This window comes from Chryseobacterium sp. ON_d1 (assembly GCF_006829085.1).
GTDB lineage: Bacteria > Bacteroidota > Bacteroidia > Flavobacteriales > Weeksellaceae > Chryseobacterium.
Map to the genome: position 1 here is coordinate 57,672 of NZ_BJTC01000017.1, position 57,671 is coordinate 115,342.

The 57,671-nt window shown below is 36.6% G+C and carries 51 protein-coding genes (2 of these 51 cut by a window edge); 27 read left to right on the top strand and 24 right to left on the bottom strand.

Annotation, left to right across the window (positions count from 1 at the left end; all coding sequences use genetic code 11):
* The 3 genes from CRS_RS22170 to CRS_RS22180 form a co-directional block, all read right to left on the bottom strand.
* A protein-coding gene (locus CRS_RS22170; RefSeq protein WP_142726131.1) for a 2Fe-2S iron-sulfur cluster-binding protein crosses the window boundary here: on the bottom strand, positions 1-751 show its 5' portion. Its footprint begins 335 nt before the window's first position; 751 of the gene's 1,086 nt are visible here — the first part of the coding sequence; the start codon lies at positions 749-751; its stop codon lies beyond the left edge, outside the window.
* A complete protein-coding gene (locus tag CRS_RS22175; RefSeq protein WP_142726132.1) occupies positions 751-2,067 on the bottom strand; it encodes a phenylacetate--CoA ligase family protein in 1,317 nt (438 codons plus the stop codon). Before CRS_RS22175 ends, CRS_RS22170 begins: the two co-directional genes overlap by 1 nt.
* 172 nt (positions 2,068-2,239) lie before the next feature.
* Positions 2,240-2,818, bottom strand: a complete 579-nt coding sequence (locus CRS_RS22180; RefSeq protein WP_142726133.1) for a TetR/AcrR family transcriptional regulator — start codon at positions 2,816-2,818, stop codon at positions 2,240-2,242.
* Positions 2,819-3,199: 381 nt separating this feature from the next.
* Between CRS_RS22180 and clpB the strand changes: the two genes are divergently transcribed.
* From clpB to CRS_RS22220, 7 genes are all read left to right on the top strand, one after another.
* Complete coding sequence (gene clpB / locus CRS_RS22185) at positions 3,200-5,794, top strand: ATP-dependent chaperone ClpB (protein ID WP_142726134.1); 2,595 nt, start codon at positions 3,200-3,202, stop codon at positions 5,792-5,794.
* Positions 5,795-6,026: 232 nt separating this feature from the next.
* On the top strand, positions 6,027-6,560 hold the full coding sequence (locus tag CRS_RS22190; RefSeq protein ID WP_142726135.1) for a hypothetical protein: 534 nt from the start codon (positions 6,027-6,029) through the stop codon (positions 6,558-6,560).
* Positions 6,561-7,273: 713 nt separating this feature from the next.
* On the top strand, positions 7,274-8,005 hold the full coding sequence (locus CRS_RS22200) for a sensor histidine kinase (protein WP_228451327.1): 732 nt from the start codon (positions 7,274-7,276) through the stop codon (positions 8,003-8,005).
* A complete protein-coding gene (locus CRS_RS22205) occupies positions 8,002-8,643 on the top strand; it encodes a response regulator transcription factor (RefSeq protein ID WP_142726138.1) in 642 nt (213 codons plus the stop codon). The genes CRS_RS22200 and CRS_RS22205 overlap by 4 nt, the downstream gene beginning before the upstream one ends.
* Positions 8,644-8,889: 246 nt before the next feature.
* Positions 8,890-9,894, top strand: a complete 1,005-nt coding sequence (locus tag CRS_RS22210) for a zinc metalloprotease (RefSeq protein WP_142726139.1) — start codon at positions 8,890-8,892, stop codon at positions 9,892-9,894.
* A gap of 379 nt (positions 9,895-10,273) precedes the next feature.
* Positions 10,274-11,287, top strand: a complete 1,014-nt coding sequence (locus CRS_RS22215; protein ID WP_142726140.1) for a zinc metalloprotease — start codon at positions 10,274-10,276, stop codon at positions 11,285-11,287.
* Positions 11,288-11,395: 108 nt separating this feature from the next.
* Entirely contained in the window at positions 11,396-12,808 is a 1,413-nt protein-coding gene (locus CRS_RS22220; protein ID WP_142726141.1) for a phosphatase PAP2 family protein, read from the top strand.
* Positions 12,809-12,846: 38 nt separating this feature from the next.
* On the opposite strand, the gene CRS_RS22225 is transcribed toward CRS_RS22220, so the two are convergent.
* Positions 12,847-14,712: a M1 family metallopeptidase gene (locus CRS_RS22225; RefSeq protein ID WP_142726142.1), complete on the bottom strand. Its 1,866-nt coding sequence runs from the start codon at positions 14,710-14,712 to the stop codon at positions 12,847-12,849.
* 107 nt (positions 14,713-14,819) lie between these two features.
* Complete coding sequence (locus tag CRS_RS22230) at positions 14,820-17,189, bottom strand: outer membrane beta-barrel family protein (RefSeq protein WP_142726143.1); 2,370 nt, start codon at positions 17,187-17,189, stop codon at positions 14,820-14,822.
* Between the two features lie 243 nt (positions 17,190-17,432).
* Here CRS_RS22230 and CRS_RS22235 point away from each other — a divergent pair, with 243 nt between their 5' ends.
* Both CRS_RS22235 and CRS_RS22240 read left to right on the top strand, forming a co-directional pair.
* Positions 17,433-18,746: a sensor histidine kinase KdpD gene (locus tag CRS_RS22235; RefSeq protein ID WP_142726144.1), complete on the top strand. Its 1,314-nt coding sequence runs from the start codon at positions 17,433-17,435 to the stop codon at positions 18,744-18,746.
* Positions 18,736-19,422: a response regulator transcription factor gene (locus CRS_RS22240; protein ID WP_142726145.1), complete on the top strand. Its 687-nt coding sequence runs from the start codon at positions 18,736-18,738 to the stop codon at positions 19,420-19,422. The genes CRS_RS22235 and CRS_RS22240 overlap by 11 nt, the downstream gene beginning before the upstream one ends.
* Positions 19,423-19,426: 4 nt before the next feature.
* Here CRS_RS22240 and CRS_RS22245 read toward each other — a convergent pair whose 3' ends face one another.
* The 9 genes from CRS_RS22245 to CRS_RS22285 form a co-directional block, all read right to left on the bottom strand.
* Positions 19,427-20,254, bottom strand: a complete 828-nt coding sequence (locus CRS_RS22245; RefSeq protein ID WP_172617137.1) for an endonuclease/exonuclease/phosphatase family protein — start codon at positions 20,252-20,254, stop codon at positions 19,427-19,429.
* Between the two features lie 67 nt (positions 20,255-20,321).
* Complete coding sequence (locus CRS_RS22250; RefSeq protein WP_142726146.1) at positions 20,322-20,525, bottom strand: hypothetical protein; 204 nt, start codon at positions 20,523-20,525, stop codon at positions 20,322-20,324.
* Complete coding sequence (locus CRS_RS22255) at positions 20,522-21,784, bottom strand: S8 family serine peptidase (protein WP_142726147.1); 1,263 nt, start codon at positions 21,782-21,784, stop codon at positions 20,522-20,524. Before CRS_RS22255 ends, CRS_RS22250 begins: the two co-directional genes overlap by 4 nt.
* Before the next feature lie 10 nt (positions 21,785-21,794).
* Positions 21,795-22,373 carry a hypothetical protein gene (locus tag CRS_RS22260; protein ID WP_142726148.1) on the bottom strand — a complete coding sequence of 193 codons (579 nt, stop codon included), beginning with the start codon at positions 22,371-22,373 and terminating at the stop codon, positions 21,795-21,797.
* Positions 22,373-23,068: a hypothetical protein gene (locus CRS_RS22265; protein WP_142726149.1), complete on the bottom strand. Its 696-nt coding sequence runs from the start codon at positions 23,066-23,068 to the stop codon at positions 22,373-22,375. Before CRS_RS22265 ends, CRS_RS22260 begins: the two co-directional genes overlap by 1 nt.
* Before the next feature lie 15 nt (positions 23,069-23,083).
* Complete coding sequence (locus CRS_RS22270) at positions 23,084-23,971, bottom strand: DUF2589 domain-containing protein (protein ID WP_228451324.1); 888 nt, start codon at positions 23,969-23,971, stop codon at positions 23,084-23,086.
* 353 nt (positions 23,972-24,324) lie between these two features.
* Positions 24,325-26,262, bottom strand: coding sequence for a M1 family metallopeptidase (locus CRS_RS22275; RefSeq protein ID WP_142726150.1), 1,938 nt, complete (start codon positions 26,260-26,262; stop codon positions 24,325-24,327).
* A gap of 84 nt (positions 26,263-26,346) precedes the next feature.
* Positions 26,347-27,228, bottom strand: a complete 882-nt coding sequence (locus CRS_RS22280; RefSeq protein WP_142726151.1) for an SDR family oxidoreductase — start codon at positions 27,226-27,228, stop codon at positions 26,347-26,349.
* Positions 27,229-27,404: 176 nt separating this feature from the next.
* Positions 27,405-27,818: a DUF1573 domain-containing protein gene (locus CRS_RS22285; RefSeq protein ID WP_142726152.1), complete on the bottom strand. Its 414-nt coding sequence runs from the start codon at positions 27,816-27,818 to the stop codon at positions 27,405-27,407.
* Positions 27,819-27,977: 159 nt separating this feature from the next.
* Here CRS_RS22285 and CRS_RS22290 point away from each other — a divergent pair, with 159 nt between their 5' ends.
* The 3 genes from CRS_RS22290 to CRS_RS22300 all read left to right on the top strand — a co-directional run bounded on the left by CRS_RS22290 (position 27,978) and on the right by CRS_RS22300 (position 32,301).
* Positions 27,978-29,231, top strand: coding sequence for a sensor histidine kinase KdpD (locus CRS_RS22290; RefSeq protein WP_142726153.1), 1,254 nt, complete (start codon positions 27,978-27,980; stop codon positions 29,229-29,231).
* Positions 29,232-29,243: 12 nt separating this feature from the next.
* A complete protein-coding gene (locus CRS_RS22295) occupies positions 29,244-29,927 on the top strand; it encodes a response regulator transcription factor (protein WP_142726154.1) in 684 nt (227 codons plus the stop codon).
* Between the two features lie 76 nt (positions 29,928-30,003).
* The gene (locus tag CRS_RS22300) at positions 30,004-32,301 is read left to right on the top strand and encodes a GH92 family glycosyl hydrolase (protein ID WP_142726155.1); all 2,298 of its coding nucleotides are present in this window, start codon (positions 30,004-30,006) and stop codon (positions 32,299-32,301) included.
* A 104-nt stretch (positions 32,302-32,405) separates the two neighbouring features.
* Here the strand turns inward: CRS_RS22300 and CRS_RS22305 are convergent, their stop codons facing one another.
* A complete protein-coding gene (locus tag CRS_RS22305; RefSeq protein ID WP_142726156.1) occupies positions 32,406-33,743 on the bottom strand; it encodes a dihydroorotase in 1,338 nt (445 codons plus the stop codon).
* A 101-nt stretch (positions 33,744-33,844) separates the two neighbouring features.
* On the opposite strand from CRS_RS22305, the gene CRS_RS22310 reads away from it, so the two are divergent.
* The 8 genes from CRS_RS22310 (at position 33,845) to ribA (ending at position 40,892) form a co-directional block, all read left to right on the top strand.
* Positions 33,845-35,272, top strand: a complete 1,428-nt coding sequence (locus tag CRS_RS22310; RefSeq protein WP_142726157.1) for an oligosaccharide flippase family protein — start codon at positions 33,845-33,847, stop codon at positions 35,270-35,272.
* 153 nt (positions 35,273-35,425) lie between these two features.
* Positions 35,426-36,442, top strand: coding sequence for a sugar phosphate nucleotidyltransferase (locus CRS_RS22315; protein ID WP_142726158.1), 1,017 nt, complete (start codon positions 35,426-35,428; stop codon positions 36,440-36,442).
* Between the two features lie 101 nt (positions 36,443-36,543).
* Positions 36,544-37,389, top strand: a complete 846-nt coding sequence (locus CRS_RS22320) for a DUF4292 domain-containing protein (protein WP_142726159.1) — start codon at positions 36,544-36,546, stop codon at positions 37,387-37,389.
* Positions 37,386-38,948: a M23 family metallopeptidase gene (locus CRS_RS22325; protein WP_142726160.1), complete on the top strand. Its 1,563-nt coding sequence runs from the start codon at positions 37,386-37,388 to the stop codon at positions 38,946-38,948. Before CRS_RS22320 ends, CRS_RS22325 begins: the two co-directional genes overlap by 4 nt.
* Positions 38,949-38,979: 31 nt before the next feature.
* The gene (locus CRS_RS22330; RefSeq protein WP_002981818.1) at positions 38,980-39,192 is read left to right on the top strand and encodes a twin-arginine translocase TatA/TatE family subunit; all 213 of its coding nucleotides are present in this window, start codon (positions 38,980-38,982) and stop codon (positions 39,190-39,192) included.
* A gap of 15 nt (positions 39,193-39,207) precedes the next feature.
* Positions 39,208-39,822: a DUF4254 domain-containing protein gene (locus CRS_RS22335; protein WP_142726161.1), complete on the top strand. Its 615-nt coding sequence runs from the start codon at positions 39,208-39,210 to the stop codon at positions 39,820-39,822.
* Complete coding sequence (locus tag CRS_RS22340; protein WP_142726162.1) at positions 39,819-40,277, top strand: hypothetical protein; 459 nt, start codon at positions 39,819-39,821, stop codon at positions 40,275-40,277. The genes CRS_RS22335 and CRS_RS22340 overlap by 4 nt, the downstream gene beginning before the upstream one ends.
* Positions 40,278-40,295: 18 nt before the next feature.
* Entirely contained in the window at positions 40,296-40,892 is a 597-nt protein-coding gene (gene ribA, locus CRS_RS22345; RefSeq protein ID WP_142726163.1) for a GTP cyclohydrolase II, read from the top strand.
* A 190-nt stretch (positions 40,893-41,082) separates the two neighbouring features.
* Here the strand turns inward: ribA and CRS_RS22350 are convergent, their stop codons facing one another.
* Positions 41,083-41,637, bottom strand: a complete 555-nt coding sequence (locus tag CRS_RS22350; protein ID WP_142726164.1) for a hypothetical protein — start codon at positions 41,635-41,637, stop codon at positions 41,083-41,085.
* Positions 41,638-41,751: 114 nt separating this feature from the next.
* Here CRS_RS22350 and CRS_RS22355 point away from each other — a divergent pair, with 114 nt between their 5' ends.
* From CRS_RS22355 to CRS_RS22375, 5 genes are all read left to right on the top strand, one after another.
* Positions 41,752-43,455, top strand: a complete 1,704-nt coding sequence (locus tag CRS_RS22355) for a glycoside hydrolase family 3 protein (RefSeq protein ID WP_142726165.1) — start codon at positions 41,752-41,754, stop codon at positions 43,453-43,455.
* A 25-nt stretch (positions 43,456-43,480) separates the two neighbouring features.
* Positions 43,481-44,629, top strand: coding sequence for an N-acetyl-alpha-D-glucosaminyl L-malate synthase BshA (gene bshA, locus CRS_RS22360; RefSeq protein ID WP_142726166.1), 1,149 nt, complete (start codon positions 43,481-43,483; stop codon positions 44,627-44,629).
* 27 nt (positions 44,630-44,656) lie between these two features.
* A complete protein-coding gene (locus CRS_RS22365) occupies positions 44,657-45,913 on the top strand; it encodes a DUF2851 family protein (RefSeq protein ID WP_142726167.1) in 1,257 nt (418 codons plus the stop codon).
* Positions 45,914-46,005: 92 nt separating this feature from the next.
* Positions 46,006-46,227, top strand: a complete 222-nt coding sequence (locus CRS_RS22370) for a PspC family transcriptional regulator (protein WP_027373948.1) — start codon at positions 46,006-46,008, stop codon at positions 46,225-46,227.
* Between the two features lie 3 nt (positions 46,228-46,230).
* Complete coding sequence (locus tag CRS_RS22375) at positions 46,231-46,743, top strand: GNAT family N-acetyltransferase (RefSeq protein WP_142726168.1); 513 nt, start codon at positions 46,231-46,233, stop codon at positions 46,741-46,743.
* Positions 46,744-46,784: 41 nt separating this feature from the next.
* On the opposite strand, the gene CRS_RS22380 is transcribed toward CRS_RS22375, so the two are convergent.
* The 4 genes from CRS_RS22380 to CRS_RS22395 form a co-directional block, all read right to left on the bottom strand.
* Positions 46,785-47,519 carry an SIMPL domain-containing protein gene (locus CRS_RS22380; protein ID WP_142726169.1) on the bottom strand — a complete coding sequence of 245 codons (735 nt, stop codon included), beginning with the start codon at positions 47,517-47,519 and terminating at the stop codon, positions 46,785-46,787.
* 80 nt (positions 47,520-47,599) lie between these two features.
* The gene (locus CRS_RS22385) at positions 47,600-48,412 is read right to left on the bottom strand and encodes a carboxypeptidase regulatory-like domain-containing protein (RefSeq protein WP_228451325.1); all 813 of its coding nucleotides are present in this window, start codon (positions 48,410-48,412) and stop codon (positions 47,600-47,602) included.
* Positions 48,413-48,431: 19 nt separating this feature from the next.
* Complete coding sequence (locus CRS_RS22390; RefSeq protein ID WP_142726170.1) at positions 48,432-49,220, bottom strand: hypothetical protein; 789 nt, start codon at positions 49,218-49,220, stop codon at positions 48,432-48,434.
* Positions 49,221-49,967 (bottom strand): carboxypeptidase-like regulatory domain-containing protein, encoded by a 747-nt coding sequence (locus tag CRS_RS22395; RefSeq protein WP_142726171.1) that lies wholly within the window; start codon positions 49,965-49,967, stop codon positions 49,221-49,223.
* A 182-nt stretch (positions 49,968-50,149) separates the two neighbouring features.
* Here CRS_RS22395 and CRS_RS22400 point away from each other — a divergent pair, with 182 nt between their 5' ends.
* Both CRS_RS22400 and CRS_RS22405 read left to right on the top strand, forming a co-directional pair.
* Positions 50,150-53,290: an exodeoxyribonuclease V subunit beta gene (locus CRS_RS22400; RefSeq protein WP_142726172.1), complete on the top strand. Its 3,141-nt coding sequence runs from the start codon at positions 50,150-50,152 to the stop codon at positions 53,288-53,290.
* A 123-nt stretch (positions 53,291-53,413) separates the two neighbouring features.
* Positions 53,414-53,638, top strand: a complete 225-nt coding sequence (locus CRS_RS22405; protein WP_142726173.1) for a hypothetical protein — start codon at positions 53,414-53,416, stop codon at positions 53,636-53,638.
* A gap of 109 nt (positions 53,639-53,747) precedes the next feature.
* Here the strand turns inward: CRS_RS22405 and CRS_RS22410 are convergent, their stop codons facing one another.
* The 4 genes from CRS_RS22410 to CRS_RS22425 form a co-directional block, all read right to left on the bottom strand.
* Entirely contained in the window at positions 53,748-54,257 is a 510-nt protein-coding gene (locus tag CRS_RS22410) for a ferritin (protein ID WP_002981834.1), read from the bottom strand.
* A 127-nt stretch (positions 54,258-54,384) separates the two neighbouring features.
* Entirely contained in the window at positions 54,385-54,834 is a 450-nt protein-coding gene (locus CRS_RS22415) for a hypothetical protein (RefSeq protein ID WP_142726174.1), read from the bottom strand.
* 178 nt (positions 54,835-55,012) lie between these two features.
* Positions 55,013-56,026, bottom strand: a complete 1,014-nt coding sequence (locus tag CRS_RS22420) for a hypothetical protein (protein ID WP_142726175.1) — start codon at positions 56,024-56,026, stop codon at positions 55,013-55,015.
* Between the two features lie 139 nt (positions 56,027-56,165).
* Positions 56,166-57,671: the 3' portion of a 4-alpha-glucanotransferase gene (locus CRS_RS22425; protein WP_142726176.1), read on the bottom strand. It continues 1,146 nt past the right edge of the window; only the last 1,506 of its 2,652 coding nucleotides appear in the window; its start codon lies beyond the right edge, outside the window; the stop codon is at positions 56,166-56,168.

The window sequence follows — 57,671 nt, forward strand, 5'->3', positions numbered from 1 at the left end:
GAGCCGTGAAATATTCAAATAACACCTGAATAGCAGGAACTTTTTTATCTTTCTTCAGGTAATCTGCAATACCTTTGATCATTTCTGCAGGTCCACAAATGAAGTATGTCGATTCTTTGACATCAATATCCGGATATCTCTCAAACAGCAGATCTAATTTTTCAGGAGAAATTCTTCCCTCAAAAATGGGATCTTCATGTTTTTCACGGCTTACTAAATAAATAACTTTCAGTCTTCCTTTAAAAGTCTCCACCAGCTTATCAATTTCAGCTTTTTTCATTACATGATTCATGCTTCTGTTGCTATAGAACAAATAAGCATTTGAATTGGGTTCCTGATAAAGGCTTTCTTTGATATTGGATAGCACAGGAGAAATTCCGCTTCCTGCAGCCAAACCGATATAAGTTTTCACGTTACTTGGATGATAAGAGGTATTGAAACCACCCATTGGAGGCATTACTTCCAGCATTTCATCCATATGAAGATGCTCATTGAAATATCCTGAAACTTTTCCGTTTTCCAATAATTTAACCAATACTTCCAGTGTATTGCTTTTTTCACTTGGAGCATTACAGATAGAATAAGAACGTCTTTCCTCATTTCCATTGATCATCATTCGGAAATTCAGATATTGTCCCTGTTTGAATCTGAACTTATCTTTCAGCTCTTCAGGAATTTCTACCGCTACATTTACCGCATCGGGAGTGTCTTTCTGAACTTTAACTGTTTTAAGTTTATAAAATGAATTCATTATTTTTTGAGTATTCTATTAATTTTTCCACCTTCGCACTTTGGCAAACTGTCCTGGGCATGAACTTTTACTTTTGTAGTGATCCCTACCCGTTTTTTTATCTCGTTTTCTATGTTTTTTCCGAAGTTCCCGACAAAATTAAAATAATCATCGGTATTCGCTTCTATTTTCTGAGACTTTACCATCTCATCATCTATTTCTACGTCAATATCCAACGCAATGCACATATGCTCTTTCTCCACCGGTGTCAGATAGTAATTGGGAACCACCCCCTTTACGTAAGAGAAAGCATCTTCAATCTGACTTGGATATACATTCACTCCTCTTACTATCAGCATATCATCAGCTCTGCCAACAATAGGTTTCATTTTCACCATTGTCCTTTTAGCATTTTCATCATAGTAAAGGCTTGTAATGTCATTGGTCCAGTACCGTAAAAGCGGCATTGCTTTTTTCGTTAAAGTGGTAATTACCAAAACACCTTCTTCTCCGAAAGGAACAGGCTGCTTAGTGATCGGATCTAAAATTTCAGGATAAAAATGATCTTCCCATATATAAGCTCCTCCTTTTTCTTCAAAATCCTCCATAGAAACTCCTGGTCCGATAATTTCACTTAATCCGTAAATATTGGTAGCATGAACTCCCAATCTTTCTTCAATATGACCTCTGATGATTTCGGTCCATGGCTCTGAACCTAAAACCGCATATTTAAGACTGATTTCATCTGCTGATATTCCTCTCTTGGCAAATTCATCTGCAATTGTTAAAGCATATGACGGAGAACAGCAAATCACTTCCGGCTTAAAATCCACAATCAGATCTACCTGCCTTGCCGTCATTCCCCCTGAAATAGGAAGAACACTCATTCCCAGCATTTCTGCTCCGTAGTGAAGGCCTAATCCTCCGGTAAAGATTCCGTAGCCATATGCATTATGCAGCTGCATTCCCGGTCTCGCTCCTGCAGCATGTAAAGATCTTGCCACTACTTCACTGAAAAGATCCACATCTTCTTTTGTATATCCTACTACCGTTGGTTTTCCCGTGGTACCGCTTGAGCAGTGAATACGCTGAAGCTCGCTTTTAGGGACTGTAAATAATCCGAACGGATAGTTATCTCTTAAATCCTGTTTGTAAGTAATGGGAAGTTTCGTGATATCCTCAATCGACCTTATATTCTGTGGAGATATTTGCAATTCATCAAATTTCTTTTTATAAAATTCCGACTTCTCTCCCAAATAGCTGATCAGGCTGATCAACCGGTCGGATTGAAGCTGTCTCAACTGACCCAGCTCCAGATATTCAACTGAAAAATCCATAAAACTAACTAACATTTGTTAGGTGTAAATTTAAAAAGATTTTGGAAGCTGGCAAAATTTTTATGACTTTTGTCATATTTCGAATGATTCTAAATAACAAGATAAAAGCTCAATGCTTTTTCTTGTAAAAAGTATAATGTAAAATGTATTAAGGATTCTTCTTGTCAAAGGCCTATGAATGTTGGTTTCCTAACAAACCGAAAAGGATTTTCTCTCTGATTTCTTCGGTAATTTCATCCGTGGAATCACTGCTTCTTTTGAACCAGAAATAAGAATTATTTAAGGTATGGAGGATAAATCTTGTAGTAAATGATGGTGATTTGAGCTCCCAGCCTTCGGCTTTGTAGATCTCAGAAATCAGTTCTTCTACCTCCTGCTGGTAGTTTTTTCTTAATTCTACAAATTCTGGAAGCCTTTCTTCAAGATGTTTCCACTCATTAGAATAAATATGAGTAACATCGCGGTTTTTAAGAACGACAGAAAGATGCCTGTCCAGAAATAAATTCAACTTTTCCTTTGGAGCAATATCTGTATTTTTTACTTCCTGAAGCTCATCAAAAAACTCCTGAGCAATGCCGAAACAGATCCATTCCAAAATTTCTTCCTTTGAACGGATATGCGCATACAGTGATGCCGCCTTGATATTGAGTTTCGTAGCAAGATCTCTTACTGAGCTTCCCATATATCCTTTCTCTTTGAAAAGCTCAACTGCTACGTCTAGTATTTTTCTCTGTTTTTCTTTTAGTTCCATCTGGTAAAATGCAAAAGTAATTATTATGATTTAAACTGTCCATTTTTTTGAGGCTAAAAAGAAAAAGATCATTTTTATTCTGATCCGGTTTCGCCATTTTACTAACTGCTTTACAAGGATATGACTATTTGTTCATGAGTTATAAAGAAATAATTGCGAAATCGGAAATTTTGTCAAGTTAAATTTCCGTTAAAAATGCAAAATCCGGAAATTTTGTCTGTATTTTTTATAAATTTAATAATTGAACAGTTTTTGCGATACAGTCATCGAATTAAATGATTAAATAATTGATGGCATTAAGAAACTGAGCCTCAGAATTTGGTTTCTTGATGTTTTTAAAAACTGAACTTTGAACGAATCATTACCAAAAATATATAAAATATGAACTTAAACCAATATACTGTAAAATCACAGGAAGCCATCCAGGCAGCACAACAGGTTGCAATGGAATTTGGCAACCAAAGCATTGAGCCGCAACATCTTCTTGAAGGAATTTTTCAGGTAGATGAAAATATTTCGCCTTTCTTATTAAAAAAATCTGAAGCAGATGCAACCTTAGTAAGAGAACGCAATCGTGAAAATTTAGAAAAACTTCCAAAAGTACAGGGAGGAAACATTTATCTTTCACAATCAGCCAACAAAGTATTGTTGGATGCCCCCAATATTGCCAAAAAGATGGGTGATGAGTATGTAACGATTGAACATTTATGGCTGGCACTTTTGGAAACCACTTCTGAAGTATCTAAAATGCTGAAGGATATGGGAGTAACCAAAAATCTGCTGGAAGGCGCTATCAAAGAATTAAGAAAAGGAAGCAAAGCGACTTCTGCAAGCTCAGAAGAAACCTATCAGTCCTTAAACAAATATGCTAAAAACTTTAATGAATTAGCCGCAGAGGGCAAACTGGATCCTGTAATCGGACGCGATGAAGAAATCAGAAGGGTTTTACAGATCCTTTCCAGAAGAACAAAAAACAACCCAATTCTTATCGGAGAACCCGGTGTTGGTAAAACAGCGATTGCTGAAGGAATTGCTCATAGAATTATCAGTGGTGACGTTCCTGAAAACCTGATGGACAAAACATTATATTCATTGGATATGGGAGCTTTGATCGCCGGAGCAAAATATAAGGGTGAATTTGAAGAACGTCTGAAATCGGTTGTGAACGAAGTCATCAAATCAGATGGTCAGATTATTCTTTTCATCGACGAGATTCACACCTTGGTTGGAGCCGGAGGCGGTGAAGGAGCAATGGATGCTGCCAATATCTTAAAACCTGCTTTGGCAAGAGGAGAATTGAGAGCCATCGGAGCAACAACTTTAAATGAATATCAAAAGTATTTTGAAAAAGACAAAGCGCTGGAAAGACGTTTTCAGAAAGTAATGGTGGAAGAACCGGATACAGAATCTGCTATTTCTATCCTTCGTGGTATCAAAGATAAATACGAGGCCCACCATAAAGTAAGAATTAAAGATGAGGCAATTATTGCTGCTGTGGAAATGTCTCAAAGATATATTTCAGACCGTTTCTTACCGGATAAAGCTATCGACCTTATTGATGAGGCTTCAGCAAAACTGAGAATGGAAATCAATTCCAAGCCTGAAGAACTGGACGTACTGGACAGAAAACTGATGCAGATGGAGATTGAATTGGCCGCTATTTCAAGAGAAGGCAACCAGACCAAGATTGATCACCTTAAAGAAGATATTGCCAAAATATCTGAACAGAGAAACGAGATCAACGCCAAATGGCTGAAAGAAAAACAGAAAAGTGAAGATCTTACCCAGATCAAAAAAGATATTGAGTCTCTGAAATTGGAAGCAGAAAGAGCTTCCAGAGCCGGAGATTATGCCAAAGTAGCGGAAATCCAGTACGGAAAACTTCGTGAAAAGGAAGAAGAGCTCAGCAAGGTGGAGCTGGAAATGCAGAATCATCAGAACGAACTGATCAAAGAAGAGGTAACTGCAGAAAATATCTCTGAGGTTATTGCAAAATGGACGGGTATTCCGGTAACTAAATTGCTACAGTCTGAAAGAGATAAACTATTACATCTGGAAACCGAGCTGCACCACAGAGTGGTAGGACAGGACGAAGCGATCCAGGCCGTTGCAGATGCAATCAGAAGAAACAGGGCCGGATTAAGTGATGACAAAAAACCAATCGGATCTTTCTTATTCCTGGGAACAACAGGGGTTGGTAAAACCGAGCTGGCAAAAGCACTGGCTGAATTCTTATTTGATGATGAAAACAATATGACCAGAATTGATATGAGTGAATATCAGGAACGTCACAGTGTTTCCAGATTGGTAGGAGCGCCTCCGGGATATGTAGGATATGATGAAGGCGGACAGTTGACCGAAGCAGTAAGAAGAAGACCTTATTCCGTTGTGCTTTTGGACGAGATCGAAAAAGCACACCCTGATGTTTTCAACACTCTGCTTCAGGTTTTGGATGACGGGCGTCTGACTGACAATAAAGGACGTGTGGTTAATTTCAAGAATTCAATCATTATAATGACCTCGAATTTAGGCTCGCACCTGATTCAGGAAAATTTTGAAAACCTTACGGAGGAAAATCAGGATGAAATTGTGGATAAAACAAAAGAAGAAGTCTTTGATCTTTTGAAACAGACCCTTCGTCCGGAATTTCTGAACAGGATTGATGAAATTGTACTGTTCCAGCCTTTAAGAAAAAAAGAAATCGGAAAAATCGTTCAGTACCAGCTGAGAGGATTCAATGAAATGCTGGCGAAACGTAACATCATTATGACCTTCACCCAGGATGCAGTAGATTACCTGATGGACAAAGGTTATGATCCTGCTTTCGGAGCAAGACCATTAAAAAGGGTAATACAGCAGGAAGTATTAAATAAATTATCTAAAGAGATTCTTGCAGGAAAAGTAAATGACGGAGACAGAATCACCCTGGATTATTTTGTAGAAACAGGGTTGGTTTTCAGGCCTACTGAACAATAAAATAGTTTTTTTCATATACATTATTTTTGTGAATAAGTGCTGTAGAGTAATCTGCAGCACTTATTTTTATATTATCATTCAGGTAAAAATTCTATAAGCTTTTGCTAATATATACAATCCGTAAAATCCCGGTAAAAATAACAGTATAATTCCCTGTTCACCAATACTTATTCTACCATATTTTTTCCGAGATTTGCATATTAATTGAGTTTTATCCGTAAACCACTAAGTTATGAATACAGAATCAAACAACCCACTACAACCTGGAATAATGTCAAACAGTCTTATCCAGACTCTGATCGACAATTACCGTCAAAATCATCTGACAGCTATTAATACTGCTTTAGGAATGCAAGATGCTCATTCTATCTGGTTTGACCTTCCAAAATTAAAAAATTTCATTGCAAAGATTGAAGAAGAAGCAGCCAAAGTGAACCCAGCTGCATCTGCAGAAGATTTAGGAATCAGATTTTATTATTCTGCCTATCCGAAGCAAGAAAACTGGTCTATCATGCAATCACATCCTGTCCCAACAGAATATGCTGAAAAACATACATTAGTACTAATCCCAACATTGAAAAGAGCCAATGAAACAGGAGAGCTTATTGATTATGATTTCAATCCTTTTCAAAATACCGAAGGAAAATCTTTAGCGTTAAATGCACGCAATGGAAAAGGATTGGGAGATGATGATGACGACACTGGTCTTGGAGAAAATTTGGGAACATTGATCCCACCTGGAAATTCTATTTCGGAAACTTACTAATCTTCATTTTAAAGCATTCATATTAATAAACCAATGACTGAATTCCAAAAGTTTTTTTTACAAATCATGTACACCGGTGAAGGAATTGCAGCCTTAACATCCATCATTTATTTTAACCGTGTAAAAAAACAATATTGGAAATATTTCGCATTATATCTTATCACTATTTTTCTATGCGAATCTGCTGTAAAATGGGGTGAGAAACCTCTTCACATTAATAGAGTACTGTTTTACAATTACTTTGTAATGCCCTTACAATTTATCTTCTTTTATTGGTTGTATGCAAAAAAATCATTAAAAAAAACAAAACTGTTTTATACATTTTCTGCCACACATCTTCTATCATATATCCCCAGCCTTTTATTCTTTCCGGATAATAAGATTGTTTTTTCTTTTAATTATACTTTCGGCTGTTTATTTTTAATGATTCTTGTTATCATGGAATATTATAAGCAGGTAAATTCATCGGAGATTTTAAAATTCAGCACCAATAAGATGTTTTATATTAATTTAGGTGTCACACTTTTTTATATAGGAACTCTTCCTTTCATGACTTTCATGTCTCTCCTATGGCAGTATAGAAATATTTGGGATTTATATTTTGCTTATTTTCAGGTTTCAGGAGCAGTGATGTATATTTTATTTGCAAGTTCATTCATATGGGGAAAACAGAGCTCTTAATAACTATTATTTCATTCAACATCTTTTTTTTGATGTTTGTAATCGCCGTAATTATTTATATACGGAATTACAGACAGCGCAAAAAAGAATACCTGAATGAGATCGAGATGAAAAATGAACTTCATCAGAGAGAGCTTCTGGCTACCCAATTGGAAATCCAGCAGGCCACTATGCAGCAGATCGGCCGGGAACTGCATGATAATATTGGTCAAAAACTTACTCTTGTGAGTCTGTATGTTCAGCAGATGCTTTATGAAAATAAAGTCCCGGAAGCGAGCGAAAGAATAGATCAGGTTTCCCAGATCATCAATCAGTCTCTGCAGGATCTCCGCAGCCTTTCAAAAACTCTGACAGATGACAATATCAACCAAAAGGAAATTGTAACTTTGATACAGGAAGAAGTAGACAATACCAATTCCTTTAAGAAGTGTACCGTCAGTTTTGAACACAACTTTAAGCAGCTGGATTTAGGATTTGTTCATAAAAATATGCTGCTCAGAATTACACAGGAGTTCATTCAGAACAGTATAAAACACTCCCGCTGTAAAAATATTTTTATCACCCTGAATACCTCTGAGGATATCCTTTGGGAACTCGATATCCGTGATGACGGAATCGGGTTTGATACTTCACAGATCAAATCCAACGGAATAGGTCTTACCAATATGAAAAACAGGGCTGAAATCATAGGAGCCAGTTTTTGTATGGAAAGCCATGAAAATAGAGGAACCCAACTTAATATTACCTTAAAAAAACAGTCATGAAAAAAACTATTGTAATCGTTGACGACCATATACTTATTGCAAAAGCCCTGGAAGGTATTATCGGTAATTTCAGTGAATTTGAAGTGATCTATGTCTGTGAAAACGGAAAAGATCTCATCGAAAAATTTGAAGGCGGCCACCCCATTCCGGATATCATTCTTTTGGACATCAGTATGCCGATTATGGACGGTTTTGAAACTGCAGCCTGGCTTACAAAAAATCATCCTGATATTAAAATTATGGCTCTCAGCATGCAGGGAGATGATAACAGCGTGATTAAGATGATTAAAAGCGGGGCAAAAGGCTATCTTTTAAAAAACACTCATCCAAGAGATCTGGAAACAGCTCTTACCCGACTGAATAGTGACGGTTTCTTTTATCCGGACTGGGCATCCAAAATTATTTTTACCAATCTTAATAAAGAAACAGAATCTGAAATCACAGTAAAAATCTCTGACAGAGAAAAAGAGTTCCTGAAATATACTGTGACCGAACTCAGTTATAAAGAAATTGCAGACAGAATGTGCTGCAGTCCGAGAACGGTTGAAAGCTACCGCGATCAGCTCTGTGAAAAACTGGATCTGAAAACCCGTGTTGGCCTGGCAGTTTTCGCTATTAAAAACGGATTTGCAAATTAAGTTTTATCATAAAAAAATTAATTGAAAAATAAATTTAAACGAAAAGTATTAATTTAAAATAATTAAAAAATGAATTGAAAAAATCATTTTGTTTAAATTAATTAAAACACAATATTTTCAGGTTAATATTAAATTATAATCATTTAAAACTATTAAAAGATATCAATTATTTAAATATTTTCAAAAATCACTTGCACATCATTTTTAAAAAGTATAATTTAACAGCCTCAACCAAAATTATACGATATGAAAAAACTACTATTCGGAGCTCTTATGCTCGGTGTAATGACTGCATGTAACAGTGACAACATTTCCAATCAAACAGAAAATCCCGCTGATGAGCCTGCAACTTCTGCCAATCTGGTGCAAAGAGGCTGTGCATCTGAAGAAATCAGACAGGAAGCTTTGAAAAAAAATCCGGAACTTCAACAAAGATTTGCCGCATTAGAAATCAATACAGAGAAATTTGCCAATGATTTAAAAGTAGGTAAAGTTCTTGCTGATGGAAGTGTAGAAATTCCCGTTATTGTAAATGTTTTATACAGAACAACTGCTGAAAACGTTTCCGATGCAAGAATTGCTGAGCAAATTGCAGTATTGAATGCTGACTACTCAGGATCCAATAGTGATGCCACTAAAATCCCAACTGAATTCCAGACCGTAAAGTCTGGTGATACGAAAGTAAAATTCAGATTGGTAAATACCGTTAGAAAATCCACCACAAAAACAAGCTGGGCAACCAATGATGATATGAAAAAAGCCTCCAAAGGAGGAATTGATGCAACAAACCCTACCAATTATTTAAACATCTGGGTAGTCGGTAAAATGACCAGCCAGGGGCAGACCATTCTTGGATATGCCACTTTCCCTGAATCGGCAGGATTGTGGAATGACGGGGTAGTAATCGGGGCTCCATATTTCGGAAAAACAGGAGCTTCATCACCTTTCAACCTTGGAAGAACCGCAACCCATGAAGTAGGCCACTATTTAAACTTAAGACATATCTGGGGAGATGCTAACTGCGGAAATGACCTGGTAAGTGATACTCCAACACAAACTAGTGCTAATTATGGAAAACCTTCTTATCCATTATACAATACGTGCAGCGGTGTACAAAGATCTGTCATGTTCATGAACTACATGGACTATGTAGATGACGCAGCCATGTTTATGTTCTCTGCAGGACAAAAAACAAGAATGCAGTCTGTTGTAGCATCATCTGGTGCAAGATCCGGATTGAGAGTGTATTAAAAATAATCTTTAAATATTTTAGATCTATCCCAGATTTGGGATAGATTTTTTTTTATCCTATTTCTCCCCTGCTAAGAACAGTAATGAAAATTATAATGTCTATCCCTTGTAAAGATCATATAGTATCAGATTATTATAAAAAATATTCTTTAAATTAAATAAAATAAAAAAATATTTACATTTAAAAACAGACTTAAGTTAGAAACATAAAAGAATTAATTAAAATTGATTAAAATTCAATAAAATACAATTTCAATTAAGATATACTTAAACAAATGAAACATATATCACACAATTGATAATTATTTTATAAAATAACTTGCATATCAATTATAAATAATATAATTTCACAGCCACAACCAAATTATATTATAACGATATGAAAAAATTCTTATTGGGAGCCCTGGTCCTGGGCTTCATGTCGGCTTGTAACTCTGACAGCTTAAACAATCAAAATGAGACTTCTCCGGATCAGGAACCTTCTGTTCCAAGTGCCCTGAAAAGGAGCTGCCCATCGGAAGAAATCAGACAGGCAATGTTTCTGAAAAACCCTGCACTCAAACAAAAAGTAGCTGACATCGAATTCGGAACCGAAAAATTTGCTGAAAATCTTAAACTGGGAAAAGTTCTGGCAGATGGAACGGTTGAGATCCCGGTAGTTTTTAATGTCATTTACAACACTTCTGCTCAAAACATCTCTGATACAAGAATTGCAGAACAGATTGCTGTACTCAATGCTGACTATGGAGGTACCAATTCCGATGTTACTAAAATTCCTTCTGCTTTTCAACCTTCAGCAGCAGGGGATGTAAAAATCCGCTTTAAACTGGTTGCTACCAACCGAAAACAAAGCTCAAAAACAGGCTGGAGATCTGATCTTGAGGAGATGAAAAAAGCAAGCACAGGGGGCATTGACGCAACTGATGTGACTAAAAATATGAACATATGGGTTGTCAATTCAATTCTTGACGAAAATGGACAACCCGGAACTTTAGGCTATGCTTATTATCCTGAAAATGCAGGACAATGGTATGACGGACTTGTAATAGGCTATCAGTATATAGGAAAAACCGGTGCTTCAGCTCCGTTCAACTTAGGAAGAACTGTAACGCATGAAGTGGGACATTACCTCAATCTTCCACACCTTTGGGGATCTTCTGATGCAGGCTGCCAAACTGATTACTCTAATGATACTCCAGTTTCGCCAGGCCCTAATTACGGAACTCCTACTTATCCTCTGAACAGAGCCTGTGGAGGCGTGAGCCGCTCTCAGATGTTCATGAATTATATGGATTACGTGGATGACAAAGCAATGTTTATGTTCTCTGCCAATCAAAAAACGAGAATGCAGGCTGTAGTATCAGCGTCAGGACCTAGATCCGGATTAAGATAATCAACAGTCTCAGTCAGAATATTATAAAAATATTAAAATAGTCTATCTCAATTTTTGGGATAGATTTTTTTTATATTTTTACGCGATTTTAACTCACCACTTACTAAGATGAAAAAAATAGCATTAGCATCAGGAATACTATTGCACCTATCCTGTATTAAAGCTCAGGATAGCATCAAAATCAAAACACAGGATACTATCCAAGCCAGAAATCTCAAAGAAGATATTGCTCTTATCAATTCTTCCGGCTGCCTATTTCAGAGCAGAACTCCATTTTTCCAAAAGGAATGGGTAAAAAAATCAGTGGCTCCTGCTATTCTTTTTGGTGCTGCAGCTGCAACATGGGGAGAAAAAGAGAACATCCGTGAAGTCAGGAACCGATATCTTCCCAATTTTAAGGTAAAATATGATGATTATCTTCAGTATGCTCCTGCTGTCACTGTTTATGGATTGAAGCTCGCCGGCGTAAAAGGGCGGAATAATATAGGAAGAGCTACCTTATCTTATGGTACAAGTTTGGTTATCATGGCCATTCTGGTCAATTCTATAAAATATACGGCGAAAGTTGAAAGACCAGATGGATCCAAAAACAATTCCTTCCCCTCAGGCCATGCTGCTATGGCTTTCACCAATGCCAGTTTTCTGCATAAGGAATACGGGATGGTAAACCCAGCTTACAGTATTGCAGGATATGGTTCTGCCACCCTTACAGGACTCGGAAGGAACTTAAATAACAGACACTGGGTTCCTGATATTCTTGCGGGTGCCGGTATCGGAATTATATCAACAGAACTCGGCTATTTTTTTATTGACAGGATTTATAAAAACAAAGGGGATAATTTAAGTCTTTTATCCAGAATACAGGGAAATGATTATCCATCCTTTTTAGCATTAAAAATGGGTACAGCATTAGGAACCACTAACTTCCTGAAAGAATCTGAATTGGACGATAAAAAGCAGACCGGTTTTGAAGGTGGGTTGGAAGGTGCTTACTTCTTTTCAAAAAAATGGGGAGTGGGTGCAGATGTCAGTTTCAGCAGCTTCCCTATTAAGTCTCAGAGAATAACCTTTGATGACGGACAGGATTTTGGGGATCATGAAATTAAAACCCAATCTATGGGCTTCCTTTCTGCGGGTATTGGGCCTTATTTTTCTCATGAATTATCAGATAAATGGCAGCTCACGTTAAAATTAACAGGAGGTTATGCTGCCACTGCAAGTGGAAAAGTATTCGTAAAGGGAGAGAATGTAGATGCTCCCAATCATGAGCTTCAGATTGCCAAATACAAGCCTAAGCCTGCTTTCCGCTGGAATACGGGAGCTTCCATGACTTATAAGTTCAATCCGGGATTGGGTCTTACTTTCTATACAGACTATAATCAGATCAACTCTACCATACGTTATCATTTCAGCGATGAGATTAAAGAAAGTGCTGAGCTGGATCAGGAACTCAACCATCTGATCGCAAAAGAAAAAATCAGTTATATTACGTTGGGGTTAAGATTAACTGCTTATTTTTAAAATATAAAGCCTTCAAAAATGATCTGAAGGCTTTACTTTTATAAATTTTTACGGTTGTTTTCCGGTGTATAATCCATAAACAGATCTCCGTCCAGCTGTACCGTTTTTATTTTCTTCTTAATTGGAATCACCAGATCGGTCATCTTCTGATCTTTTTCCCAGACAGAAGGCGAAAAATGCAGTTTTTCTGTAGTTCCATCCTCATAAGATAATATAGCATCAAACGGAATGGCAAATCCACCCACATTCACAACATTTATCGTAAGCATATCATTCATCTGGGAAGCTCCTGCAACTTTTAAATCAATATAATTATTGGTATAAAACCAGTTTTGGAAGAACCAATTCAGATTTTTACCTGATCCGGTATTCATCGAGTTGAAATAATCCCATGGAACCGGATGCTTCCCATTCCAGTTGTCCATATAATGATGCAATGCTTTTTTGAAAAGCTCATCTCCCAGATAATCTTTCAAAGCCAGGTAGGATAAAGATGCTTTCACATAGGAATTGTTTCCGTACCCGGCACCACTCACCTGAGTACTCATTGTAATCACCGGCTGATCCTGTTCGGCAGATGGATCATTAATCCATTTTTTAACACGGAAGTTTTTATAAAATTCTTTAGCAGCAGCTTCTCCGTTTTCATCAGTTCCTATAAGATATTCAAGCGTGGTCGCCCAGCCTTCATCCATAAATGCATATCTAGTTTCATTGATTCCCATATAGAAAGGGAAGTAGGTATGGGCAATTTCATGATCTGCAGTCAATCTTGCATCCTGAAGATCATCAGGAATACTGGTATCATTGATCATCATCGGATACTCCATATCTGCATATCCCTGAATAGCTGTCATGACGTTGTAAGGATATTCTACGCCAGGCCAGTTTTTAGAAAACCAATCTAAGTTATAACGCATCCAGTCTACATAATGTTCAAAATCTTTCGCACCGGACTTATACCCTGCCTGAACACTTGCTCTCTTTGTCTTCAGCTGAACACTTGCTGCATCCCACACATAATGATTACTCAGTGCAAAACAGAAATCTGTGATATGGCTGGCCTTAAATTTCCATACATTCCATTTATTGGGCCTGGTCACTTTTCCTGACTTCATTTCCTGTTCTGTAGCGATGTGCATCACTTTATCACTCTTTAATGAAGCTTTATATCTTTTTAAATATTCCGACTGAAGTACTGCTTCCGGATTGAGAAAATCTCCGGTTGCCCACACCACATAATTCTTTGGGGCTGTAATGGCAAAACTGTAATCATTGAAATCGTTATAGAACTCCTGCCTGTCTGAGTGCTGAATCATATCCCATCCGTTATAATCGTCATATACGGAAATTCTCGGAAAAGAATAGGCTACATAGAATGTTTCAGGATCAATCTGACCTTCTCTTCCACTCTGTACTGATAACGGATATTCCCATTCTATTTTAACCTCAGCTTTGGATTTGGATTTTAAAGCTGTTTTTAATTTTACTTTTTCAACCGTACTCCAATTATCACTGTTGATATCATATTTTGCTCCGTTTACGATGAAAGATTTAATCTTAAGTCCTGAAGAGAGGAAATCTTTAGATACAAATCCGGACCTGGGCGATTGTGGTTTATGAAGGTTATTCACAAAACGTATGGCCAGCTCATTCAGGCTATCAGGACTGTTATTGGTATAGACAATTGTTTCTTTTCCGGAAACTATTTTTGTACTGGCATCTACTTTTACCTCTACATTATACACTCCTTTGTTCTGCCAGTAATTTTTACCCGGCGCACCGGAGATATCACGTGTTCCTCTTTCGTATGCTTTTTTGATATTCCTCGGCATATACAATTCCTGTGCTGATAATTGCAGTAAAGAAACTGCTACCAGCATCATGGAAAAAATTTTCTTCATAACGATCTTTTTTAAAGATTGGCATCAAAAATAGCGAAAATCTGATATCAGTAGATCATTTCTTATATAATAATATTTTATTGTAGTGATTCTTATATTAAATTCAGCTACAATCTTTCCTGTTCTGCAGTTTTCTGTATTGTTTTTGCATTTTTCACAGACTGGTTTCCAAAATTAAATTTCAAAGAAACTGTAAAACTTTGGGTATCCCGATAATCTATAAAATAATTATCCTGATTGGCATATTTTGTACTTATTTTTTCCTGTGAGGTTTTAAAAATATCACTAAACAAAAGGCTCGCTTCCAATTTTCTGTTAAAAAATTTTTTATTGACCACCAGATATGTTGCAGAAGATTCTGAGATCCTGAAAGTTCCCTGTATCCCCGGAGAATAATAGCGGTGTCCGATTTCCATTTTCCAATCACTGTTTTTATCGAGTGTAAAACTCGTTGAGATATTGGATGCTAAGTTCCAGACTTTGTTTTTATAGATTACTCCATCGATTCCTTTGAAATAATTCTCATTATGCTCAAGATTTTCAGACACGATAATATTCCACCATGGTTTGACCTGAAAGTTTTTGTATAAACTTAATCCAAAAGCTTCTCCTTTCTCAATATTGGTAAAATAATAGATCAAACTGCTGGTATTGGGTTCCTGGTATGAAATTTCCATGGATGGATAGATTTCTTTCCGGTAATATAAATCCACATTCCACTCTTTCCAGGAATAGGTAAGGTTCAGATTGTGTGTAATGGTAGCTTTCAACTTTGGATCCCCCTGATAATATGAAAAAAGATTATAATAAGATTTTGCAGGGTTCAGCCATGAATAGGAAGGTCTGCTGATTCTTTTCCCATAAGAAAATCCGAATTCCTGCTTATTTTCTGTGGTATACTGTACATAAAAAGTAGGAAAGAACTTCCAGTAATTGTTTTCATTCAGCTCATAGGGCTCAGAAACCACCCCTTCAAGATCTGTCATTTCTGCACGGAGGCCTCCTTTGAAATTCCACTTTCCAATATTGTAGGCTAATGAAGAGTACAGGGCAAAATTATGTTCTTTATAATCAAAAACACTGCTCTTTTCCGGTCTGTATTGCAATTCTCCATTCTCGTTATCTGAGAAATCAAGCTTACTGTTTGTCTTTACAAAACTGTACTTTGCTCCAGATTCCAGCTCCAGTTGATCTCCTTTCCACTGATAATCGAATTGAGTGGAATACAGCTGGACATCTGCTTTATTCTCTGTAATAAAATTATCTTCTTTTGGAACCTGTCCTGCGAAGTTCAGATAGGTTATCACATTCTGATATTTATCTGCATTGTTACCTGTAAAATAATTGATCCAGGCAAGGCTGCTTTTCTTATTCAACTTACGGTCTATCTGAAAACTTACGGCGTTATTGATGGAACGTGAACGGTGATCATTGATCGTGGTATAATTGGATTCTACGATATCCTGCTGATTATAGATTAACGTAGGCACATTGTAGACCCCGAAGGATTTTGGAGAAAAATACCCTGAGTAGTTGAGGCTAATATTGGTCAGGCTGTCCAATTCATATTCCGCATTAAAATTCAGGGTATTCTGGTTATTGTTTTTATCCTTCCTGTTCATCGTACTGATCCATCGGGTTTGACTTTCCGGGTAGTTCACATAATCTGTTCCTTCCCGGTAGTATGTCCCCAATCCTCTATAATAGCTTCCCATAAGAGAAAGTCTATTCTTTTTATAATATTGGGAAATCCCAAAGACACCTTTCGCATATTGTGTCTGTATATATTTGGAGGAGAGAATTCCGCGGTACCCTTCAATTTTATTTTTCTTCAGGACGATATTCAGTACAGCACTTCCTGACGCTTCATATTTTGCAGGCGGATTGGTAATCACTTCTATCGACTTCACCTCATCCCCTTGCGTATTTTCCAGAAGATTTCTGAGCTCATCCCCCGTCAGCATTACTTTTTTGTCATTAATTGTCACCAGAATTCCGGTACTTCCCTTTACACTCAATACACTGTTATTTATTGTGACACTTGGCGTATTTTTTAGAATTTCCCAGGCATTAAGTGATGAAATATTACTGTTTTCCACATTAAATTCCAAGCGGTCAACTTTTCTTTTCACCAGAGGTTTACGCTTGGTCATTACCACTCCTTCAATTTCCTGAGATTCCTTTTTAAGAATAATATTCAACGGTTCAGCCTCTTTGAGATTAATTTTTTTCTCAAATAAAGAATATCCCTGGTTTTTAATTACCAGCTTTACATCCTGATCTGTCATATCTTCCAGCACAAACTTCCCATTTCCGTCCGTTTTTAATTCTTTGATTAATGTATTCTGAATATCATACACTTCCAGCTTTATTGATGACAGCTTTTCATTTTCAGTGTTTACAACTGTTCCTCCAGGTATTGTTTTCTGGGCAAGAATCAAAACCGGAAAACAAAGAAAAAAAAGAATTTTATACATGGCTATTTTTTTATCCTATCAACAAAATCATTGTTTTGTTCTATGGGACAAAATTCTTCATTGGCTGGAAAAAATAGGGTTAATACAAGGTTAATGATGAGTTAATGTCTTTTTCATCACTAAAATATCCAGATTCAGGCAGATAATGAAACTTTATTTTAGAAGATGAAAACTACGGTTAATAGAAGGTTAATGACATAATAATAATTTCCTGAAAATAGCTAAAGTTCTATCTTTGTTTTAATGATCGCCAAGAGTAAAATTCTGATTCCGGTTTTTGCTGCTCTGTTCCTGCTTTTACTGGGAATACAGGTTTACTTTATGTACAAAACCTATCAGGTGAAAGAGAGAGAAATCTACAGGGCAATACAGTCTCCTCTCAGAGATTATACTGATGAACTGGAAGATAACGGCGGCGCAAAAAAAACTGACGATGATTCTTTACAAGCCTTTTTCATCCGTTACAACAATAAGGAAATCAGTAAAAAAGATTTTCTGAATTTTTTCGAAGAAAACAGAAAACAAACGGTTGAAATATTCAGTAATCATGTTGACAGTATGTTTATAAAAGAAGGATATAGAATTGCCGTAAAAATAGAATACTTGTCTATTTCTTTCATGCCGGACAATGTCAATCTTCTGGACAAGCCCATTATACTGTATGAAACGAAAAACAAAATAATAAATCCTGAAATTTTAAGCCGGGGAAAATGGGAAACAACTTCCACTTCAAAAGTCAATCGTGAGACCAGAAAAGATAATGTTTTCATGGTAAGAAGCAAAACCAGTATTGAAATATTAAATATTAAAAGTATTGTTTTCAAAGAGCAGGCATTGCTTTTCCTGTCTTGTATTGCAATTTTATCCTTTGTTCTGATCCTGTACATTTTTACAGTTAAAAATCTAGCTGCCCAGCAGAAACAGGTAGAAGTTCTCCACAACATTGTGGATAATATTTCACACGAGTTTAAAACCCCTATCGCTACTTTAAAAATAGCATCAAAAGCTCTAAAAAAAGAATGGAATCCGGAAACGCTTCCCCTTATTGACCGTCAGATTTCCCGTCTTGAAAGCCTGATGTTTCAGCTTCATAAGGACGAAATACCAGACGAAGCAGTCGAAATCCAACCTAAAGACTGGGATTTTTTCATTCAGGATCTTGCGGTTACCTATCCTGATATTGATTTTAAACCTGAAAACAAAATTTCACAAAAACTTCCTTTTGATAAAAACCTGATGGAAACGGTGATTAAAAACCTGTGTGAAAACAGTGTAAAATATGGCGCTTCTGTTGTTGCAATAAATCTTAAGTCAAATTTCCAACATCTGGAAATCGAGGTTTCTGACAATGGTCAGGGCATAGAAAAGAAAGAGCTCAATAATATTTTTGAAAAATTCTACAGAATACAGCACAAAAACATTCACAACAGCAAGGGGCTTGGATTAGGGCTTTATTTCGTAAAAAAAATCATTGCTCATTATGGTGGAAAGATTGATGTTTCCAGCCAGCTTCATACAGGCAGTACTTTTAAAATATCAATTCCTTATGAAAACTAAAATCCTTTTGGCAGAGGATGATCCGGATTTTGGATTGATCCTTAGGCAGTATCTTGAACTGGAAGATTTTGAAGTCAGCTGGTTTCAGAATCCGGAAGATGTCATTCCATTACTTCATACTGATTTTCCTTTTCATATAGGAATTCTGGATGTGATGATGCCGAATATAGATGGTTTCTCACTGGCAAAGATGATTTTGAATAAAAAAAATAATTTCCCATTGTTGTTTTTAACAGCCAAAAACCAAAAAATAGACCGTCTGACCGGGTTGAAAATAGGCGCTGATGATTATATTGCCAAACCCTGCGATCCTGAAGAGCTCGTTTTACGGATCAAAAATATTCTGAAGAGAAGTCTTCCTGGTGTTGCAGAAACCCAAATAAAAATAGGAGAATTTTCTCTGGATACTACTAAACTTCTGTTGTCACATCCTAACGGAAACAACCGCCTGACCATACGGGAACAGGAATTACTGCTGTATCTTCTAAAGCACAACCGATCTATTATTACAAGGGATGATATTCTGGACAATCTTTGGGAAACCAATGATTATTTTACCGGAAGGAGTCTTGATGTATTCATCAGCAGGCTGCGTAAATACTTCAACAGTGATCCCCAAATAAAAATCCAATCCCTTAGAGGAATTGGATTTGAAGTTGATTTTCCAATCAAGTGATTTTTTATAGCGACAGATGTACAATCACCGGGAAATGGTCTGACGGGTACAAAAGATTTTCTCTTCTGTCATTGATATGCCGGTGAGATCTTATTTTAAAGCCCTGGGTAAAAATATAATCGATCCTGTCTTTCGGAACTGTATTAACATCAAAAGCTGTAAAAGTTCCTACAGGGCCATAATGCTTGGTTTCAGAATGGTAGAAAGTATCTTTCATGTTCTGGGAAAGAATTTTAATCGGTTCTGAATCATCTGTCAGGTTAAAATCTCCGCTCAGTGTCACCGGAAGGTTCTTTGGATTGAGTTCTCTGATCTTTTTCAGGATCAATTCGGAAGATTTCACTCTTGCTACATTTCCAATATGATCGAAATGAAGATTCATTGCAAGGAACTCTTTCTTCGATTTTTTATCTTTCAATACAGCATAGGTACAGATTCGGTTCAATGCGGCATCCCATCCTTTTGAAGGTTTCTCAGGTGTTTCAGACAACCAGAATGTTCCTGATTTTACAACATCCAGTCTGTTGGTATCATAAAAGATGGCTGAAAACTCCCCTTTTTCTTTACCGTCGTCTCTTCCTACTCCTATGTAATCATAATTCTTTAATCCTGTTTTAATATCTTTCATCTGCTCAGGAAGTGCTTCCTGTACCCCGAAATAATCAGGATGATAATAGGTAAGTAAATCTGCAACGTCCTGCTTTCTCTTCGGCCAGGCATTGTCTTTATCTGACTCTACGTTCAGCCTGATATTAAAACTCATTACGGTAAGGTCCTGTGAAAATCCCAATGCAAAAAGCATCAGAAACACCATTGAAAATCTGAAATTCATATGTTATGTTATCAATAAGAAAACAAAAATAAAACTTCTCTTTGACAGAGAAGCCTGATTTATATGATTATATTGTTAAATTATCTTTTTCTTCTTCTACAGATATAAAATATGCCTGAAATTCAGTTTCAGAAACCGGCAATGCACTTTCGAGTTTCACAACGCCAATGGTTTTATAATGGGCCGCAAGTTTGATCTCTTTACTTTTAAGAAGCGCTTCAAGCTTTTTTAAATTGATATCTTTTTTTAAAACTGCCAGATAAGTTTTCATAGGTATACCTGTATTAAACCGTTTCCTATATCTCTGTATTTTATACCTTCGATAGGCCTTGCTTTATGTTCAATAAGCTCCCAGATTTCTCTGGCTGATTTGTCGGGAAACTGCTCCATATATAAGGCTGCAAGCCCTGAAACATGTGGTGCAGCCATACTGGTACCGCTCATTGTATAATAAAAATTGTTTTTGTTCTTTGCATTTTTAGGATAGGCGCTTACAATATCCACTCCGGGAGCACAGACATTGATACTTCCTCCGGTAGACGGGTTAAGCCCTGCATTTGAAAATCTCGCAATTTTCATCTGACCATCAATAGCTCCCACAGCCATGATCGATTTCGAATTCGCAGGCATTGAAACTGGCTGGGGAATCTGTGGTCTGTTGCTGTCGTTTCCCGCTGCTGCTATAATAAGACAGTTATTTTCCAATGCTCTTTCTCCAATGGTTTCAAAAAGAACGGAAGGCTTGTCATCAAGCTTCACCGGACAAGCCAGTGACAGAGACAATATTCTGAATTTTTTCGTAATTGCCCAGTCTATCGCATCAATTACACTGCTGGTCGTGCCTCTTCCGTTATCTGCCAATACTTTAGCGATCTTCAGATTACAGTCCTTAGCGATTCCATAGCGCTTGCCGGTGTCACTTCTTAAGTTTCCGGTGGCAACTCCCGCACAGTGGGTACCATGTCCGTTGGGATCCCTGTTCCAGTCTTCACCATCTATGAAAGATTTGCCTTCAACTGCTTCAGAAACAAAATCCGGATGGGATGTGTCAAGCCCTGTATCAAGAATGCAGACATCAATTCCTTTTCCTGTGTAATGGGTATTTTCCAAACCAATAGCCTGTAATCCCCATTCCATCTCAACGAACGATTTTTGAGGGAGAGGCTTGCTGGTAATGTATTTTTCAAGCTCTGAAATTTTCTCAGCAAGTCCGGCAGATTGTTTTTTAAGTTCGTTGATTAACTGCAGCTCATCAGCAGGAAAAAACTCCCGTTCTTTTTCATAATAAACAATAGAATTGGATTCATCTTTAACGGCGCTTTTCAGTTGTTCTTCATCCATATGATCCACTACAAGAACTCCAAGATTTTTGTAAAGCACGCCGTTATCCTGATCAATGACTTCATAGGAACGGTTTTCTTTGGAAAGAAATTCTGAAGAAGTAATGCTTACTTCAAGTTCCTTCTCTATTTTTTTAAGCGATGCCTTCTGCTGATCTTTCAGAAGGACAATATATCTTCCGGTTTCCATAATGTTATTTTTAAATTAACTTCAGAAATATTTTTTCCAGGATAAGGAAAATATCTTCAGGAATAATGGTCAGTCTGAGTTTCTTGTTAATTCCGGATATCGCTGTATTCTGTTCAGCCAGTGAAGTCCAGAAACGTTCAATTTTAGGAACAGAATTCATTTCTTTCAGTTTTTCATCATCAAGAATTCCGTTCTGATAGAGGGATACAATGATTCCCGAAATAAGTTCTTCCGCCTCTTCAAGCTTCTTATTTTCCCTGGTGTATATTTCCGTCAGAATTCCATAAATGCTTTCCATTCCGTTAAATGAAAATCCCCCGAGAATTTCTCTCCTCCCAGTCAGTATTTTCTCCATTTTAATGGGATTAAATCCTCTTTTGACGGTAGCAATCATATTCATAATCTTCAAAACTTCAGATTCGTGGCTCGTGTTTCCTTTGGTCCGAAAATACTCCAGCATTTCGTTAAGAAATACATCAAAACGGGCATCAAAGTCAAAGGATTTCGACAGGTACAACGCCTGAACTTCGTTGAAATGCTGCAGAAGTTCTTTAATTTTCTGTACCGTAAAGTGAATAAGTTCCTGCATTACTCAAATGTTATCTGTTCTATTTCATTGCCGTCTTTATCTTTGTAGGAGACAATCCTGATTCCCTCTTCTTCCATTTCCACATGAAGATTGATAAACAGTTTATCTTTATCTTCCGCAGCGCTTGTATTGGGATCTATGTAAATATTGTTCAGCTTTGCGTTCACCAATGTATATTTATTCAGCAACACTTTTGAAAAAATTTCTTTCAGTTCATCAGTTTCTTCTGCTGTTCCTTCCTGAGGTCTGAAGATTCCGGAATTAAGAAGCTGAACTTTTTTTCTGAGATCCAGTTTGAGGACTTCATTAGAAGGAATTTTACCGAATTTCTGATCATTTTTTTCCAGTTTGCTGAAAAGCGCTTTGAATTCTTCGGTTTGAAGCTGCCTTTTGCTGATTTCAGAAATATTCAGGCTTTTTTCTTTATTTACCAGACGGATTCTCTCATTTATTTCGGCAACAAACTGATCCTGATTCAGTTTAAAATTATATTTGGGGTCAGAATCTATGTCTGTGATCTTAATCGGAATATCCATCTTTACACTGGGCAGAGCATAGCGTGGAACCTTGAAATACTTAAGGTACTCATGACGGGCATATTCTTTGGCAATAAGAACAGCATTCTCGTCAGCTTTTTTACGAGCCTGAATTATCTCATTGTTGAGATAATTCAGGTAATCTGATAATTTTATCATTTTTCGTAAAATGTTTTATTGTGAAAGAAGTCCAAGTACTTTTTCAAGTCCTGCAGGCATTTCATCATTGGTTGCACGCACTTTTACCCCAAGGGAATACTCTTTTTCCACTTTGATTCCTGTACTGGAAGTTCTTTTATAGGAAACATCCACTTTGAATTTTACAGGACCCCAGCCACCGGATACTCCTGCATTGATACCGAATTCGTCACTTACATCTTTGGTATATGTCGAATTAAGTTTCACATTAAAGTCTACTTCACAGGTTTCAATTCTGAAGCTCGGAACATTCAGCAGCGCAATAAAAGGCACTGAAATTTCCACATCATTAGGAATCGTTTTAGGGTTGGTATCACTTACTGGCTCATCTTCTTTAAAATCCGGATTCGGGACATTTTTTTTGTATTTGAATTCTGCCATTCTCAGTTTTTTAGCACTGGCTGCATTGGCAGGATCTGTAAGTTCAAAACCGACCTCATTGATGAAATTAACGGTGGCTATAGAAGCATTGGACTGTGCTTTTACACAGGCATCCAAAGGTCCGCCAATAATGGTGGCAAAGTCAATACTTCCCAGTTCTGCCGCAAAATCTGCACTGGCAGCATCTGAAGTTCTGAAGATCTCTTCATCGGCAGCCATTTTACCGGCAATAAGCTTCATAATTTCTGAAGAAGCACCGGAGAAAGATTTTTCCCACTTTTCATCATAATTCTTTTTGAATTCGTCTACAATGGCTAACAATTCTTTATTGGTCAATGAACTCAATTCCGAAGTTTCGATTCCTGATACTTTTTCATACACTGCAGGGGTAAGAACTTTTTCTACTCCCGATAAGAGATCAATTAACTCATTTTTTGTTTTTTTGGCGTGGCTTGCTTCAAGCACTGATTTTAATGTTTCCATGTTTTTGTTTTTGATTAATATTGTGGGACAAAATTAGATCACCAACCTTCAAAACACTTCAGGAGAACACCTCTACTTATTCAGGAAAAACACCCTAAAAAAATAAAAGCCTGAACTTACGGTGGTAAGTTCAGGCTTTTGTAACAGATGTCTTTTGCTGCTACTTATCGTTCATAAATGCAAAGATGATCTGAATTCTTCTTATTTTAAAGTAAACTAAGAAAGCAACAAAGTTGCTGATGAAGCGGCTTACGCTTAGAAAGAATCAATGAAGTTGATTCCATCTTTGTTCCCTTAAAACTTCAGTATTAACTATTAAATCTTTGCGTTAAATTAAAATAGATCCAACATTTCTATGCAGGCTTTTTACTGTTGTTTTCCAGATTGACATCAGGAACTACAGAATCCGGATCAAGCTTTACCTCATCTATTTCTTTTTTAGAATCCACTTTGAATGTCCATTCCGTATTTCTTTTCCAAACCTCAACAGGAATTTTCAAAGTCTGAGCTGTTCCGTCTTTGAATCTGATCTGTACTGTTGTAGGCATTGGCAGCTGGCCAATATTTTCAACCGTAATCTGAACTCCGTTCTTAAAGTCCCCGTTGATATACTGCACATTTTTAACAGCCTGATCAATTTTCCATTTATTAAAAAACCATCCTCTCCAGAACCAGTTCAGCTCCTCCCCGGAAACGTTTTCCATCGTATGGAAGAAATCCCATGGAGTTGGATGTTTAAAGGCCCAGCGGTCTATATATGTTCTGAATGCTTTATCAAATTTTTCAGGACCGAGAATGGCTTCTCTTAAAACATCCAATCCTGTTCCCGGTTTATAATAAGCCAATGCTCCAATACTTCTTTCTCTCATGTTATCCGGTCCTACCATTACAGGTTCCAGATTGTCATTCAGAAGGTAAACTCCTGATCGTGCCAGATTCGGTTTACGATAATATTCTCCTTTATTGAAAGCTTCGGTTGAAAGTCCGTTAATGAAGGTATTAAATCCTTCGTCCATCCAGGCAAACAATCTCTCATTAGATCCTACGATCATAGGAAACCAGTTGTGCCCAAACTCGTGATCCGTAACTCCCCAAAGATCTTCTCCTTTGGAATCCATATGACAGAAAACAATTCCCGGATATTCCATTCCGCCCTCATTTCCTGCTACATTACTGGCTGCCGGATAAGTATATTCATACCATTTTTTTGAATAGTGCTCTATAGCAGCTTTAGTATATTCTGTAGCTCTTCCCCAGGCTTTTTCCCCGGCACTTTCTACAGGATAGGCCGAAATAGCCAAAGATTTCTTTCCGCTAGGTAAATTGATTTTTGCGGCATCTAAAATAAATGCTGCTGAAGAAGCCCAGGCAAAATCTCTTGCCTGTGTAATTTTAAATTTCCAGGTCTTTGTACCGGATATTTTATTTTTACCTATCTCAGACTCAGAGCGGATCGTTACCGTTTTATCACTGTTTCTTGCCTGATTCCATCTGCTGATTTCTTCCTTACTGTAAACATCTTTCTCATTCAAAAGCTCTCCTGATGCCACTACATAATGATTGGCAGGAACAGTAATATTGGCTGTGATATTTCCATATTCCAGATAAAACTCCGAAGCTCCAAGGTAAGGAAGCGTGTTCCATCCCATAACATCATCATATACGCACATTCTCGGATACCATTGCGCCATGGTAAAAATTTTACCATTTTTGGTTTCCTGAACTCCCATCCTGTCTGAACCATAATCCGGAGAAACAAAAGAATACTCTATTTCTATCTTGGCTACCCCTCCATTGGCTTTCAGTTCTTTTGGAAGATCTATCTGCATTCTTGTATCGGTAATGGTATATTTAACTTCTTTACCATCAAGCCTGACTGATTTAATCGTATATCCCCCGTTAAATTCTTCGCCATGGGCTCCATTTCTGCTTCCCGAAAGCGGAACAACTCCATTTCCTCTGGAATCTTTTGCAAACAGGTTCTGATCCAGCTGCAGCCAAAGAAAACCTAATTTATCCGGGCTGTTGTTGGTATAGGTAATCTGTGCTGTACCGGTAATCTCTTTTTTATCTTCATTCAGGCTGACATTCAAATGATAATCTGCTGAATTCTGCCAATAAGCATGTCCGGGCTGCCCACTCGCAGAACGGGTTGCTGTACCTGTCTGCGGATAAAAGAACGGCTTAAATGCTTCTACATAATCATATTTCGGGGTCTGCTGGGCATAGGAAGATCCTGTAAACAGTACCACTGCAAGCGTCGAAACAAGGGTTGGAAGTTTAAAATTCATTTGAAAAAGTATTATTTTCTGTATAGGTAAAAAAAACTCCCGGAATTGTTACACATCCGGGAGTTTTTTTAATATAAGTTTAATTTAATTAGATTTTTTTGCTTTAATCATGGCTTCTAAAACATCCCACATTTCACTTGGGATTGCTTCAAGCATATTGAATTCTCCTGCACCCTGAAGCCATTCTCCACCGTCGATGGTTACAACTTCTCCATTCATATAAGCTGAATAATCAGAAACCAGATAAGCGGCAAGGTTAGCAAGCTCCTGATGTTCCCCTACCCTTCTCAACGGAACTTTTTTCTTCATATCAAATTTTTCCTGAAGATCTCCCGGAAGAAGTCTGTCCCAGGCTCCTTTTGTAGGGAAAGGCCCCGGAGCAATGGCATTGAAACGGATTCCGTATTTTGCCCATTCTACGGCCAGTGATCTGGTCATTGCCAGAACTCCTGCTTTTGCACAGGCTGATGGTACTACATAAGCAGAACCTGTCCATGCATATGTTGTTACAATATTCAGTACAGTTCCGGGTGTTTTAGAATCTATCCAGTGTTTCCCTACCGAAAGCGTACAGTTTTTTGTTCCTTTTAAAACAATATCCAGAATAGCATCAAAAGCAGAATGAGTCAGTTTTTCTGTGGGTGAAATAAAGTTACCTGCTGCATTATTCAACAAAATATCAATCTTTCCGAATTCTTTTAGTGCAGCCTCTTTCATGGCTTCTACCTCATCCCAGTTTCTTACATCACATGCTACACAAAGCACCTTACCTCCTGTTTCGTCTTCCAGTTCCTTAGCTGTAGTCTGCAGTTTCTCAAGATTTCTGGAAGTAATCACCACTTTGGCACCCAGCTCAAGAAAGTATTTGGTCATCGCTTTTCCCAAACCGCTTCCGCCTCCTGTTACAATTGCTACTTTATCTTTTAGTGCACCTTCGCGCAGCATAGGTTGTGTATATAGACTCATAAAATATTTTTTCTTAAAAATAATAAATAATGAAATGCAATCCCTTAAAACAGGTTGATAAATAATGCTACAAATAATTATTCTTTACATTATTTATGAAATGCATCAGTTTGTATAAAAGAAAAGTAGCCTGATCATTACGGTCAGGCTACTTGTATATTTTAAAATATTACAGATTAAGAAGCAACTACCACTCCTTTGAATGAAAGTGTTTTAGGGGTTTTGCTTTCACTTGTTGTAACATTTACAGTCTTCATAAATGGACCTGCCGCTGCTGCGTTGTAGCTAGCTTCTACAAATCCTTTTTTCCCCGGCTGGATAGGAGTTTTTGTATAATCTGCTGTAGTACACCCACATGAAGGAGCTACATTCTGAATGATGATTGGTTTTGAACTTGTGTTCGTAAATTCAAATCTGATCAATTTTGGTTTTCCCTGAGGAATATTTCCTACATCAATAGATTCTGATTTCCATTTAAGGGCATCTGCAACCATTTTTACAATGGAAGGAGCATCTGGAGTAAGTACATTTGCATAAAACGGAGAGAATGCCAATACGGCTAAAAGAGCTGTAATTTTTAATTTTTTCATGAGTATAAATTTTAATGTTTGAAACTGATTATTTTCTTTCGGTATAACAAATGTAAAGCAGGCTGTGATTACAACTTGTTAACCGTTGCCAAACATTTGTTAACAAGTTGTTAATGATAAAAGATAAATAGATATTTTTGGATAATATTGTTTCAGGAAATGAAAATAAAGAGACTCAATATTATCATAACGCTGGGATTTGTTGCTATTATCGGAATTTTAATAGCACAGCTGATGTGGACGATACAGGCTTATAATCTCGAAGATAAAAAATTTAATCAGAAGGTCAATATTGCTTTAATGGAGGTCGCAGAAAAACTCTCCGGAGGAAAGACATCCTACACCGAAAACCCTGTACAGAATATTGCCAATGACTATTATGTAGTCAATATCAACAATGAATTTCATCCGGTCGTTCTGGAATATTACCTGAAAACACAGTTTACCCGTTTTCAGATCAATACAGATTATGTATATGCACTATACAATTGTCATAGTGATAAAATGGTGTACGGAAAATATATGACCTCACATCAGGAAAGCCCCAGCAACAAAGTGATCAATTTCCCAAAGCATAAAAACCTTATTTATTACTTTTCTATACGTTTTCCTGATAAAACCACTTATCTTATCAGTTCATTAAGATTCTGGTATCTCCTTACTTTTGCCCTTATCATCATTCTTCTGGTGTATGTATATTCTATCTATACCATTATTCAGCAAAAGAAATTTTCAGAATTGCAGCGGGATTTTATCAACAATATGACCCATGAGTTTAAAACCCCTTTATCCTCCATACTGTTAGCATCAGAAGCGCTTAATAAACAGGATCTGGTACAGGATAATTCCAAACTGCAGACCTATACATCTATTATTATCAATCAAAGCCATAAGCTCAATAATCATATTGAAAAGATACTGAATATTGCAAAAAATGATGTTTCCGGTTTATCATTAAAACCTCAAAAAATACTGCTGCTTCCTTTTATTCAGGAGATTGCAGACAGTATACAACACAAGAATAAAGACCTCAGCATTGAGATTGACATTGAATACAGTACTTCAATAATGGCTGATGAGTTTCACTTTACCAATATCATTTATAACCTTATCGATAACTCCATCAAATATTGTGAAACAAAACCATTGATTAAAATTTCAGCCCATAAAGATTCAAAAGGACTATATTTAAAGTTTAAAGACAACGGAATGGGAATTCCTGTTAAAAATATTCCTCATATTTTTGAGAAATTTTATCGGGTACATACCAAAAGAAGTGAAGAAGTGAATGGTTTTGGATTAGGATTGTTTTATGTAAAAAAAGTAGCTCACCAGCATCACTGGAAAATTTCTGTGGAGAATAATGAAGACCAGGGAATAACCACTACCATCTTTTGCCCGTTTTCAAGTTAATCATGTTTAATTATGGAGAAATCTAAAATTTTATATGCCGAAGATGACCAAACCATAGCTTTTCTGGTGGAGGACAGCCTGGAAAGTTATTATGATATCAGCTGTTATGCAGATGGCAAATCTGCATTGGAAGCATTTAACAGTCAGAGTTTTGATATTTGTCTGCTGGATATCATGATGCCGGGCATAAACGGTTTTGAATTGGCACAGCAGATACGCAGTAGGAATTCTGAAATACCTATTATTTTCATTTCTGCAAAAGCTTTAAAAGAAGACAGAATCAAAGGACTGAAAATAGGCGCTGATGATTATCTGGTTAAGCCCTTCAGCATTGAAGAACTAATGTTAAAAATTGAAGTTTTTCTGAAACGTACCAAGAAAACAGATACCGCTCCTCTACGATATAAAGTTGGTAAATATAGTTTTGATCCTAAAAACTATACGCTGCAAGGCATAGACCACAATATTACCCTTACCCAGAGAGAGTCTGACCTTCTTTTATATTTTATCCGACATAAAAATCTGGTGGTCAAAAGGCAGGACATCCTGAAGGCAATCTGGGGTGATGATGATTATTTTATGGGCAGGAGCCTTGATGTGTTTATTTCCCGATTGAGAAAGGTATTGGCCGAAGAACAGAATATTTTAATAGAAAACCTTCACGGAATAGGCTTCCGTTTTTCTGAGAAAGAATAAATAGTATTTAAGCTTATCTAAAACACAACAGAAATGATGATTTTAATTAATTTTAAACTTTGAAAATTGATCATTAATGAAACATCACAGCCCTACTGTTTTTCTATTTCTTTTATTTTTAAGTGCACAGTTTAAAGCTCAAAAGTTTGAGAAACTAACACAATATGTCAACCCACTGATCGGAACTGAAAAGATGGGGCATACTTATCCCGGGGCCACTGTTCCTTTTGGAGCTGTACAGCTAAGCCCTGAAACAGACACCATTTCTTATGAACTTAAAGGAAAGTACAATGGTGAGGTTTACAAATACTGTGCTGGGTACCGTTATGAGGATAAGACCATCGTAGGTTTCAGCTCTACCCACTTCAGCGGAACAGGGCATTCTGATCTCGGAGATTTTCTGATCATGCCTACCGTAGGGAAACTCCAGCTGAATCCCGGGACAGCTTCTAACCCTGAAAGTGGCTACAGAAGCAGATTTTCACATCAGAACGAAACAGCTGAAGCTGGATATTATAAAGTAAAACTGGATGATCATAATATCCTTGCTGAGTTAACAGCAACACCAAGAGTGGGAATTCACCGATATACTTTTCCAAAATCTGACCAGTCCCATATTATTATGGATCTGATGGCCGGTATTTACAATTATGACGGAAAAAATGTATGGACCTACGTTCGTGTGGAAAATGGAAATACCATCACAGGTTACCGTCAGACCAATGGCTGGGCCAGAACCAGAACGGTATATTTCGCCATGAAATTTTCAAAACCCTTTAAATCGTATGGTCAGAAAAACTATGATGAAAAACAGGTTTACAAAGGATTTTGGAGAAAATTTGACCAAAATCAGAACTTCCCGGAGATTGCAGGTAAGAACCTGAAAATGTATTTTGATTTTGACACCAATGAAAATGAAACCATTGAGGTAAAACTTGCCATTTCTCCCGTAAGCCAGGCCAACGCTTTAGAAAACCTGGAAAAAGAAGCCGGGAATATGACTTTTGATCAGATTAAAGCTATAGCCCAAGACAACTGGAATAAAGAACTAAATAAAATTGTCATCAAAGGTTCTGATACAGAAAAGACAAATTTTTATACAGCCATGTACCATACCTTTATTAATCCTACGACTTATATGGATGTCAATGGAGAATATAAAGGGCTGGATCAGAATATTCATAAAGCAGACGGCTTTACCAATTATACAACTTTCTCTTTATGGGACACTTACCGTACCCTACATCCATTTTTTAATATTATCCAGCCTAAGCGGAACAGTGACATGGTAAAATCCATGATGGCTCATTATCATCAGTTTTCTATGAAAATGCTGCCGATCTGGTCACATTATGCGAATGACAACTGGTGTATGAGTGGCTACCACAGTGTAAGTGTAGTAGCCGATGCTATCATTAAAGGTAATTATGAAGGGGATCCTGAAGAAGCCCTAAAAGCCTGTATAGAAACGGCTAACAAAAGAAATTACGAAGGCATAGGCCAATATATTGACCTTGGATACATTCCGGCAGAAAAAAATGGCACTTCCGTTTCCAATACATTAGAGTATGCCTATGATGACTGGGCCATTGCCCAATTGGCAAAACATTTGAACAAAACAGAAATCTACAATCAGTTTATCAAGCGATCTGAAAACTGGAAAAATAATTTTGACAAAACCATCGGGTTTATGCGTCCTCGCCTGGCGGACGGAAGTTTCAAAAAAGATTTTGATGTGTTAAGCACCCATGGACAAGGCTTCATTGAAGGAAACTCATGGAACTATAGTTTCTTTGTTCCACAAAATCCGGATGAACTGATTACGATGATGGGAGGAAAGAAGAAATTTGCATCCAAACTGGACGAACTGTTCACCATGCATCTCCCTGATGAATTTTTTGCTGACACTGAAGATATTACAAGGGAAGGGATTATCGGTGGGTATGTTCACGGAAACGAACCGGCCCATCATGTAGCTTATCTGTATAACTGGGCAGGTCAGCCATGGAAAGCTCAGGCACAGATCCGACGTATTCTGGAAATGCAGTACAAAGCTACACCAGACGGACTGGGCGGAAATGATGATGCCGGGCAAATGAGTGCATGGTATATTTTAAGTTCATTAGGATTTTATCCTGTAGCTCCGGGATCAGAGAACTATTCTATCGGAAGCCCTGCGATTGATCATGCTGTACTGAATCTGGAAAACGGGAAAACTTTTGAAATTGAAACCATCAATCAGAGTCCGGAAAATGTGTATGTCCAGAAAATTCTTCTGAATGGAAAAGAGATTAAAAACTTTATATTGAAGCATTCTGAAATTATGAATGGAGGAACGCTAACGTTTTATATGGGAAGTAAAACGAAGAAGTAAGAAGATGAATGGATAAAATAAGTTTTGGCTAAAGCCAATAGAAGAATACTAATAAAGAGAGCGGGCTAAAGCCCGCTCCTATTGAATTTTGAAATATTATCTTATTAATCTCTAGGTTCAAAAAGCAATCTCTCTCCGAATTTCCCTTCTGCAATTTTACCATTATCATACACCAGGTGTCCATTGACAAAAGTATGGGTAACTTTCGAATGGAAATTCGTTCCTTCTAATGGGCTCCAGCCACATTTATACAGTAAGTTATCTTTGGAAACCGTCCAATCCTGATTTAAATCTACCAAAACAAGATCTGCTTTATATCCTTCTCTCACAAAACCTCTTTTTTCAACTTTAAAAAGAATAGCAGGATTATGAGCCATCTTTTCAACGATCTTCTCAAGGGATATTTTACCGTTTTTATAGTTTTCCAGCATTACCACCAGCGAATGTTGTACCAGAGGTGCTCCTGAAGGGCATTTGGTATACACGTTGTTTTTTTCTTCTGCGGTATGCGGTGCATGGTCTGTGGCAATAACGTCAATTCTGTCATCCAACAGGGCTTCCCAAAGAGCATCTTTATCCTTTTGGGTTTTCACAGCCGGATTCCACTTTATAAGACCTCCTTTTGTTTCATAATCTTCGTTGGTAAAAGTCAGGTGATGCACACATACTTCAGCAGTGATCTTTTTATCTTTTAACGGAATATCATTTCTGAAAAGCTCCATTTCTTTTGCTGTCGAAAGGTGGAAAACGTGAAGTCTTGCTCCTGTTTTTTTCGCAAGTTCAATAGCTTTGGATGAGGATTTATAACATGCCTCCTCACTTCTGATCAAATGATGGAATTTAACAGGAATATCTTCACCATATTCCTCCATGTATTTCTGAGTATTGGCCCTGATGGTAGCCTCATCTTCACAGTGAACCGCAATCAGCATTTTGGTATTGCTGAAAATATTTTCCAGTGTCTCAGGATTATCTACCAGCATATTTCCTGTAGATGATCCTAAAAATAACTTGATCCCGGGAACATTTCTTGGATTTGTTTTCAAAACTTCCTCAAGATTATCATTCGTTCCTCCCATCATAAAACCGTAATTGGCATACGCTTTTTGGGAAGCAGTCTCGTACTTATCTGCTAATAATTCCTGAGTAACAGCATTCGGAACAGTATTCGGCTGATCAATAAAACTTGTTACTCCTCCCGCAATCGCTGACCTTGATTCACTTTCAATATCTCCCTTATGGGTAAGCCCAGGCTCACGGAAATGAACCTGATCATCTATTACACCTGGAAGAAGATACTTACCAGAACCGTCAATCATCTGATCTGCCTCTTCAGAAATTCCCACAGCTATCTTAGAGATTAAATCATTTTCTATTAAGACATCGCTTTCAAAAATTTTCCCTTCGTTAACAATACTTACATTTTTTATAAGAACTTTCATTTCAATTTATTTCCCCGTAAAATTAAGATTTTAAGTTTTAATTCACCTCAAAATCACCAACCGAATGCTTAAAGTTTTACATTTGCAAAAAAATTTCGACTTTGTATAAGAAACTATTAGGACAGACAATCATCTACGGAGTGGGAGCAATAGCACCAAGAATTATTCTATTCATCCTTAATCCACTTTTGATCTATAAGATTCCCAATGAAGGTTTTGCAATTTTCACGCAGCTTTATGCGTGGATTTCTTTTGTTAATATTATCCTTTCTTTTGGTTTTGAAACAGCTTATTTCAGATTCTCAGCTGAAGAGGATAACGAGAAAAAGACGTTCAACACTTCGTTCTGGTTTTTATTTTCTACCTCCACTATTTTCCTTGCACTGTGTTATTTATTCAACCAGCCCATTGCAGATTATGCCGGGTATCATGACAATCCTGAATACATCAGATGGTTCGCACTGATTGCCTTTTTTGATAATTTACTGGTCATCCCTTTTGCATGGCTGCGCTTTCATAATAAACCGATCAAATATTCTGCAGTAAGAATTGTTCAGTCTATATTTCAGGCTGTTTTTACAGCCGCTTTATTCTTCTGGATTCCGGAAAATGTATCAAGAAGTATTGGTCTGGACCAAAATGTAGACTATCCGTTTTTCAGTAATCTGGCAGGAAGTGCATTAGGCTTTTTATTGTTGTTTCCTATTATATTAAAGGTAAGGTTTCAGTTTGTAACTTCTTTATTCGGGCGTATGATCAAATACTCCTTCCCACTGATGCTGGCAGGACTTGCCTTCATGGTAAATGAAAACTTTGATAAATCCATTCAGAGAAATCATATCACTGATGAAGAGGCAGGAGCCTACGGTGGATGCTATAAGCTGGCAGTACTGATGACCCTTTTTGTAACAGCCTACCGAATGGGTATTGAGCCCTTCTTTTTTAAACAGATGGATAAAGGGGATGCTAAAAAAACTTATGCCAATGTAGCTGAGTATTTTGCCTTTTTTGCAAGCGCTGTTGCTTTAGGAATTATTGCTAATATATCCTGGCTGAAAGCCGTCTTTATTCCTAATAAGTCCTATTGGATCGCCATAGATATCATCCCGATTATTGTCATTGCCAATCTTTGCTTCGGAATATATTATAACTTTTCAACATGGTATAAAGTAACAGACAGAACCAGTATGGGAACTGTTATTTCATGGCTTGGTGCAGGAATTAATATCGCTCTTAACCTTTTAGCTTTGAATTACTATCACAGTATGATCGGTTCTGCTTGGGCCACTTTTGGGGCCTATGTTATTATGATGATTGTCTCCTATCTGCTAGGACAAAAATACTACCCTATTCCTTACAGAATGAAGAAAATGTCTTTCTTCCTGATACTGCTTGGAATTTTCAGTTTTATCATTGTAAAATACCTCAACTATAATATTCTGACAAGTAACCTTCTATTTTTAATCTTTACCGGAATTTTGATTTATTCTGAAAAAAACCTGATTTTATCAAGAATCAGAAAGAATTAAACTTTGGTCTTTATTTTGCTTGTAAACAAACCTATTGTTAATTTAAACAAATATTTAAAAAGATAGAAATCATACCTCATCAAAGGTTTTAATTATTATCTTTAACCTTAATATTTAAAACAACTAATAAAACATCTTTTATACATATAATTTATGAAAATTATTGTTCCTATGGCTGGACGTGGTTCCAGATTACGTCCACATACACTGACCGTTCCAAAACCTCTTATTCCTATTGCAGGAAAACCTATCGTACAGAGACTGGTGGAAGATATTGCTAAAGTTGCAGGAGAAAATATTGAAGAGGTAGCGTTTATCATCGGAGATTTTGGCCCTGAGATCGAAAGATCCCTGATTCAGATTGCTGAAAAGCTGGGAGCAAAAGGTAGTATATATTATCAGAATGATCCTCTTGGAACCGCTCATGCCATCAAATGTGCCGAGCAGTCCATGCAGGGAGATATCGTTATTGCTTTTGCAGATACTCTTTTCCGTGCAGATTTCCAGCTGGACAAAAATTCTGATGGTGTAATCTGGGTGAAGAGCGTTGAGGATCCATCTGCCTTCGGAGTAGTAAAATTGGATAACTACGGTTTTATTACCGACTTTGTAGAAAAACCGCAGACCTATGTTTCAGATCTTGCCATTATTGGGATCTACTATTTCAACAGTGCTGAAAAGCTGATGGATGAGATCAATTATATTATGGACAATGATATTAAAAACGGAGGCGAATATCAATTGACAACAGCACTTGAAAATCTAAGAGCAAAAGGTGCTAAGTTTACCCTGGGTAAAGTGAATGACTGGATGGACTGCGGAAATAAAAATGCTACAGTAGAGACCAACAGCAAAATTCTTGAATATGAAAGAGAGGAAATGACTCATTACCCTGCTTCCGCTGTGATTGAAAATTCCCTGATTATTCAGCCTTGCTTTATTGGTGAAAATGTAAAGATCTCCAATTCAAAAGTAGGCCCTGGCGTTTCTTTAGGGAACAACACAACTGTTGTAAACTCTAATATTGAAAACTCCCTGATTCAGGAAAACACCAGAATCAATCATGGAAACCTTTCCAATTCTATGATTGGTAATTCAGCACAGTATTTCGGAGTTGCCAGAGAAATTTCTTTAGGAGATTATTCTGTTTTAGATTTTCTGTCTAAATAGAAATTATTTAACTTAAACAAGATAACATCAGGCCACACAAAAGATTTTGTGTGGTTTGGCGTTAATATTGCACCGTATTTTTATTAATTAAAGATAAATACATGAAAAATTGGATTCCACTTCTTTTATTGCTTCTTGCCCTATCATCCTGTAAGACCCGTACAACTGCTCAAAATGATACAGATCATGCACGGGACAGCATTAATGCCGTAAAGGACAATGGAAATCCAAAAGATGCCAATGAACCTGTGAGAGACAAGCTCACTTTCTATGAACATGTATTAATTCCACCTAAGTTTGACCAGATTAAAATCGACAGTAAAGTAAAGGTAGAAACAGGTAGTTTTGTACCTACACTTGATGCCACTATCTATATTGAAAATGATAAAAAGGTATGGATGAATCTCAGAGCCCTTTTTATAAATGCAGCCAGAGGTATTGCCACTCCTGAAGGAATCAAAGGGCAGGATAAAATCAATAAAACCTACATAGACTCTGATTTCGACTACCTCAATAACTTACTGAATGTCAATTTTATTGATTATAAATCATTGGAGAAAATCCTTTTGGGAAGAACCTTTGTAAAGATCAACGACAGACAGTTTGATCTGACCCGGAATGCGCAGGGATTTAAGATGGTTTCCAATGTCAATCAGAAAATTGTAACAGATGAAAAAAACAGGGAGTATAAAATTGCCCTGCAATATGATACCAACTATGATTTGCTGAATGTCAACTTAAAAGATATCCTGTCTTCAGATGAGCTGGATGTTTCTTATAGTGACTGGAATGAATACGAAGGAATCCGCCTTCCCAAAAATGTTAAAATAATTATAAAAGGCTCAAAATCTAGTCAGATTTTATTGGAAAATACGAAATTTGACTTTTCGAGGATGGAAACACCTTATTCTGTACCATCCAGTTATAAGAAAATTGAGATTAAATGATTAGAAAATTTAGCTTTTTAATAGGTGTTTTGATGTTTGGACTGCACCAAGGACAGCAGAACAAAGAACAGCTGCAGAAGCAGAATGCCGAACTTAAAAAACAAATTGCACAAATAAATTCCGATTTAGCCAAAACCAGAAGTGAATCTAAACTTTCTATTGCTTATCTTTCCAATGTCAACCAAAAATTGGTATTGAGGGAAAAAGTCTATAACAACACTCAGAAAGAAAAAAGGTTCATTGAAGATGATATCTATTTACGTCAGCTGGAAATTAACCGTCAGAACAGAGAGCTGGCCGTTCTAAGAAAAAACTATGCTGAGGTTTTGGTGAATGCTTATAAAAATAAAGGTGTACAGAACAAAGTGACTTTTATTCTTTCCGCTAAAAATTTAGGGGAAGCTATACGAAGGGTACAGTACCTGAAACAATATTCTGATTACCAAGATAAAAAAGCTGCAGAAATCACTGATGCAGCCAATCTGATCAAGAAAACCATCGCACAAAAACAAAACTCTGTAAAAGAGAAAGAAAACCTTTTGGTTAATCAGCAGAAGGATCTGGCGACAATCAATGCAGAAAGAGCCCAGAAAGAACAGCTTGTAGCCGAATTTAAGAAAAATGAATCCAAACTGACTGCAGAACTTAAGCAGAAACAAGTTCAGTCCAAAGCTTTGGAAGGGCAGATCAGAGCCATCATTGCAGAAGAAATAAGAATCGCTAAAGCTGAAGAAGAAGCTAGAAAAAAAGCTGAAGCTGAAAAAATACGTTTGGCAAAGCTGGCTGCTGAAAGAGAAAAAGCAAGAATTGAAGCGGAAGCTAAAGCAAGAGCAGAAGCCCTTGAAAGAGAAAGAAGACTTGCAGAGGCAGAAGCTAAAAAAGCCGCTGAACTAGCAGCAAAAAGAGCAGAAGAAGAGAGAAAACGCAGCGAAGAAGCTGCCAAGGCAGAAGCCAACGCAAGAGATGAAGCCAGAAGAGTCGCTGCTAAAAAGGCCTCAGACGAAGCCAATGCAAGAGCTAAAGAAGCTGCAGATAAATTAACCGCAGCAAGAGCTGCAGAAGCAGCCCTTGCTAAAAGAAAAGAAGACGAGAAAAAGGCAGCTGAAACAAAGGCCATGACAAGCTACGGAGTCACCACTGCTGCGGGAAGCAGTTTTGCTGACAACAGAGGAAGACTTGGCTATCCTGCTGACAGAGCCGGACAGATCACCCACCGTTTCGGAAGACAGCCACACCCGGTTTTCAAAAATATTACCGAAGAGAATAATGGTATTAAAATCTCTGTTCCTTCCGGTACACGGGCTAAATCCGTATTCCCGGGATCGGTATCCTCAGTACTGGCTAACAATGACGGGACCAAAACCGTGATCATCAAACACGGAAGCTACTTTACCATTTATTCCAACTTAGCAAATGTAAGCGTTTCCAAGGGACAACAGGTTTCTTCAGGAACTCCTGTAGGCACCATAGCTCAGGATTTTGACGGCGCCTATACACTTGATTTCCAAGTATGGAATGGAAGTACACCAGTTGATCCGTTAGGTTGGATTTCATATTAAAAAAAGTGTACCTTTGTAGAAATTTTAAGAGATGAATACATTAACAATACTTGCCTTATCTTGGCAGCACATCCTTATCGTGGCAATCATTTTAGTATTGCTTTTTGGAGGGAAGAAAATTCCGGAATTAATGAGAGGAGTAGGTTCAGGAATCAAGGAATTTAAAGATGCAGTAAAAGAAGAAGATAAACCGGGTTCTGAAAATAAATCGGCTTCCAATAACAATAATTCTTCAAGCAACTAAAATTCCTTAGAATTAATGAAATTTACTGAGACTGCATGGAAAATCTTCAATCAAGCTATTGAAGACTATCACGTGTCTGATGACGTTAACACTCTAATTAATAACCCGTTTGAAAAAGATAGTTTGGAACGGATTTTGTATGCAAAGAACTGGATTGATACCGTTCAATGGCATCTGGAAGATATAATTAGAGATGAAAATATTGACCCGGCTGAAGCTCTTCAACTCAAGAGAACAATAGATGCTTCCAATCAGAAAAGAACTGATCTGGTAGAATATATTGATAGCTGGTTCCTTAATAAGTTTGAAAATATAACTCCTAAATCTGAAGCAAAAATAAATACCGAAACTCCCGCTTGGGCAGTAGACAGATTATCAATTCTTGCATTAAAGGTTTATCATATGTCGTTAGAAGCCAATAGAGAATCCGCTTCTGAAGAACACAGAAACAACTGCCAGGCTAAACTGGATGTTCTGCTTACTCAGAAAGAAGACCTATCAACTTCTATAGATCAGTTGCTTACTGATATTGAAAACGGTAACGTTAAGATGAAAGTTTACAAACAAATGAAAATGTACAACGATGAAAGTCTTAACCCAATCCTTTATCAAAAAGGGCAACAGAAATGAAACGACTATTTTTTTTTGGAGTACTTATCATATTAACATCTTCCTGCGCAACAGAAAAGCTAAATCTTTCTCCGTTGTCAAATAATTTTTATAGTGATACTAAAGGTTCTGATTCCGACAGAAGCTCAAAGAAGAATTTTAATATCAATATTAAAGAGAATGTAAATGCTTCTGAAATTTCAAATATGATCTCTACTTTTCCAAAGTTTAAAAACAACGGAATAAATGATGAGATTACAAATTTGAAATACAGTCTTCAGAATTATTTATATGCTATTGATGCCAGTAATTCTACAGGAAAAAGCAGAGCCCTTAAAAGCTTCGAAAAATCATACAAAAAAATTCAAAAGCTAAGGCAGAATCTTGACAGAGACGACGATGAGGTTCTCAACAGGTATTTGGTTCGTTTAAAAACCAATATTTCTGTTATTGAAGATACTTTGCCAGGAAGTTAAAAACCAATTGAACAATCAATGATTAAAATTCAGGCGGAAGCCAATGTTCCTACAGAATACGGTACTTTCCGAATGATAGCTTTCTCCGAAAACGCAAATGACTGGATGCCTCATATGGCCATCGTTGCTGAAAACACAGATTTTTCAAAACCAGTCAATGTTCGTTTCCACTCAGAATGTATTACCGGAGAAGTTTTCCATTCAAAAAAATGTGAATGCGGCCAACAATTAGATGCTGCAATGAAATATATTCACGAAAATGGTGGTATCATTATTTACCTTCGCCAGGAAGGAAGAAATATCGGAATCATCAATAAGCTTAAAGCATACTCACTACAGGAAAAAGGACTGGATACTGTACAGGCAAACCTTGAACTGGGACTTCCTGCAGACGACAGAAATTTTGGAGTAGCCATTGAAATTCTTAATATGCTGAATGTGAAAGATATCAACCTTTTGACCAATAATCCTGAAAAAGTAAAGTATGTGGTCAACAGCAATATTCACCTTAATTCACGAGTACCACTACAGATTCCAGCCAATGAAATAAGCAAGGGCTATCTGCAGACAAAAAAAGATTTCTTTGGACATCTCCTGGATGACAATGATAACTAAATAAAACAAAAAGCTTCAGTATATTTCTGAAGCTTTTCTTTTATCATTTATTCAGTTTTTCTTTTCAAACCTATAAGCATAGTTTGCATAAATACTGATCGAAATATTTATTTTTACGGCATATAAATCAAAAGCCCCGGAAGTGAACTCCCGGAGCTTTTTTAATTATAAAAAACTGAAAAGATATTTCTTAATTTTTAACTACGATCTTAGACTCATCAATATTGTAATATTTAATTACACTGTTGTAGTCTGAATAATCAACCGTAGATGTTGCTGTTGCACTCTTAGATGTACCGGTTTTCGCAGGAACAATTACAACCCTGAATTTTTTGTTTGTATAGTATCCCGGGTTATTATCTAAATTAACTCCATTTGTAGATCTTACATCGATTCCGATATCAAACTTACTGAAGTCATATGAATACTCAACTTTATCCGCCCCATTATTAGGATACTCAGTATAGGTAAGTAATTTCCAAATTGGAGAATTATTATTAGTAAGCCCTGTCTGTAAATAGATAAGAACTACATCAGATTCAAGTAACGGGCTTTTGAAAGCATCATCAAAATGATATGTATAGCTATCCTGTTTTACAAATTTTGGAATAATGTCATACGCTGTAGAGTATGTATCATTATCTGTACCCGGATTTACAACAACAGGATCATTGTTGCTGTTATCACAGCTATATGCTAAAAAACCTAACCCGGCAAGTAATATAAGTGGAAGAATTTTTTTCATTTCTCTTAAAGTTTAGTTATTATTTATATTGCGTATTCAAATCATATACCAAAAATTTCAAAAACTTTGTTTTCATCATTTTTTTAATTGTATTTTTGTTCTTATTCAAAAGTCATGAAGAAATTAATATATACTTCACTCTTTATTGTTGCATTGATAAACCCTAAGGCCAAGGCCCAGTATCAGCCAAAAAATGCATCCAAGGAAGATTTGAAAAAGGCTCAGCAATGGGTTGATAAAACGTACAAAAATCTTTCTCAGGATGAAAAACTTGGACAGCTTTTTATTGTTGCACTGTATACCAATAAAGGAGAGGATTATATCAGTCAGGTAAGAAATATTGTTACTAACGATAAAATAGGAGGTTTGATCTTAATGCAGGATGATGCCGCAAGGGAAATCAGTCTGGTGAATGAATTTCAGCAAAAATCGAAAGTTCCTCTGATGATCGGTATGGATGCGGAATGGGGTCTGTATCAGAGAATTGCCACCGCTCACAAATTTCCATGGGCCATGACATTAGGTGCTATCCAGGATAAAAATCTTGTCTATCAGATGTCTGCAAAAATTGCTGAAGACTGCCACAGAATGGGGATCAACTGGGATTTTGCCCCGGTAGTGGATGTGAACACCAATCCCGATAACCCAATCATTGGCAACAGAAGTTTTGGTTCTGAAGTGAATAATGTGATCAATTCTGCCCTATCCTACTCTAATGGTCTTCAGGATAACAATATACTGGCAGCTATTAAACATTTCCCAGGCCACGGAGATACGAGTACAGATTCTCATCTTGACCTTCCTGTAGTTTCTCATAACATTGACAGGCTTAATGCAGTAGAGCTGGCACCATTCAAAGCTTTAATGAACAAAGGAATAGGCGGTGTAATGGTTGCCCACTTATATGTTCCAAACTTAGAATCCGGAAAAGGAATTCCGGCTTCTGTTTCTAAAAATATTATTACCGGATTACTTAAAGATAAATTAGGCTTTAAAGGTTTAATCATTACTGATGCTCTCAACATGGGCGCTGTAGCCAATAAATACAAACCTGGTGAACTGGACGCGATGGCTTTTAAAGCAGGAAATGACATTATGCTTTTCTCACAGGGTGTTTCTGAAGGCAAAAAACTGATTCAGAAAGCCATTGATAAAGGAGAAATCCCACAATCCAGAGTAGAGGAAAGTGTAAAAAAGATCTTATTGACCAAGTATTTTCTCGGTCTTACCCAATACACTCCAAAGAATCCGGAAAACATCAATGCTGACCTGAATAACAATTCCCATACCCAGCTGGTACAAAATCTTTATTCTAATGCATTAACTTTATTAAAAGATGAAAAGAAATTACTTCCTCTTTCAGGTAAACCAGTTTATTATGTTCCTCTGGAAGAAGCTCCTTACCAGACTTTTGCCAACAGATTGGGGAATAATATTATCATCAAAAAAGCTGGGGAAATAAACACGATACCGGCAGGTTCTACAGTAATCGTAGGTCTTCATAAAGATAATTCAACCGCTTATAAGCCTTATAAGATTTCAGCTGAATCTAAAAAAACACTTTCTGATCTTACCAAAAATCAAAATGTCATCCTGAATGTATTCGGAAGTGCTTATGCATTAAAAGATATCGACATTTCAAGAGTATCAACAGTTCTTGTTTCTTATGAAAACAATGATGATTCTATGAACGCAACTGCTGATGCTCTCAACGGAAAAACAAAAATATGGGGAAAACTTCCGGTACTGGTCAATGATCAGCTGAAGCCGGGAATGGGTATAGAACTTAATGCCATTACCCCAGCAAATACCAAATAATACAACATCAAACAACAATAATCTAATGAAAATAGGCATACTTTGCTATCCTACCTATGGAGGAAGCGGAATTGTAGCAACAGAATTAGGAATGTCTCTCGCCAATAAAGGATATGAAGTACATTTCATCAGTTCTGCACTTCCTGCAAGATTAGACATTACCAACCCGAATATTTTCTTTCACAGGGTCAATGTTCAGACCTATCCGCTTTTCCAGTATCAGCCTTATGATATTGCTTTAAGTTCCATGATCTACAGGGTTGTCAATCTTTATAAACTGGACCTTCTTCATGCACATTATGCCATTCCTTATGCGTATGCAGCTTTTACAGCGAAACAAATGCTGAAGGAAGATAATAATGATATTCCTTTGGTCACTACCCTGCACGGTACAGACATTACTCTTGTAGGCCAGCACCCGAGTTATAAACATGCTGTAGAATTTTCAATCAATCAGTCTGATGCTATTACATCAGTTTCTGAAAGTCTGAAAAAAGATACGCTTCAGTTTTTCAATATCAAAAAAGAAATTCAGGTAATTACCAATTTTATTGACAATTCCGAATTTGATGACTGCTCTGAATGCCAGAGAACACAGTTCGCCAATCCCGATGAAAAAATCCTGATCCATGTATCCAACCTCCGCCCTGTAAAACGTGTGGATGAAGTATTACAGATCTTTAAAAATGTTGAAAAAAAGGTAAAATCCAAACTGATCATTATCGGAGAAGGACCTGATATGGAAAAAGTAAATCAGTTTCTGGAAGAGAATCCGGATCTTATTTCCAAAATCCGTCTTTTAGGAAAGGTGAATGATCTTTATAAAATCTTACAGCTTTCTGACGTATTCCTTCTTCCTTCAGAACAGGAGAGTTTCGGACTGGCAGCCCTGGAAGCGATGGCAGCCTATACTCCGGTAATCAGTTCCAATGCAGGAGGAATTCCTGAAGTAAACATTCAGGGAGAGACCGGATATCTTGCTGAAATCGGAAATGTAGAAGCCATGAGCAACTACACCATCAAATTGCTGAGTAATGATGAGCTTTTAACCAAAATGAAGCAAAATGCGAAAGATCAGGCAATAAAATTCGATTTGAAAAACATTCTTCCTATTTATGAGAAAATGTATAGAACAACCATAGAAAATTTTAATAAGGAGCTGACGAAAGTATAATATTTCTGTTATATTTACGTCACACTTATGACGGAAAAACTACTTCAATATCTTTGGAACTATAAAGCTTTCAGACATTTTAACTTCAAGGATATTGAAGGAAACCCCGTTGAGATCATTCACTTCGGAAAATGGAATAAAAATGCCGGCCCCGATTTTCTTGATGCTAAAATCAAGATCAGCGGATTATTGCTGGCAGGTAATATAGAACTGCATACCCGTTCTTCTGAATGGATTTTTCACCACCATTCCCAGGATCCCAATTATCAGAATATCATTCTTCATGTTGTTTTTCAGCACGACATTGAAATCTATGAGCTTAGCGAAAAGAATGTGCCTACTCTGGAGCTGAAGACCTATATTGATGAAAGCATCATTGCAAAATATGAGAATATCATTAAGGGAGATAAATTCATTGCCTGTGAAAATATTTTTGATCCTAGAAAAATACCGATCAATTTCCACGAAGAAAATATTCTGAAAAAACTGGATGAGAAAGCTTCAGAGCTTGAAGAAAGTCTACACCGATATAAAAATAATTTTGAGGCTGTTTTATTTCACAGCTTTGCTTATTCATTCGGATTAAAAGTAAATGCCCATATTTTCAGACAGCTTGCAGAAAGTATAGATTACAGTATCATTAATAAAATAAGGCAGAATCCTGTTCAGCTTGAAGCCTTACTGTTTGGAATTGCCGGATGGCTGGATAATCCACAGGACAGCCAGATGAAAATATGGAAAAGAGAATTTGATTTCATTACAGCTAAATTTTCTATTTCAGACCTGAAATTCCGTCCTAAATTTCTAAGGTTAAGACCTCCCAATTTTCCTACAATCCGATTTTCTCAGCTTGCAGATCTTTATAAAAATCAGAATTTATTTTCTAAAATTATGGAGGCTGACAACTCAGATCAGATATATAACCTATTTAAACCTGTGAAAGCTTCAGCGTATTGGGATTTTCATTTTAATTTTGGCAGCATTTCCAAACTACAGCCTAAAACATTGAGTAAAGATTTTGTTGATCTTCTTATTCTGAACACAGTTCTTCCTTTAAAATATGCTTATCGCAGATATCATAAAGAAGAGATTGCAGATGAAATTATTGACTTGTACAGAACCTTTTCCGCCGAAAAAAATACCATCACTACAAACTGGAAAAAACTTGGACTGAACATTGAGAATGCTTTGGAAAGCCAAAGCCTGATCTATCATCATAAAAACATGTGCGAAAACAAAAACTGTTTAGACTGTGGTATCGGATTTAAGCTTTTAAAAGAATAACTGTATCTGAAGGTTATATGATTCAAAATCTTTGTCAAAAAATTTTCTTACCTTGCAGTATTGGATTTAAACTTTTAAATAACAATCTGGAAATGCTGAGTAATATCCGTCATAAAATGGAAAGAGAATGGTTTGGCGTACTGACAAGAATGGGGGCCAAGTTGGGAATTCCTGTTTCCAAATTGAGAATTTTCTTCATCTACTCTACTTTTGCAACCGCCGGTTTTTTCTTTCTGATCTATCTGGGATTGGCATTTACCCTTTGGATTAAAGATATTTTCATCACCAGAAGACCAAGCGTCTTTGATTTATAATTTATGGAATTTTTACCAATTACTTCTGCTGAAGACCCCAGAGTTCAGGAAATCTATACATCTTACACCACAACTTTTCCTGCAGATGAACAACGAGACCAGAAACATTTTTTAGGATTATTTACCAATCCTCATGTAAAATTCATGTCCGTCATTCATGAATCTGAAGAGGTAGGATATCTCATCCTGTGGGAATTGAGCTCTTTTGTTTTTGTAGAACATTTTGAAGTTTTTGAGAGGTTTAGAAGTAAAAAACTGGGATCTACGATTATGAATCATTTATCAGAAAGTTATCCAAAGATTATTCTGGAAATTGAACCGGCTGATTCAGGTGAGGATGCGTCAAGACGCTATTCTTTTTATCAGAGAAATAATTTTAGTCTGATTGATACCACTCATGTACAGCCAAGTTATGGTGAAGGGAAAAAATCTCTGAATCTGTGGTTGCTTGCCAATTATACTCCTGAAAATTTGGAGGAAGCTAAAAGAGAAATTCTTGATATCATTTATCATTAAAATATAAAGCCAGAATAGTATCTTTTTCTGGCTTTTTCTTATTAGTTTACTTCGTACTCCAGTTTGATTGTAATACTGGCCTCTTTTTCTTTGGATGAAGTATTGAAAGTCCCACCATAAGAATAGTCTTCATTCGAGTTAGGTGCTGTAATCTGAATCACTCCCATTGTTGCTTTCTTCAGATTTCCCAGGCTGCTTCCTGAATTTTCTGCAATTTTTTCAGCGCGCTCTTTTGCATCTTTTGTTGCACTGGCAATCATCTCCTGTTTCACTGTCGTCAGCTTGGTATAGAAATAGGCAGGTGACGAAGAGGTGAATTCTATGCCGCGGTTGATAATTTCAGTAATATTTCTGGAAAGATTTTCTATTTTGCCCACTTCTTTACTTTCAATAGAAACCTTTTGAGTAAGATTATAGCCGGAAAATTCTCCCTGTACATAATTTCCGTTTGAATCATTATAGCTTCTGAACTGTTTTTGAATATCTACAGAAGAAAAAACAATCTCCTTCTGTTGTATCCCTTTTGAAAGCAGATAGTCATTGATTACTTTTCTATCTGTCGCCAGCTCATCATAAGCAGATTTCAGATCCATATTATTTTTAGAAAAACTTCCGGACCAGGTGATCAGATCTGAAGTGAATTGTTTTGTTCCCAATCCTGTTACAGAAATGGTATTTTCAGATTTGTTCCTGTTCTTAATGGCATTCCCTAAAAACCCAAGACCGATAACGAAACCTAATGCTGCAACAGCTACTGCAAAAATGCTTTTATTCATAAAATATGTGAATTTGGATTGTTATCCTAAAATTGTATCAATTTCCATTCCAATATTTTAAGATTTCATTAACATTTAAATTACTTTTCATGCTGTTCCAGCCTTTCCATAAAAAGAGGCACTGTTTCTTCCAATCTCAACATTACGCCGGAAAGGTTTCTGGCCTTCACATAGGTTCTTACCTGAGGTTTTGCTAAAAATGAAAACTCAATAAATTCTGAAATTCTGTCGGCTGGGATTCCCGCTTTGACAAAATATTCATCATCTATCCTGTTGCGAATCCAGGCAATATGCTCCTGGAGATCATCATATTTATATTGTCTTTTCTGTCTTTTGGCTTTACCGCTTATCAGATCATACACCCCCTGAACATTCAGGTTTCCTAAAAGTATCGGTAAAAGGACACTCTTCACTTCTGCCGGTTTCTCTCTCATCTTTCCAACTGGCTGCGGAAGACCTACAGCATCTCTTACCTGTTCTCCTTTATCTACTTTGGCTACAATCCGGGAATCCGCTTCCAGATCTCCAGTCAGTTTTTTAACAATCTTTACTTCTCCTACGTCCTTCGGAATCTGATAAAGGACAATATACAACGGCAAATTGATATCACTGGTAAGAATCCTTCTTGAAGTTCGGTTAAAATCTTCCTTTACGAATCTTAATTCATCATTAAGATTGGCATCAATAGAAAATATTCCTTCTGCATCAGAATATACTTTTTTGTCGGTAGACATGTTGATCACAATTACTTTACTCAAGTTTTCTCCATTGTCATCCACTATGCGTCCTGTCACAGTCTGCTGGGAAAAAATGAAAGTGCAGCAAAGAAGCATCAGGAAAAGAAAAATTTTTCTTATTCCAAATGAATTGTTATTTTCTATGATATAACCCAATTTTTAATTTTTGTAAATACTATTTATTCGTTTTACTGTACTCGCCAAAGGCGATTTTAAGTTCATACTCAATGGTCGTGATACTAAAATCTTTACGGTATCTTTTTGCCAATGAACGGGTTTTATCAGCATAAAGAAGAAATGCATCAATCTGTTCCTCATCCATTCCGTATTTTCTCAGGAAATCCAGATTGACTTCATTTCTTACCCTTTTAAGGAAATCCTGTGTCTCATTATAATTAGCTTTAGTGACTTTAGGCTTTGTCAATTTCTTTACAGCATTAAATACACCAAACAGATTGACCTGCCCCGCATTGAAATCATGACCGGTAAAAGTCCTGGAAACAGCATTACTAGGTAAGGGCTGATTCAGCGGGCTCTTCATATACTCCTCCATATCTGACTTTAATGCCTGTAGCTTTCTGGATTCATTCAAATGCTGATTATCTTTAGCGAGATTTCCAGTAGGTCTATATTTAACCCTCACTTCCGGAATCTGGATTTCTATTTTTTTCAGAATAATATTCAATGGAGTCCTGAAATCCTCTCTGGCTATTTTTTTGTCAACCCGATAATAACCTTCCTTTACAAATCTGATCTCATCATTTTCCTGGGCTTCCATCGTAAAGTTTCCGGACATATCACTCAATATGCTCTTATTCCCCGAAATGTTAACAATAAGTACAGGAGTTAAATCCTGCTCATCGCCTGTGATGATCTTTCCTGATATTCTTTGCTGTCCCCACAATTCTGAAGCGATGCAAAAAAGCACCAGAAACAATAGCCTGTTGATACGTTTCATTTCCATTTACCTTTGAGTTTGTGGAGCACGATACGATGAAATTCTTGTCAGGACAAAACGTTGAAACCTATTCAGATCCGCATCACTGCAAAATCCATATTTCAGTATTTTTTTCCTTTCAAAACCTCCTGCAAAAACATAATAAATAAAGTGGTCAATCAGAGGTTTCTCTATTTTGAGATTGGTAAAGTAATCATCACCCAAACTTGCTCTGATGTACTTCATTAAATCTACATCATCCCATTTATCTTTAACTTTCCCTATGGAAAATCCCTGTCCTTTCGGCTGCACAAATTCCCCTGGTTTCGCAGCCAATATTCTGGGATCTGATTTCTGGGAAATATACCGGTCAATTTCTTTGGTCAGTTTGTCAACCTTTTGGGGTTTATTATAGAGTTTTGAATCTATTTTCAGGTTTCCGGTAAGACCTTGTTTTACTTCAACTTCCGGGATCTGAATAGTTTGCCGTACAAGGCTGATGTTCATTGGAGACTGGGTATTTTCCTGAGAAACTTTTTTTGTGAGGCGCTCATAACCGGCTTTTATAAAACGTAATTCATCTCCCTTTCTTCCGGAAATCATAAAATGGCCGTCTTTGTTTGAAACTACAATCTCATCAGTTCTGATATTAATAACGTTCACATCCTGCATTTCAGCACCATCTTCAGAAGTAATTTTCCCGAATATATAACTTTGGGCATGAATATGAATAGAAAGAACAAAGGATAAGAAAAAGAATAGTTTGAGTTTCACGGGCCGTTTTTTATAAAGCAAAGCTAAAATTATTTTTAATTTATACCATAAGTTTAACCACAGTTAACGTGTTTTAATATTTCTTTTTGATTTTTGCCTTATGAACTGTTAAATAGCTAAATCAAATTGTTAAAGTTTATTTTAAATTTTAGCTAACTTGCAGTCTCAATTCTCTTTCAACAATGCAAAATTCTTACACAGTCATCAATGCTTCTGCCGGATCCGGGAAAACGTATGCCCTGGTACAAAGGCTTTTGATGATCTGCCTCCGATATCCTAATCAGCAGCAATCGATCAGGAATATCCTTGCACTGACCTTTACTAATAAGGCGGCCAACGAAATGAAGGAAAGAATTTTATCCTGGCTGGGAAATTTTTCAGCTAAAAATTATGCTGAAAATCCGGATCTGAAAAATATCCAGAAGGCGTTTGAAGAACAGGGCTTAAAAATTACAATTGACGATCTTCACCTACGTTCTAAAAAATTACTGGATTACGTTCTCCACAATTATTCCACACTGAATATAGGGACAATTGACCGCTTTAATTCAAGACTGGTAAGAAGTTTTTCTTACGAGCTGGGGCTGGCCAAAAATTTTAATCTCGAAATTGAAGCTGAACCTTTTTTGATAGAAGCTGTGGATAAAATGCTGGATCAGATTGGTGAAAATGAAAAGATTTCCCATTCTTTCATGGATTATGTAGATTACAGTCTTGAAAATAATGAAAGAATCAATCTTAACAAAAACCTTTATGATTCAGCAAAAGAATTTGTGAAGGATATTCATTATGAACATTTGAAAAGTAATAAAAGCTTTGATGACACCAATTACGAAAATATAAAAAATGCACTCCGTAAAGAGATTGTGCTGAACAAAAAACAGTCTGCAGAACTTGCTCTAAGCTCTATAGAGTTATTCAAATCAAGAAATATAGAGATTGAAGATTTTGCCCAGGGTAAAAACGGAATCGGAGGTTTCTTTACCAAAGTCATTGATTTTTATCAGCAGAAACGAACCGCCTTCCCTTTTCCTACTACTTTGGAAGAATCTGTGATCAACAATTACAGAAAAGGAGCATCATCAAAATCAAAGCATAAGGAATCTGAGATTTTTGAAATTCTTGATCAGCTGCTGGAAAACAGAATGAAACTTATCCTGCTGTATATTGAAACTCAAAAGAAAGAGAAAGTTTTATCTGCACTTCTTCCCTTAAAGGTAAATAAGGATATTCAGGACGAGCTTCAAAAAATTGAAGAGGAAAATGACCTGGTTCTTCTTTCCAAGTTTAATATTCTGATTAATGAAAATCTTAAAAATGAACCATCTGCGTTTATTTATGAAAAAGTAGGTTCACAGTTTCAGCATTATTTTTTTGATGAATTTCAGGATACTTCAGAGCTTCAGTGGCAGAATTTTGTCCCGCTGAGAGATCACAGTGTTTCCACAGAACATACCTCTTTTACATTGGTGGGTGATCCCAAGCAGAGTATTTACCGCTTCCGTGGTGGTGAAAGCAAGCTTATGCTTGACATTATCAACAAAAAAGAGTTTTCACCTAAAGAAGCAGATCTTCTTGTACTGAAAGATAACTGGAGAAGCGCCAGGAATATTGTACAGTTCAATAATGAGCTCTACCGTTTTCATTCTGAAGGGCTGCTGGAAGAACATAAGAATATCTTCGGGGCAGATGCTGAACAAAGCCCCAAGTCAAAGATTGATGGACGCGTAAAGGTAAATCTGATCGAAAATCTTACAAATGAAGAGTTTTATACTGACACTTCTGAAAGCATGCAGAAAGATATTCAGGAATGCCTGGATAACGGTTTCAAATTCTCTGATATTACGATTCTTTGCCGCGGAAATTTTGATATTTTCAGCTACTCCCAGAAACTCGGAGGTTTAAAAGTTAACTATAAAGGAGAAGAAACTAATATCAAAACAATCTCGGATAAAGGCCTTACCCTGGAACTTTCCAATACTTTAAAAGCTGTCATTGAATTTTTGCGATGGGAAATCAATCCTAAAAATAAGCCTTGCCTGATCATGATGATGTATCATCTGAATACACTGGGAAAAATCCATATGCCGGATTTTACTTTGGAAATGAAAGAAATTCTGGACATTGAAAGCCATGAAGAAATACTTGAGTTCATTCAGCAGAAGTATTCGCTCCAGCTTAAACAGGACAATTTTCCGAGATTTAACCTGTATAATTTCATTGAATACTACATCAATGAATTTTCTGTTGAAAACAAAGAGACTGATTTCTTATTGAACTTCCTGGAAATGCTTTTCAATTTTACACAGAATGCCGGTGCCAGTACCAAAGAGTTTTTGAAATACTGGGATGAAGAGGCATCTTCATACACCATTCAGGCTTCGGAAAATATTGATGCTATCCAGATCATGACGATTCACAAATCTAAAGGACTGGAGTTTCCTATTGTTTTTATTCCAATGATGAACAAAAACCGGGACAGCGAATTTACCAACTGGTTTGACACGAATGAAAATGATGCCCTGAAATCAGTAAACATTAACCAGTTCAGTAAAAATCTTGAAGCTTACGATGATGAGATTCTTTTTTTTAACAGTAAAAATGCTTATAAAAATCTGATTGACAGATTATGTCTGCAGTACGTTGCGACGACAAGACCTGTTGAGCAGTTATTTTTCTATCTTCAGAAACCAAATAAGACATCAAATAACCTCGAGCTTCTGGATTTCCTCCAGACAAAAAACCAGGAACAGGCAGATGAGTTTGATCTGTATCCTGTACATCCGGAAATGCTGAAGAAACATTCCAAGGATAAAAGCTCCTCTTTTAAAACTCAGAATATTCAGAACCTGAAGAATGTTAATGAAAAAAGCACATCCATCAGAATTGCTACACCATCCAAGAATTATCAGGTACGCAATGAGAAGGTAAGAATCGGGCTTTTTGTCCATGAGCTTTTATCAAAGATCAATACTGAAAAGGATATAACCAAGGTATTGGAAGGATATGCTTTGGAAGGACAGATTACGCTGGAGGAAAAAAAAGAAATACAGTACACATTGCAGGAAATCGTCAATACGTATGCAGAATATTTTGATGAAAAATGGGAAGTAATCAACGAAAAAGATATTATGATCTCTGAAAATGGAGAAAGTCATATATTCAGGCCAGACCGTATTTTAAAGGGAAATGAAGGATATATTATTGTTGATTTTAAAACCGGAGAACCAAAGGCAAAGGATGAAGCACAGGTGGAAGGTTACAAGAATATACTTGAGCGACTGGGTAAAAAGGTTATAAAGACACAGATTATTTATCTATAAATGCTTAGCCAAAAAGGTTATGATAATTCTTGTAAAAAATACACCAAAATAAAAAAGGTTTTATTATTTTTATTAAGCATGAATTAAATATAGTTTTTGATTATATTTTGAACACAACTGACCATGAAAATATATCTAATTTCCTTCGCAATAAGTTTGATCGTAATGTCTATTTCTACGGTGATCACTTTTAATATTATGGATTGCTTAGATCCTCCGGTTACAGAAGATGGACATCCATATATGCCTACAGAAAACCTTGTGAAATCTTTATTTTTAAGTTTTGTATTAGGAGCATTTGTTTTTATTACTGCCATTAAAATCCAGAGACAGAATCTCCAAAAATAATTCTTACTGATAGTTTACCAATTCAGGCTTCTGATGATTACTGATTATGATAAAATAAAAACCGCTACTCTTTTTGGATAGCGGCTTTATATTTGAAAAGCTTTTCATCTTAAGCAGTTGTATCAGGAGTGAATACTCTCTGAGACAATTCCTGATCAAAAAGGTACAATGCTGATGGATTATCGCAGACCATTTTAATTTTTGTAACATACTGAGAAGCACTGGCCTCTTCCTCTACCTGTTCGTTGATAAACCACTGCAGGAAGGATGTAGTTGCAAAATCTCCTTCTTCGTTAGCATTCTTTACAATATTGAAAATACTTTTAGTTACAATTTTCTCATGTGCCAATGCTTTTTCAAAAATATCAGTTGCATTTTCGAACTCATGTGGAGGTTTTGGAATTTCTCCAATGATAATTTCCCCGCCTACATCATTCAAATAATCAAACATCTTGTCTGCATGCATCAATTCTTCTTTGCTCTGTACTCTGAAATAATTGGCAATTCCATCAAGATCTTTTCCTGAAAACCAAGCAGACATTGAAAGATAATATTGAGCGGCATATTGTTCGTGGGCTATTTGTTCGTTAATTAATTTTGCAATTTTTTCGCTAACCATAAGTATTAAATTTACAGTCAAAAATAGGGAATAAAAGCCCGAAATCAAAAGTTTTAAATAAAATTAATGCAAAAAGGATGGAAAAACATCCATCCTTAACACATTAAAAAACTAAAATTACAAACTGTTATTTTACTTCAGCAGTTCCTGTATTCATAGGCTTTTTCATCATTCTTCTTTCTTTCATTGCCATTTTCATTTTCTCTGCTTTTGCTTTTCTGTCAGCCTGCCATTTATCATATTGATCAGGAGTAAGGATTTTTTTCATATCAGCATCCATTTGTGTTCTTTTGGCCTGCATCTCCTGCATCTTAGCCTGTCTGTCCATTTTATTTTTTTCAAACTCTGCCTTCATTTCCGCTTTTCTTTTATCCTGAAGCACCTTTATCTGAGCTACCTGAGAAGCATTAAGATTAAGGTCCTTTTGCATCTGATCTAAATGCTCCTGTTGTTTTTGCTCCATTCTCTGCTTCATTTCAGCTGCTCTTGCCTGCCTGTCCTGTGGAGTTATAGTTTGTTGTGCCATGGCAAAACTTCCCATTCCGATAAATGCTATTGCTAAAACTAATTTTTTCATCTTTTTAAAATTTAATTAATTGTTATATATCTTTTTGATTACGAATTAAAACACAAGTTAAATTAACAAATTCATAAATAATGTTAAATTTTAACAAAAATAAAACAACGCAACAACAAAAAAAAGGACAGATTATAAAAACCTGCCCTTCACACCACTTAAATATAATATATGAAAATTAATTCCTTACTAAACTGCCTCTAAAGCCGCCACCGCCACCACGGTTTTCTTGTCTTGGGGCAGAGTTTTCAGATCTTTGTCTGAAGCCTCCTCCATTATTTCCTCTGAAGCCGCCATTATCTTCTCTTTTAGGAGCTTCTCTCCTTACTTCACTGTTTCCTCTGAAACCACCTCCATTGCTGTTTCTGAAGCCACCGTTATCAGAATTTCCTCTGAAGCCTCCTCCATTACTGTTTCTGAAACCGCCATTATTCTCAGCATTGTTTCTATTTCCTCCATTATCAGAATTTCCTCTGAAGCCTCCTCCATTGCTATTTCTGAAGCCGCTGTTATTGTTGTCACGGAAGCTGCCGGAATTTCCATTGGTTCTGGTATTCCTGAAACCGTTATCTGCTCTGTTGTCTCTTCTGATAATATCAAAGGTAGGATTATCCATTCTGCGGAATCTTGATCTGTCTACCCTGTAAATATTGATATTGACATTTCTATATCTTGGCATTACAGCATATCTTGGTACGTAATACGTTCTTCTATAGTTCTGGAAATATACAATCGGACTGTAGCCTCTGTAATAGTTATTCTGGAAAACAACAAATACTCTTGGCCCTAATATCCTTTCTAATGCATAAAACCTGTCATAATACCATCTGTCCGGATTGTATCGGTAGAAATTATTCCAAACGCTAAAACTTGCGTATAGATTATTAAGTCTTATGATCTGGTCTACCTGCCAGCGGTTTAGTCTGTTCTGTACAAAAAATCCGTTCCAGTCAATATTAATGATACTATTTCTATAATCGTTATAATAACTTTGATAATAATCACTTGGATAATAATCCTGAGGATAATTGTAGTAATAATCGTCAGGGAAATAATTCCTGTCATCTTCATCGCTGTAATAGCCTCCATCATTCTGATAATAACCATCATCTCCCCAACCATTGTTCGGATATTGCTGAGCTGACGTCAAAACGCCCAGCCCAAAAGCTAATCCCAAAAATATTTTTTTCATCTCTATAGTCGTTAATTGGTTAATATATAGCAGAATATCTTAATTCTATTTCTTTGATACAAATAAAAAAAAGAAGTTAAATCCTAAGATCAAACTTCTTTTAAAATATTATTAACTAACTGATAATCAATTGTTAAATTTACATTCTTCCGCTATCTTTTACCCAATGAGCAATTTTTTTATTGAAAGATTTCCTTTCTTTCAGATCTTCCAGTTTTAAATGCATTCTGTAACGCCAGTAATGGGGGAAAACCGCAGGGTTATTAATTCTTTCATTATCAATTTTAGGATTTGTAAGTTCTGCATCTGTAGCCAGGAACTCCTGGATCGGGAAAATGGCAAGCATCGCCTCATTATACAGATGCTGCTTCATCATAATTTCTGCAAGATAAGGAGTCAGGTCTTCGGGAGCTTTTCCATACTGTATCAGCTGTTCATTATAATATCTTTGTGTAAGTATCCGATCTTCTTTCCACCATTGTCTTAAGGTTGAGCTGTCATGGGAAGAAGCTGTCACCACGTTCATATAATTGGCGTACTTAGGATTATAGAAAGGGATATTTTCGGCAGGCATTCTTTGTACTTTAAGAGCTATAATGGCCAATTCATCCATTACAACAGGTACACAGGCAGGAACCATTCCCAGGTCTTCACCACAGATCAGCATTTTAGTAGCATTCAGAATAACCGGCAGTTTTTCCATAGCTTTTTCATACCACAAATGATCTTGTCTTCTGAAGAAGTAATCATGGTACAAATCATAAATGCTTTTCTGTTCAGATTCCGGAAGATATTTATAAGATTCCGTGTTATATACATTGAACCTTGGATGATAAACCGTTTTTCCATTTCTTTCCTCTGGTAAGAACAAAACATTGGCACATAGAGAAATCAGTTTTTCTTCCAGTGGTCCATATGATTTTTTCTTAAAGAAATTCACCAGCTTTCTCTGGGTATCAAATTCTTCTTTAAAATTATAAGTGCTATCTTCATTACGGATCATCAACTCAAGGGCTTTTTCACTTTCTTCCCCAAAATAATCCCACAGGATCTGATTATTGATGAAAGGCTTGCAATACCTGTCGAAACTGAATGGAATCTGCCAGGCCTTAAATTCATCTGCAACGATAGGAACAGCTGGATAAAAATATCCCAAAATCCCTTGTACAGCAGAAATCGGCATTCTCCATATTCTGAAGAAACCTAAAATATGATCGATTCTCATGGCATCAAAATATTGCTCCAATGCTTTGAACCTGTTTTTCCACCATCTGTAGTCGTCCGCTTTCATAGCTTCCCAATTGTAAGTCGGGAATTCCCAGTTTTGCCCCAGTTCTGTAAACTGATCCGGTGGTGCTCCCGCCTGAAAATCCATCCCGAATAATTCCGGTTCTGCCCATGCTTCTACGGAATATCTGTAGATACCAATAGGAAGATCTCCTTTCAACGAAACTCCCAGGTTATGGGTATAATCAACAGCATCTTTCAGCTGTACATGCAACTGATATTGCACCCATGCATGAAGCATTGAGCTATCATAATCTTTACTTTTTGTTGTAAAAAACTGAGATATCTTTCCGGCAATATATTTTTTGTGGGTTTTCCACTCGTTGAAATTGGGTGTCTTATATTTATCCCTTAAAAC

Excerpts from the sequence above, each read along its gene's own strand:
- CRS_RS22175 (WP_142726132.1), bottom strand. The coding sequence starts at position 2,067 with ATGGATTTTTCAGTTGAATATCTGGAGCTGGGTCAGTTGAGACAGCTT.
- CRS_RS22180 (WP_142726133.1), bottom strand. The coding sequence starts at position 2,818 with ATGGAACTAAAAGAAAAACAGAGAAAAATACTAGACGTAGCAGTTGAG.
- clpB (WP_142726134.1), top strand. The coding sequence starts at position 3,200 with ATGAACTTAAACCAATATACTGTAAAATCACAGGAAGCCATCCAGGCA.
- CRS_RS22190 (WP_142726135.1), top strand. The coding sequence starts at position 6,027 with ATGAATACAGAATCAAACAACCCACTACAACCTGGAATAATGTCAAAC.
- CRS_RS22200 (WP_228451327.1), top strand. The coding sequence starts at position 7,274 with ATGTTTGTAATCGCCGTAATTATTTATATACGGAATTACAGACAGCGC.
- CRS_RS22205 (WP_142726138.1), top strand. The coding sequence starts at position 8,002 with ATGAAAAAAACTATTGTAATCGTTGACGACCATATACTTATTGCAAAA.
- CRS_RS22210 (WP_142726139.1), top strand. The coding sequence starts at position 8,890 with ATGAAAAAACTACTATTCGGAGCTCTTATGCTCGGTGTAATGACTGCA.
- CRS_RS22215 (WP_142726140.1), top strand. The coding sequence starts at position 10,274 with ATGAAAAAATTCTTATTGGGAGCCCTGGTCCTGGGCTTCATGTCGGCT.
- CRS_RS22220 (WP_142726141.1), top strand. The coding sequence starts at position 11,396 with ATGAAAAAAATAGCATTAGCATCAGGAATACTATTGCACCTATCCTGT.
- CRS_RS22225 (WP_142726142.1), bottom strand. The coding sequence starts at position 14,712 with ATGAAGAAAATTTTTTCCATGATGCTGGTAGCAGTTTCTTTACTGCAA.
- CRS_RS22230 (WP_142726143.1), bottom strand. The coding sequence starts at position 17,189 with ATGTATAAAATTCTTTTTTTTCTTTGTTTTCCGGTTTTGATTCTTGCC.
- CRS_RS22235 (WP_142726144.1), top strand. The coding sequence starts at position 17,433 with ATGATCGCCAAGAGTAAAATTCTGATTCCGGTTTTTGCTGCTCTGTTC.
- CRS_RS22240 (WP_142726145.1), top strand. The coding sequence starts at position 18,736 with ATGAAAACTAAAATCCTTTTGGCAGAGGATGATCCGGATTTTGGATTG.
- CRS_RS22245 (WP_172617137.1), bottom strand. The coding sequence starts at position 20,254 with ATGAATTTCAGATTTTCAATGGTGTTTCTGATGCTTTTTGCATTGGGA.
- CRS_RS22250 (WP_142726146.1), bottom strand. The coding sequence starts at position 20,525 with ATGAAAACTTATCTGGCAGTTTTAAAAAAAGATATCAATTTAAAAAAG.
- CRS_RS22255 (WP_142726147.1), bottom strand. The coding sequence starts at position 21,784 with ATGGAAACCGGAAGATATATTGTCCTTCTGAAAGATCAGCAGAAGGCA.
- CRS_RS22260 (WP_142726148.1), bottom strand. The coding sequence starts at position 22,373 with ATGCAGGAACTTATTCACTTTACGGTACAGAAAATTAAAGAACTTCTG.
- CRS_RS22265 (WP_142726149.1), bottom strand. The coding sequence starts at position 23,068 with ATGATAAAATTATCAGATTACCTGAATTATCTCAACAATGAGATAATT.
- CRS_RS22270 (WP_228451324.1), bottom strand. The coding sequence starts at position 23,971 with ATGGAAACATTAAAATCAGTGCTTGAAGCAAGCCACGCCAAAAAAACA.
- CRS_RS22275 (WP_142726150.1), bottom strand. The coding sequence starts at position 26,262 with ATGAATTTTAAACTTCCAACCCTTGTTTCGACGCTTGCAGTGGTACTG.
- CRS_RS22280 (WP_142726151.1), bottom strand. The coding sequence starts at position 27,228 with ATGAGTCTATATACACAACCTATGCTGCGCGAAGGTGCACTAAAAGAT.
- CRS_RS22285 (WP_142726152.1), bottom strand. The coding sequence starts at position 27,818 with ATGAAAAAATTAAAAATTACAGCTCTTTTAGCCGTATTGGCATTCTCT.
- CRS_RS22290 (WP_142726153.1), top strand. The coding sequence starts at position 27,978 with ATGAAAATAAAGAGACTCAATATTATCATAACGCTGGGATTTGTTGCT.
- CRS_RS22295 (WP_142726154.1), top strand. The coding sequence starts at position 29,244 with ATGGAGAAATCTAAAATTTTATATGCCGAAGATGACCAAACCATAGCT.
- CRS_RS22300 (WP_142726155.1), top strand. The coding sequence starts at position 30,004 with ATGAAACATCACAGCCCTACTGTTTTTCTATTTCTTTTATTTTTAAGT.
- CRS_RS22305 (WP_142726156.1), bottom strand. The coding sequence starts at position 33,743 with ATGAAAGTTCTTATAAAAAATGTAAGTATTGTTAACGAAGGGAAAATT.
- CRS_RS22315 (WP_142726158.1), top strand. The coding sequence starts at position 35,426 with ATGAAAATTATTGTTCCTATGGCTGGACGTGGTTCCAGATTACGTCCA.
- CRS_RS22320 (WP_142726159.1), top strand. The coding sequence starts at position 36,544 with ATGAAAAATTGGATTCCACTTCTTTTATTGCTTCTTGCCCTATCATCC.
- CRS_RS22325 (WP_142726160.1), top strand. The coding sequence starts at position 37,386 with ATGATTAGAAAATTTAGCTTTTTAATAGGTGTTTTGATGTTTGGACTG.
- CRS_RS22330 (WP_002981818.1), top strand. The coding sequence starts at position 38,980 with ATGAATACATTAACAATACTTGCCTTATCTTGGCAGCACATCCTTATC.
- CRS_RS22335 (WP_142726161.1), top strand. The coding sequence starts at position 39,208 with ATGAAATTTACTGAGACTGCATGGAAAATCTTCAATCAAGCTATTGAA.
- CRS_RS22340 (WP_142726162.1), top strand. The coding sequence starts at position 39,819 with ATGAAACGACTATTTTTTTTTGGAGTACTTATCATATTAACATCTTCC.
- ribA (WP_142726163.1), top strand. The coding sequence starts at position 40,296 with ATGATTAAAATTCAGGCGGAAGCCAATGTTCCTACAGAATACGGTACT.
- CRS_RS22350 (WP_142726164.1), bottom strand. The coding sequence starts at position 41,637 with ATGAAAAAAATTCTTCCACTTATATTACTTGCCGGGTTAGGTTTTTTA.
- CRS_RS22355 (WP_142726165.1), top strand. The coding sequence starts at position 41,752 with ATGAAGAAATTAATATATACTTCACTCTTTATTGTTGCATTGATAAAC.
- bshA (WP_142726166.1), top strand. The coding sequence starts at position 43,481 with ATGAAAATAGGCATACTTTGCTATCCTACCTATGGAGGAAGCGGAATT.
- CRS_RS22365 (WP_142726167.1), top strand. The coding sequence starts at position 44,657 with ATGACGGAAAAACTACTTCAATATCTTTGGAACTATAAAGCTTTCAGA.
- CRS_RS22370 (WP_027373948.1), top strand. The coding sequence starts at position 46,006 with ATGCTGAGTAATATCCGTCATAAAATGGAAAGAGAATGGTTTGGCGTA.
- CRS_RS22375 (WP_142726168.1), top strand. The coding sequence starts at position 46,231 with ATGGAATTTTTACCAATTACTTCTGCTGAAGACCCCAGAGTTCAGGAA.
- CRS_RS22380 (WP_142726169.1), bottom strand. The coding sequence starts at position 47,519 with ATGAATAAAAGCATTTTTGCAGTAGCTGTTGCAGCATTAGGTTTCGTT.
- CRS_RS22390 (WP_142726170.1), bottom strand. The coding sequence starts at position 49,220 with ATGGAAATGAAACGTATCAACAGGCTATTGTTTCTGGTGCTTTTTTGC.
- CRS_RS22400 (WP_142726172.1), top strand. The coding sequence starts at position 50,150 with ATGCAAAATTCTTACACAGTCATCAATGCTTCTGCCGGATCCGGGAAA.
- CRS_RS22405 (WP_142726173.1), top strand. The coding sequence starts at position 53,414 with ATGAAAATATATCTAATTTCCTTCGCAATAAGTTTGATCGTAATGTCT.
- CRS_RS22410 (WP_002981834.1), bottom strand. The coding sequence starts at position 54,257 with ATGGTTAGCGAAAAAATTGCAAAATTAATTAACGAACAAATAGCCCAC.
- CRS_RS22415 (WP_142726174.1), bottom strand. The coding sequence starts at position 54,834 with ATGAAAAAATTAGTTTTAGCAATAGCATTTATCGGAATGGGAAGTTTT.
- CRS_RS22420 (WP_142726175.1), bottom strand. The coding sequence starts at position 56,026 with ATGAAAAAAATATTTTTGGGATTAGCTTTTGGGCTGGGCGTTTTGACG.